Raw genomic sequence first — 54,933 nt, 5'->3', positions numbered from 1 at the left:
CAAGCGATGGTAGACGCATGGTGCGCCGCGGCGCGCCAAGCTGCAAGCCGCAAGACCAGTGGCCGAAACGAGTTCACGCAGCACTTGCAGCAACACGCGTGCCAGAAGAGCTATAATCGAGGGTTCGCTGACACGACGAAGCACATCTCGTCATACCGCTGGCTGGCCCGGTTCCCGGGCCCCTGATTCCCCTAGCCGGCTCTCACAGTGCGTTGGAGCGCCAGACCGGGCGCCCATGATTGCCACCACTGCCTTCTGTCTTGTAAAGCGAATTTCGCGCCGTGCGTGCCGACCTCCGTCAGCCGCCCCGCGCGCCGTTTTCAAACATTTTCAGGGTGAGCCGCGCCGGTCGCGGCCACCGGGCACAGCAATTCATGGACATCATTCAACACAGCATCGCGGTGGGCAAGTACCTTGTTTCACCCCTTATCCGACACACCGACAACGGCGATTTCGCCGCCTCGGTTTCCATTCGCTCCGGCCGTGGCAGCGGCACGCACGACCGCGTGATGCGCTTCACGCCGCGCTTTGCCAGCCACGCGCAGGCGCTGGGCTATGCCACCGAACAGGGGCTGGGCTGGGTGCGCGAACGCACCGCTCCGCGCGTTGTAGCTGCGTGACATCCCTCAAGCCTTTTTCAGCCCAATTCACGATAATCACGCAGAGGTAAATCATTCATGGCCAAGGAAGAACTGATCGAAATGAACGGCGCAGTCACCGAGGTGCTGCCCGATTCGCGCTACCGCGTCACGCTCGACAACGGGCACCAGCTCATCGCGTACAGCGGCGGCAAGATGCGCAAGCATCACATCCGCATCCTGGCGGGTGACAAGGTGTCGCTGGAGCTGTCGCCCTACGACCTGACCAAGGGTCGCATCACTTTCCGCCACCTGAACGGTCGCGGTCCGATGCCGCCTTCGAACCCCTCCGCACCGCGTCGCTGAGGCGTGCGGCCAGCGCTGCTGCTGGCCCCTGCCGATCCGGCCTCCGCGCTCCCGTCCCGACGGGCGCTGGAGGCTTTTTCTTTTTCCCGAACAACAACAAGAGACAAAACGACGCCATGACGTCTTCCGAGCGCGACAACATCGGAGCAGCCTGGCTGATGCTGGCGGCACTGACCACGGCCTTCGCGCTGAGCCAGGCGTACCGCACCGTGGCCGCGATCATGGCGCCACGGCTACAGGCCGACTTCGGCCTCACTGCGCAGGCGCTCGGCCTCTTTGCCGGCGCCTTCCACTTCGCCTTCGGCGCACTGCAGCTCTTCATGGGCATCGGGATCGATCTCTACGGCGTGCGGCGCACGGTGCTGGCCGCGTTTCCGCTCGCGATCGCGGGGGCGGTGCTGTCGGCGCTGTCGACGAACTTTCCGGTGCTGGTGGCCGGGCAGGTGCTGATCGGCATCGGCTGTGCCCCGGCGTTCCTCGTCTGCACGGTGTTCATCGCGCGGCGCTTCCCGGCCGATCGTTTCGCCTCGGTGTCGGGTCTCACGCTGGGGATCGGCTCGGTCGGCATGCTGCTGACCGGCACGCCGCTGGCCTGGCTGATCGAGGCGAGCTCCTGGCGCACCGGCTTCTGGGCACTGGCGCTCTGCTCGGTATTGGCCTGGGCAGTGATTTTCTGGCGCGTGCGCGAGCCGGCTCCGACGACGCCGCCCGTGAAGGTGCCGGTGCTTGCTGCGCTGCGCAGCTACGGCGCGCTGTTCGGGCTGCCGCACACGCTCGGCATCGTGGCGCTCGCCGCCGTCACCTACGCGGCCTTCATCACCTTGCGCGGGCTCTGGCTCGGGCCGCTGCTGATCGAGCGGCACGGCTTTTCGCTGGTTCAGAGCGGCAATGTCGCGGTGATCGTCTCGGTGGTCGGCATGTTCGGCCCGCCGCTGTTCGGCCGGATCGACCCCGGCCCGGCCGCGCGCCGGCGCTGGATCGTCGGCTTCACGCTCATCGTGGCGGTGCTGTTCGGCGTGATGGCGGCGACGCGTGCCGCCTGGCTCGACGTGGGTGCAGCCATCGCGGTCGGCCTCGCGTCGGGCTACATCGTGCTGCAGTACGCCGACGTGAAGGCGGCCTACCCGACCCACATGACCGGCCGCGCCATGGCGGTGCTCACGATGGCCATGTTCCTCGGCGTGGCGGTGATGCAATGGCTCACCGGCGTGGTGGCATCGGTCGCCGCGGCGCACGGCTTCAATCCTTTCAGCGCAGTGCTGGCGACGATCGCGGCGCTGCTGCTGCTCGGCGCGACGGCTTTCGCCGCGCTGCCCACCCCCCTTCCGGCAATGCAAACATGACCACGCTCTCCACAGACAACGACAATGATTTCGGCACCCTGCCGCTCACGCCCCAGGCGCTGGCCAACCTCACGCAGCTCGGCTACACGCGCATGACGCCGATCCAGGCGGCCAGCCTGCCGCTGGCGCTGCTCGGCAAGGACTTGATCGCGCAGGCCAAGACCGGCAGCGGCAAGACCGCCGCCTTCGCCCTCGCACTGCTCGCCAACCTGAACCCGCGCCGCTTCGCGGTGCAGGCGATGGTGCTGTGCCCCACGCGCGAGTTGGCCGACCAGGTGACCACCGAGATCCGCCGCCTTGCGCGCGCCGAAGAAAACATCAAGGTCGTGACGCTCTGCGGCGGCGTCGCGCTGCGCGGCCAGACCGCGAGGCTGGAGCACGGCGCGCACATCGTGGTCGGCACGCCGGGCCGCATCATGGATCACCTCGACCGCGGCAACCTGAACCTCGAGGCGCTCAACTCGCTGGTGCTCGACGAGGCCGACCGCATGCTCGACATGGGCTTCTTCGACGACATCGCGAAGGTCGCACGCCAATGCCCGCCCGAACGACAGACACTGCTGTTCTCGGCCACGTACCCGGAAGGCATCGCGCAGCTCGCCAAGCAGTTCATGAAGAACCCGCAGCAGGTCACGGTGCAGGTGCAGCACGAGGCCGGCAAGATCCGCCAGCGCTGGTACCAGGTGAAGGACAGCGATCGGCTGCACGCGGTAAGCCTGCTGCTGAACCACTTCCGGCCGGAGAGCACGCTGGCGTTCTGCAACACCAAGCAGCAGTGCCGCGACCTGGTCGAGGTGCTGGTGGCGCAGGGCTTCAGCGCGCTGGCACTGTTCGGCGAACTGGAGCAGCGCGAGCGCGACCAGGTGCTGGTGCAGTTTGCCAACCGCAGCTGCTCGGTGCTGGTGGCGACCGACGTGGCTTCGCGCGGGCTCGACATCGCCGATCTCGAGGCCGTGATCAACGTCGACGTGACGCCCGACCCCGAGCTGCACATCCATCGCATCGGCCGCACCGGCCGCGGCGACGCCGAGGGCCTGGCGCTGAATCTGGTCAGCATGGACGAGATGGGTTCGGTCGGCAAGATCGAGCAACTGCAAGGCCGCGAATCGGACTGGCACGAACCCGCAAGCCTGACGCCCGCGGGCGGTGGCGCATTGCAGCCGCCGATGGCCACCTTGCAGATCGTCGGTGGGCGCAAGGAAAAGATCCGCGCCGGCGACGTGCTGGGCGCATTGACCGGCGAGGCCGGCTTCACGCGCGAGCAGGTCGGCAAGATCAACGTGAACGAATTCTCGACCTACGTGGCGGTCGACCGGGGCATCGCGCAACAGGCGCTGCAGAAGCTCTCGAGCGGCCGGGTCAAGGGAAAAAGCGTGAAGGTGCGGCTTCTTTAGTGCGAACGAAGCCGCCGGCTTCAGAGCGTGCCGGCAATGGTCGTCGGGCCGAAATCGGTGTGGACCGCGTCGGCCGGAAGTCGACGCTGAAGGCCGCAGGGCGTGCCGCAGCGCTTTTCCAGCGCCGACATGCCGGCCAGCATGGCCAGACCGTAGCTGGGCATCGGCCGCGCGGCGCGCTCCACCGGCGCCTTGCGCCAGGACTCCTGCCGCTGGAGGGCCCAAAAAAATTGACCGGGAGCAGGCTCCTCCACGATCAATGCAATGCGATTCGCGTCCAAGGTAATTCTTTCAAAATGCAAACTGGAACCTGAAGCGGTGTTTGTAAGCCAGCCGCGGCTCGCCGTCCGTGTAAAAGTTCACGGCTGCGCAGTGCTTGAACACCGCCGTCGCATGTTTGTGCGATAAGACCGGAAAGCCGAATCTGTTACAGCCGCTCCCCTCTTTTTCAAGGATTTCCATGCGACTCAAGGCACGTTGCGTAATGACAGTGACCGCGGCCACCGACTGCCCGGTGGTGGCCATGCTGCGCCCGCGCAGCGGCGACGCGCAATGGATGGTGAGTGAGCGCTACGAACTGAGCCCCTGGGTGCGGACCACCGAATACGTCGACAGCTACGGCAACCTGTGCCAGCGCCTGACGATTCCGCAGGGCGAGATGCGCATCAAGGTCGAGATGGAGATGGAAACCGAGCCGCTGATCCAGGTCACGCCGAGCGCGCGGCCCACGCCGGTCGCTCAACTGCCGGGCGACGTGCTTCAGTTTCTGCTGCAGAGCCGCTACTGCCCCTCGGACAAGATGGAAGCCAGGGCGCTGGAGATTGTCGAAGGGTGCGCGCCAGGCTACCCGCAGGCCGAGCGCATCCGCAGCTGGATTCACGAAACGCTCGAGTACCGCTACGGCGTGAGCGACGCCACCACCGACGCGCTCGACACCCTGGACCATGGCGCCGGCGTGTGCCGCGACTTCTCGCACGTCGGCGTGTCGCTGTGCCGCGCGCTCAAGATCCCGGCGCGGATGGTGGTCGGCTACCTTTATCAGCTCGATCCGATGGACATGCATGCCTGGTTCGAGGCCTTCATCGGCGGGCGCTGGTACACCTTCGACGCCACGCAAGACCAGCCGCGCGGCGGCCGCATCGTGATCGCGTACGGGCGCGACGCCGCGGACGTGGCGTTCGTCTCGAACTACGGACCGCTGCAGATGGCAGAGATGATGGTCACGGTCGACCGGCTGGACGATCCGGCCCCGCCACCCGCGGCGGCGGACTGATGTCGGACGACTACCAGATCGACATTCCGCCGTCGTTCTTCGCGCTCTACACCGACGCACGGCAGCGGCTGAACGCGCCGATCGGCATCGTACGGGCGCGCTATGAGCTCTGTGAAGACCTGTCCACGCATCTGATAGAGCAGGCGCAGACGCTGCACCATGTGGCGGTGCCGTCGGAAGACGAGATCCTGCACCGCATCCGCGATGGCTTGCTGTCGGCCGAATCAGGCGTCTCGCCGGCCGAGGCGACATGGGTCGCGCGACGGCTGGCCGAACTGCTGAACTGGCCCTGTCCGGATTTTTCTGCGGCTTAGCTTCTGCGGCCTACCCTGCCAGCACCGACCCGACCAGCACACGTTAGCGCCGCTGATCACGGCAAATAGCGCCCAGGCCGGCATAGCTCAGCAGTTTGCGTGGAATGGCAACCCCGGATCGACCGTGACGCTGCCCTTGACCTCGGACGGGTGCGCTGATCGGCACCCGTCCGCAAGTTACTTACTTCTGCACGCCGAGCGCGCCCGATCCCTGTGCGCCGCCATCCACGCGTGCGCCGGCAGCGCCCGGTTGCGCTGCGCCTGTACCCTGCTTCCGGACGGCTGCGCCGCCAGACTTCGCAGCGCCGGTTGCGCCGTTCACGACGCCGCCCGTGCTGTCCTGCACGCCACCGGCGGCGCCACCCACCGCACCGGTCGTGCCGCCGACCACGCCGCCCACGGTGTTCGTGAGGCCGGTCGTGGGAGGAACCGACACGCCGGCGGCGTCGGTGCGCGCACCTGCACCGGCACCGGCAGCACCCCGTTGCGAGGCACCGGTCGTACCGGCCGACGTGTTGCTTTCGACGCGCGCCCCGGCGCCGACCCCGACGCCCGGTGCGGTCACCGTCTGGGCGCCCGCAGCGCCGGATGCGATGAGCAGGCCTGCAAACAGGGTGCTGACGGCGATGCGTTGTTGTTGTCGAGTCTTCATGAGTCGTTTTTTCCTTTGATGCGGTGCTGTCGCCGGCAAGAAACACCGGTCGTGTACCAGCACCTGAAACCACCCTAGGCAGGCACTCCGGCGGCACCCTGTACGCGCCGGCCCCCGACGGCTGTGGGACAAATCTGTCAACGAGCCCGCGCATTCAACCAGCGCCGGTAACCCACCGACCGACCTGGCGCGCCACCCAGGGCCCGTCGTCCAGCGGCAGGTCATGGCCGGCCGTGGCGTGTTCCGCCGTTGCCAGGCGCCATTGCTGCGCGAGACGCCGCGAGCAGCGCGGGTCGACCAGCGCGTCACGCCCGCCGACCAGCACCAGCAACGGAACCGGCGGCCGCGCCATCGGTGCGCGGTAGCGCGCAGCAGCCAGCAGTTGGCGCAGCGCGTTGCCGCGCGACACCGGGTGTGCCTCGCGCAGCGCGCACCAATGGGCGAGCACCGCCTCGGGCTGCGGCGGGTGGCGGGTGGTCAGTCGCAGGATCGCCTGCTCCTGCGCCCGCGGCGACTGCCGGCCCATGGCAAGCCCGAGCAGCGCGCCGTAGTTGCGTGGCCGCAGCCGCCGGTACCAGGGGCTGAACGGGCGCAGGCTGGTGTTGACCAGCACGCAGCCGGCCAGCTCGACCGGATGCTGCGACGCCCATTCGACCGCCACCATCGCGCCGAGCGACATGGCCAGCAGGTGGTACGGGAGCGGCATGCCGAGCGCCTGCAGCTGTTGCCGGCAGCTCTGCATGATCGCTTCGATCTGCGTCGGGCTGCGGGTCTGGTTCAGGCGGCCGTTGCCGGGCAGGTCGAGCGCGACGATGCGTGCGTTCGCGGGCAGCTGGGCGCGCAGCAGATCCGGGAACGCGCCCCAGTGGCCCGCTTCGCGCGTCAGGCCGCGAAGCAGCACCCAGGTGCCCGCTGCCGTCATGGCGCGGCCCCGCCGTACCAGCGCGCCATGGCGTCCGCATGGTGCCGCGCCCGCTCGTCGCCCGTGGGCAGCCAGCGCGCATGGCTGCAGGCGGCGCGGGTGATGAAGTCGAGCCACCCGATGTGCCGGCGCAGCACGCGCTGCCGGCGGTGCAGGATGACCGGGTTGAACATGCCGTGGCGCGAGAAGAACTGCCGCGGGTTCTTCTTGACCCAGAGCCACGACCCCATCTCCAGCGTGACCGGCAGGAACACGGTGCCGGGCCGGCGGGAGGCGTCGAGGTACAGGTAGTCCCACAGGTCGCCATGCGTGCGGTAGTGCTGGCTTTGCGGCTCGAACACATAGCGGTGATGCAGCAGGGTCTGGTCGTGCAGTTCGCACAGCGCGTGCATCTCGGGCAGGTGCGCGATCGGCCGGGAGGTGTGGGCGAACGGAAACCAGATGCGGTCGGTCAGGCCGAAGCCGGAGTGGCAATCCACCGCCAGGCTGAACGGCCGCCCGAGCAGTTCGGTTTCGACCAGGTGGCAGAGCGCCGCGCTCTCGCTCTCCATCGGCACGCCCGCGGCGCCGCGAAACCACGGCAAGGCGGCGCTGATGCGTTGCCCGCCGAGCAGCGACGGCACGCGCTCGGTCGCGTCCACCGGCGCGTTGCGCATCAGATCCACGCCGTGCGGGTTGGCGCGGGTGCCGAGCCACAGGCCGCCCGGGTTCACTAGCGGCATGAACACCAGCCGCACTGTCTCCAGTTGCCGGTGCAGCGTGTCGTCCCAGCGCAGCCGCATCACCAGGCTGCGCAGGTAGGCAATGGCCACCTCGGCGCCGATACGCTCCAGCCCATGCACGCCGCCGAAGAAGCCCACCGCCGGCGCGTCGGGCCGGCTGCTGCCGAGCGTGAACGCATGCACCGGAAAGCGTTGATCCCCCGCCACCGCTTCGCACAGCACCCGCTGCGCCATGTGCGCGCCCGCGAGTTCGACGAGCGCCTGCAGTTCGACCAGTTCGGGGAGTGGCGGTGCGATCACGCGCGCAGGATAGCGGCCCGCGCTGCCATCAAAACGTCACACGGCGCGTGTAGGGTGGATCGATGCTTCGCTTTCAACAATCCTTCCGCGGTGTCCCGACCGCCTTGCTGTGGGGCGTGGTCGAATGGCTCGCGCTGGCCCGCTCGCGCCGGCTGCAGCGGCGTCGTTACTGATTGACGTAGCGCCGCACGTTGCCGGCGTAGTCCACGGTGCAGACCACCGCCTGCCCCGGCGTCATGTAGGTGATCTCCCAGATCCCCGGACCGACCGGCGCGTAGCCCATCATGTCCGCCAGCAGCGCGCCCCGACGCACCCGGATGAAGTACATGCAGCCTTCCAGCGCCGCAGGCGATGGCGGGCCCATGGCACCGGGCGCGATCAACCGCGCCTGCGGCGGTGGCGGCGCATAGCCCGGGCCGGGATAGGCTGCGGGGTACGGGGCGGCATAGGGTTCGTAAGGCTGCGGCGCCACGCAGCCGGCCAGAAGAAGCGCAGCCACCGCGGTGGCCAGGGAGTGCAGGGGTTTCATCGGACGCTCCGTTCGGGAATGTCCGCCCAGCCTACTCCTTCACCGACCCGGTCGTGCCCGACACGTAGTAGTCGACATCACCAAACCGCCATCAGGGCAAACCGGTACGCATTTACGACCGGTTATTTGTATGATGACCCGATAACTGCGCTAATTTCCTCCGCTGCCGTGCGGGCTGCCGCCCCCTCCTCCCAACCCCTGCGCCTGGTCGTCGACCGGCTGTCGGATCGGTTGGCGGCGCGCCTGGCCGAACAGATCGAATCCGGCCTGCTCCAGCCCGGCGACCAGCTGCCGACCGAGCAGCAACTGGCGCTGGCGCACGGCGTCTCGCGCACCGTGGTGCGCGAGGCGGTGCACCAGCTCAAATCGAAGGCGCTGGTCACGTCGCGCCAGGGTTCGGGCGTGTTCGTGGCGGCCCGGCCGGTGAATCTGCCGCTGGCGTTCGACCCGAGCGTGCTCGACTCGGTGCAGGCCGTGGTGCATGTGGTCGAGGTGCGGCGCGTGCTCGAAGGCGAGATCGCGGCGCTGGCAGCCGAGCGCGCCACGCGCGCGCAGATCGCGGCGCTGCGGCGTGCGCTGAAAGCCATCGACGCCGCCGCCGCGGCCGGGCACGACGGCGTGGCCGAAGACCTGGCATTCCACCGCGTAATCGGCGAGGCCACCGGCAACCCGCAGTTCCGCCAGCTGCTCGGCTTTCTGGAGCAGTACCTGCGCGAAGGCATGCGCATCACGCGCGGCAACGAGGCCCGGCGCGTGGATTTCATGGCCGCAGTGCAAACCGAGCACCGGGCCATCTTCGAAGCGATTGCCGCACGCGACCCGGTGGCCGCACGCCACCATGCCACCGAGCACCTGATCCGCGGCGAGCAGCGGCTGGTCGAGGGCGGCATCATCCACGGCCAGCAGCGCAGGGCCGCCGCCAGGGCCAGACCGCACAAGCCATGAAAGAGACTCCATGAAACTGATGATCACGGGCGGCGGCGGCTTCGTTGGCGCCCGCCTTGCGCGCACGCTGCTCAAGCGTGGCACCCTGGCCGGACAGCGCATCGAGCGCGTGGTGCTGACCGACATCGCGCCGCCGCCGGCCGACCTGCTGGCCGACCCCCGGGTCGAAGCGCGGATCGGCCCGCTGCTCACACAAACCGACGCGCTGCGCACCGAGGCCTTCGATGGTGTGTTCCACCTGGCCTCGGCGGTGTCTGGCGAGTGCGAAGCCGACTTCGACCTCGGCATGGGCTCCAACCTCGACAGCACGCGCGCCCTGCTCGATGCGATCCGCGCCCACGTCAATGGCGGCGGCAAGGCGCCGCGGCTGGTGTTCTCGAGTTCGGTGGCCGTGTTCGGGCCCGATGAGGCCGTGCCGATGCCCAAGCTGGTGGCCGACGACACGCTGCCGGCACCGCAAACCTCCTACGGCGCGCAGAAGCTCATCTGCGAGCACCTGATTGCCGACTACACCCGCAAGGGTTATGTCGACGGCCGGGCCGCGCGCCTGATGACCGTGACCGTGCGGCCGGGCCGGCCCAACGGAGCGGCGTCGTCGTTCTTCAGCGGCATCGTCCGCGAGCCGCTGGCCGGCGTGGAGTCGGTCTGCCCGGTATCGCCCGACGTGTCGCACCCGATGTCGTCGCCGAGCCGCACCATCGATGGCCTGATCGCCGTCTACGAAGCCAGCCGCGAAGCCTTCTGCGGTCGCACCGCCCTCAACCTGCCGGCGCTCAACGTGCGGGTGAGCGACATGCTCGACGCGCTGGAAGAAGTGGCCGGCCCGAAAGTGCGAGCGCTGGTGCGCTTCGAGCGCGACGAGCGCATCGCCGGCATCGTGGCCAACTGGCCCACCGGCGCGTCGGCCGTACGCGCCAACCGGCTCGGGCTGCAGCCGCACGAAAATTTCGCCGACATCATCCGGCAGTACATCGAAGACTGCTCGGCACTCCCCAATGCAGACCAAACCCTGAAGGCCCTGAAGTGAAGAAGACGACAAAAAAAGCCCCCACCCCCAAAAGCACGCCCCAGCCGCCGCGAAAAAAAGGGGCGCTCAAGCTGCGTTCGCAGGCCTGGTTCGACAACCCCGACAACGCCGACATGACGGCGCTCTACCTCGAGCGCACCATGAACTTCGGCCTCGGCTTCGAAGAGCTGCAGTCGGGCCGCCCGATCATCGGCATCGCGCAGACCGGCTCGGACATCGCACCCTGCAACCGGCACCACATCGTGCTGGCCGAGCGCGTGAAAGAGGGCATCCGCGACGCCGGCGGCATCGCCTTCGAGTTCCCGATCCATCCGATCCAGGAAACCTGCAAGCGCCCGACCGCCTCGCTCGACCGCAACCTGCAATACCTCTCGCTGGTCGAGGTGCTGTACGGCTACCCGATCGACGGCGTGGTGCTCACCACCGGCTGCGACAAGACCACGCCAGCACAGATCATGGCCGCGGCCACGGTCGACATTCCGGCCATTGCGCTCAACGCGGGCCCGATGCTCAACGGCTGGTACAACGGCGAGCGCACCGGCTCCGGCACCATCGTCTGGAAGGCCCGCGAGCTGATGGCCGCGGGCGAGATCGGCTACGAAGGCTTCCTGAAGCTGGTCGCTTCGTCGGCCCCTTCCACCGGCCACTGCAACACCATGGGCACGGCCTCCACGATGAACTCGCTGGCCGAGGCGCTCGGCCTCACGCTGCCGGGCAGCGCAGCCATTCCGGCGCCGTACCGCGACCGCCAGGAGATGGCCTACATGACCGGCAAGCGCATCGTCGAGATGGTGCGCGAAGACCTCAAGCCGTCCGACATCCTCACGCGTGCCGCGTTCGAGAACGCGATCGTCGTCAACTCCGCGCTCGGCGGCTCGACCAATGCGCCAGTGCACCTGAACGCGATCGCGCGGCACATCGGCGTGCCGTTGACCACGGCCGACTGGGAAAAGCATGGCTACAAGGTGCCGCTGCTGGTGAACCTGCAGCCCGCCGGCGAATACCTCGGCGAGGATTTCTACCGCGCCGGCGGCGTGCCGGCCGTGGTGGCCGAGCTCATCGCCAAGGGCAAGATCCAGACAGCCGTCACAGCCAACGGCCGCACGCTCACCGAGAACTGCGAAGGCCGCTTCACCAGCGACCCCAAGGTGATCTGGCCCTACGCCAAGCCGATGAAGAAGAACGCCGGCTTCCTCAACATCACCGGCAACCTGTTCGATTCCGCGATCATGAAAACCAGCGTGATCACGCCCGAGTTCCAGGAGCGCTACCTGAACGACCCGAGCGACCCGATGGCGTTCGAGGGCACGGCCGTAGTGTTCGACGGCCCGGAGGACTACCACCACCGCATCGACGACCCGAAGACGAAGATCGACGCGCGCAGCGTGCTGTTCATGCGCGGGGTCGGCCCGGTCGGCTACCCCGGCGCGGCCGAGGTGGTGAACATGCGCGCGCCGAGCTACCTGCTGAAGAAGGGCATCACCTCCCTGCCCTGCATCGGCGACGGCCGGCAGTCGGGCACCTCGGGCTCGCCCTCGATCCTGAACGCGTCCCCGGAAGCAGCCACCGGCGGCAACCTCGCGCTGGTGCAGACGGGCGACCGCGTGCGCATCGACCTGAAGAAGCGTACCGCCAACATGCTGGTTTCCGACGAAGAGCTGGCGAAACGCCGCGCCAAGCTCGACGCCGCCGGTGGCTACCCCTACCCGCCGAGCCAGACGCCGTGGCAGGAGATCCAGCGCGGGATCGTCGACGAACTGTCCGAGGGCATGGTGCTCAAGCCGGCAGTCAAGTACCAGAAGATCCACGCGACCTTCGGCATTCCGCGCGACAACCACTGAGGCGGCTGGCACGCTCACGCTCTTGCGTTCAGGGGTAACGCTGGGGCGGGATCAGGGCGGCGGGGCACGCTGCTCCGCGAATGTCCTCCGGCACCGGCCTTCGGCCGGCGCCTCCCCCTTTATTTCGCTGCGCAGCGTGCCCCACCGCCCTGATCCTGGAAGCGAGGTGACCGTTTCGCGCTGAACGCGCAGAGCGTGCCCAAGGCCGCTGGCGGCATGGCCCTTGCGGTGGTGTTGGCCTACGACAGGTTCGGCAGGCCATACGTAGCGGCTGTAACCCGGATGGCGCAAAGTCCTGCTTTTTTGTCCGGAAAGTCCATGTCAGACACCCCGCATCACCACGCGCTCGAAGAAGGCGCCCCGCACCCGCTCGGCGCCACCTACACCGGCCGCGGGGTCAACTTCGCCGTGTTTTCTGCGCATGCCACCAAGGTGCAGGTGTGCCTCTACGACGACGCTGGCACCACCGAAACCGCGTGCGTCACGCTGCCCGAGTACACCGACGAGGTGTGGCACGGCTTTGTACCCGGCCTGCTGCCCGGCACGCGCTACGGCCTGCGGGTGCACGGCCCCTACGAGCCCGAGAAGGGCCACCGCTTCAACCACCACAAGCTGCTGCTCGACCCCTATGCCAAGGCGCACATGGGCGAGCTCAAGTGGGGCCCCGAGGTGTTCGGCTACACCGTGGGCCATCCGGATGGCGACCTGAGCTTCGACGAGCGCGACAGCGCGCCCTTCATGCCCAAGTGCGTGGTGGTCGACTCGCGCTTCGAGTGGAAGCAGACCGACGTGCGCGTGCCCTGGAACCAGACCGTGTTCTACGAAACGCACGTGCGCGGCTTCACCATGAAGCACCCGGGCGTGCCCGAGCACTTCCGCGGCACCTTTGCCGGGCTGGCGCGCGACGAGGTGATCGGCCCGATCCGCGCGCTGGGCGTGACCAGCGTCGAGCTGCTGCCGGTGCAGATGTTCCTGAATCAGCCTTTTCTCACCGACAAGGGCCTCACCAACTTCTGGGGCTACGACACCATCGGCTTCTTCGCGCTCGACCAACGCTACATGGACGGCCCGAACATCGACGAGTTCAAGTACATGGTCGACCGCTTCCACGCCCACGGGCTCGAAGTGATCATGGACGTGGTCTACAACCACACGCCCGAAGGCAACGAGATGGGCCCGACGCTGTCGTTCAAGGGCATCGACAACGCGAGCTACTACCGCCTGATGCCGCCCGGCGAAGACGGGTTGGGCCGGCGCTACTACATCAACGACACCGGCACCGGCAACACTGTCAACCTGAGCCACCCCCGCGTGCTGCAGATGGTGACCGACAGCCTGCGCTACTGGGTGACCGAGATGCGCGTGGACGGCTTCCGCTTCGACCTCGCCACCATCCTGGCGCGCGAGCCGCACGGCTTCGACGAAGGCGGCGGCTTCCTCAAGAGCTGCCGGCAGGATCCGGTGCTCTCCAGCGTGAAGCTGATCGCCGAGCCCTGGGACATCGGCCCCGGCGGCTACCAGGTGGGCGGCTTTCCGCCCGGCTGGGCCGAGTGGAACGACCAGTTCCGCGACACCGTGCGCGCCTTCTGGAAGGGCGACGAAGCCATGGCGCCAGCGCTGGCGCAATGCCTCACCGCCAGCAGCGACCGCTTCAACAACCGCGGCCGCCGGCCGTGGGCCAGCGTCAACTTCGTCACCGCGCACGACGGCTTCACCCTGGCCGACACCGTGAGCTACAACGACAAGCACAACGAGGCCAACGGCGAAGACAACCGCGACGGCCATTCGGACAACCGCAGCTGGAACTGCGGCGTCGAAGGCCCGACCGATGACGAAGACGTGCTCGCGCTGCGCGCACGGCAGCAGCGCAACCTGCTGGCCACGCTGCTGCTGTCGCAGGGCACGCCAATGCTGCTGGCCGGCGACGAGTTCGGCCGCACGCAGCAGGGCAACAACAACGCCTACTGCCAGGACGACGACATCAGCTGGGTCGACTGGCAGAAGGCCGGCGAGGCGCGCGGCCATGCGCTCACGCAATTCGTGCAGCACATCACCCACCTGCGCAGAACGCTGCCGGTGCTGCGCCGCAACCGCTTTCTTACGGGCCAGTTCAGCCCGGCCGCACAGGTGAAAGATGCGACCTGGCTCGCGCCCGACGGTGCCGAGATGGACCATGCGCACTGGCAGGATCCGCAGACCCGCTGCTTCGGCCTGCTGCTGGAAGGAACCGCGCCCGGTTCGTCACTGCCGCAGCCCGCGGCCGACGCCAGCGTGCTGCTGGTGTTCAATGCCTGGCAAGGCGCGCTCGACTTCAAGCTGCCGCCGCGCGGCAAGAGCCGCGGCAAGGTGTGGACTCGCGTGGTCGACACCGCGCTCGAGGCGCAGGCCGAAGACGCCTTCAAGCCCGGCCACCACTACACCGTGACCGGCCGTTCCCTGCTGGTTTTCAGATCGACGACATGACCACCCACCGACCGCAAGCAACGCCCACCGTTCAGATCGACAGCCCGCGCGTCAAAGTCACGGAGTGGCGCTTTGCCCCCGGCGCCGAAACCGGCTGGCACCGGCACGGCATGGACTACGTGGTGGTACCCATGACCACCGGCACGCTGCTGCTCGAAACGCCCGAAGGCGACGTGCGCGCGCCGCTGACGGCGGGCGTGTCGTACACACGGCCAGTGGGCGTGGAGCACAACGTGGTCAACGCGAACGACCACGAGTTTGTGTTCGTCGAGATCGAGCTGCGCTAGCGGCAACTCGGCCCCGCCTCATACGGTCTTTCATTCAGAGATCTCGATCCGGCGTTGATCTGGGCGCCGCGGTTCCAGGGCGGGCTCAGGTCGCTGGTGGTGGGTGGCCCCTGCAGCGAAATAAAGGAGGAGGCCGCAGGCCGGGGGACATTCGCGGAAGGGGCCACCCGCCGCCAGCGGCCGACCCCACCCACAGGCCCTACCCCGAAACGTCAGGCACGAAGCGCCAGCGAGATGCCCGTGCCGCCAACGCGGCAACCTCCGGCAAAGGGCCGGGTTCCTTGTCTTTGAACGCGACCTGGCCTCAGTCGACCTTCGCGCCCGAGGCCTTCACCACCACACCCATCGCGTCCCAGTCGCTGCGCAGCAGTTGCTGGAACTCGGCCGGCGTCTGGGTGCGCGGCTCCACGCCGAGGCGCGCGAAGCGCTCCTGGATCGCCGGGTCGGCCAGCACCTTGTTGACCGCAGCGTTGAGCTTGTCGACCTCGGCCTTCGGCGTGGCGGCCGGGGCGAGCAGGCCGATCCACGAGTCGAAGCCGTAGCCCGGCAGGCCGCTTTCGGCCACGGTCGGCAGGCTGGGCAGGAACGGGCTGCGCTTCTGGCCGGTGGTGGCCAGCAGCTTCAGGCGTGCGTCGTTCTGGAAGCCGATGACGCCAATGCTCGACGAGATCACCGCCTGCACGCGGCCGGCCAGCACCTCGTTGACCGCCTCGCCGGTCGACTTGGTCGGGATGTGCGTCATCTGCAGGCCGGCTTTCGCGAGAAACGACGCCATTGCCAGGTGCGTGGCGCTGCCGTTGCCGGCCGAGGCGTAGTTGTATTTGCCGGGGTTGGCCTTGACCTCCTTGATGAAGTCGGCCGTGCTGGCCACGTTCATGCCGCTGGCAACCGCGAGCGCATAGCCCGCGTTGCCGATGTTGGCGACGCCGACGAAGTCTTTCAGCGGGTCGTAACTGAGCTTGCTGTAGAGGTGGCCGCCGATGTGATGGCTGGCCGCGGCCAGGATCAGCGTGTTGCCGTCGGCCGGCGCCTTGGCCACGATGGCCGAGCCCACCGTGCCGCCCGCCCCTGCGCGGTTTTCCACCACCGTGGTGGCACCGAGCGCGATCCCCAGCTCGGCATTGAAGGCGCGCGCCACCGTGTCCTGCACGGCGCCAGTACCGAAGGGCACGACGATGTGGATCACGCGCTGCTGCGCGAACGCAGCGGGCAGCGTGGCCGCCATGGCCAGTGCGATGAGGGAACGTCGGGCAATAAGCGAAGTGGTGGTCATGTTCATGGAGTTCCTGCGGCGGGCATCCACCGTTGCACCAGTTTCACGAAGTAGCTGGCGCCGATCGGGATGATCTCGTCGTTGAAGTCGAACGAGGTGTTGTGGATGATGCAAGGCCCGGGCCCGTGGCCGTCGAGCCGGTGGTCGCCGTCGCCATTGCCCAGGAATGCGTAGCAGCCCGGCCGCGCCATCAGCATGTGTGCGAAGTCTTCGGCGCCCATGACCGCGGGGAAATCGTCGGTCACCATGTCGCCGCCCACCACCTCGCGCATCACACCCGCGGCAAAGCGCGCCTCGGCGGGGTGGTTGACCACCGGCGGCGAAGCGCGCACGAAGCTCACCTCGGCCGTGCAGCCATGCGCCTCGGCAACGCCCCTGGCCACCGTGCGCAGGCGCTCTTCGATCTTGTCCAGTGCGTCGATGGAAAAGGTGCGCACCGTGCCGCCGACCGTGGCGACGTCGGGAATCACGTTGGGCGCGTCCGAGCCCTGCAGCTGCGTCACGGCCAGCAGCGCACGCTCGGTGCTGGCGATGGTGCGCGGCACGATGGTCTGCAACTGCTGCGCCAGCGTGACCACAGCGGCCACCGGGTCGATGCCCGTGTGCGGCATCGAGGCATGCGTGCCGCGGCCGCGCAGCGTCACCTTGTAGGTGTTGCTCGACGCCATCAGCGCGCCGTTGTTGAGTGCAAAGCGCCCTACTTCGCCCACCGGAAAGTTGTGCAGCGCGAACACCGCATCGCACGGAAAACGCTCGAACAACCCGTCCTGGATCATCTTCCTGGCGCCCGCCTTGCCCATCTCTTCGGCCGGCTGAAAGATGAAGTGCACCGTGCCGTCGAAATCATCTTTCGGGCCCCGCTGCGACAGATGCCAGGCCGCCGCCAGCAGCATGGTGGTGTGGCCGTCGTGCCCGCAGGCATGCATGCGGCCCGCGTGCGTGGACTTGTGCGCGAACTCGTTGGCCTCGTTGAGCGGCAGCGCGTCCATGTCGGCCCGCAGCCCGATGGTGCGCGCGCCCGTGCCCTTGCGCAGCACCCCCACCAGCCCCGTGCCCGCGATGCCGCGGTGCACCTCGATGCCCCACTCGGCGAGCAGCGCCGCGACCTTTTCGGAAGTGCGGTGCTCCTCGAAGCCGAGCTCGGGGTGCGCGTGGATATCGCGGCGGATCTCGATGAAGCGGGTGGCCTGGGTGGCGAAAGCGTCGAGGAGGTTCATGCGCGGGAGTCGGAAGAAGGACAAGGCGGGCGAAGCGGACGATTCTGCAGCGGACTGCGGAGGCTGTCATGCGGTGGACCGCCAAGCCTTGCGCCAAGAGCGGCCATCCGCTCGGTACACTCGCTGCCGTTCGCTTCTTCCAGTCCCAGGATTCCTCGAATGCGCCGACTTGCCAAGCCTCAAGACATCGAGGCCGTGTTCTCAATCTATGCGCACGAGAAGGTGGTGCCCTTCCTCACCTACGAGCCCATGTTGCTCGACGAGTTCGAAGGCATCTACGGGGAGCTCGTCAACAGCGGCTGCTTCTACGTATGGGAAGTGGACGGCTCAATAGCCGGCTTCTACAAGGCAACCCGGTACCCAGGTCGGGTGCGCCATGTTGCCTTGCTTGGAACCCTTGCGGTAGACCCGCGACGCCACGGGCAAGGGGTGGGGCACGCCATGCTCACCGATGCGATCGAGCGGCTGAAGGCCGACGGCGTCAGGCGCATCGAGCTGTACGCCGAGAGCGACAACACGCAAGCACTGCGCTTCTATGGAAAGCTCGGGTTCGTACACGAAGGCACCCTGCGCGATTTCTACAAGCGGGCCGGCGAGCCACACTACGTAGACGAGTACGTGCTGGGGCTGCTGGTCGCATGAACTTCGGAAGGCAGGCCTCTCGACCGCGACCTTGCTTTGCCTGCACCTGAGGCCTAGCGGGCAAATTCCTGATATCAGGGATTGCCAACCGCTTCGAGGCGGCGTATGTTGGCTGCTGAGAAGGAGCGATCCATGCCTTCACCAGCGAGCTTCTTACAAAGAGACAACCGCGGCACGCCCTCTAGCTCATTGAGCTACGCCGACGCGATGGCACCGCCATCGGATGTCGAGCTGTGCGAGCGCGCCGTGTTGGCGATCTGGCACAGTCTGGACGAGCACGATCTCGTGGACGAGCGGGTAAGAGCCGACCTGGCAAGCGTCCTTGAGCCGTTGACCGCTCTGGACTTGGGAGATCGCCTGCAACGGTTGCTCGACACGCTCAGGTTGCCCGACCCGATCGATGCGGTTCACCTGTATTGGCTCACGCGCCGGCTCCTGACTTTTGTCCCCGAACTGCAAGCCGTTGCCGCCAGGTCGGGCGGCAATGGGCTTCCGCCCTTCGCCTGACGCGATCTCGTTGCTAGGTGACGATTTCGACGTCGGCAGCAGGGCAGAGGCGTCGACTGGATACCTTGTACTTACTGCCCCGTCGCATTTCGTGCAATGTGTAGCCGGTGGCTGACACGGCCAAGCGCCATGTCACTCGAAACTCGCTGCCATGTCCCAGTATCTCGTCGTCGTCATCGTGTGCCTCGCTGCAGCGCTCGCGCTGATTCTGGCCTTGCCGGCCGACGCGGTTTCGGCGAATTGGGAATGGCCAGCGACGACCGTGTCTCCAAGGTAGAGCCCGCCAGCAGATCGGCGTCGATGCGCACCGCTACGAGAACCTGGATCGCGGCCTTGCTCTTTCTGATTGCAATGGTTTCGCCAGCGCAGGCGCAGACCACCCCGCAGGTGGTCGATATTCCCACCCGGCCCGGGGTGACGCAGCGAATGCTCGTGCTGTCACCTCCGAAGACCAAGGCGGCCGTGATCCTCTTTGCGGGCGGGCACGGGGGCTTGCAGATCTTTCCCAACGGTTCTTTCAATTGGGGCGCCGGAAACTTCCTCGTTCGCACGCGGCAATTGTTTGCAGACCAGGGGCTCATGGTTGCGATCATCGATGCCCCGTCCGATCGGCAGAGTCCGCCCTACCTCGGCGGCTTCCGTCAGACGCCCGAGCATGCGGCCGACGTCAAAGCGGCCATTGCATGGATGCGGGAGCAATCCAAGGCGCCCGTCTGGCTTGTGGGCACCAGCCGCGGTACGCAGTCCGCGGCATACGTTGCCACCGAGCTTTCCGGCCGGGAAGGGCCGGACGGCATCGTTTTGAGCTCGACCATTCTTGTTGACGAACGCAGCCGACCCGTGCCGGCAATGCCGCTGGACAAGATCCGGATCCCCGTTCTCGTCGTGCATCACGAGCAGGATGGCTGCGCGCTCTGCGCGTTTGCCGAGGTGCCCGCACTAATGGCGAAGCTGTCCAACTCGCCGAGGAAGGAATTGTTGGCCTTCAATGGCGGAGACAACAAAGGCGCCCCCTGCGAGGCCATGGCATTCCACGGCTTCAATGGGCTTGAACGCGAAGTTGTCCAGCAGATTGCTGCCTGGACTCTCACCAAATAAAACGAGGAATCGACATGGGACTCGCAGGGTTTCGCCGCGCGCTCGCGGTGTTGGGCAGTGGCTTGATCCTCGCGGCGATGTCCGCCTGTGGTGGCGGCGGCGGAGGTGGGGGCGGCGGAGGCGGCATCGCGATAGTGCCGCTGACCGGCAGCGCGCCTGCTGCCCAGCCTGCGCCCTCGCCGAGCGGTCGTGTGGTGACGGAGACCGTCCGGGCAAAAGCAACCGGCATCTCCTATGTGGTCGAGATCTTCATCCCCGCTGCCTATGACAGCAGCACCGATGCGTTTCCCTCCATCTACGCACTCGACGGAGATGCAACCAACGGGCTGCCCAACACGCGGTTCGGCAACCTCCAGAACATTTTGCTGAAGCGCGGCACCAAGGCCCTGCTCATCGGCATCGGCGGCAGCGCGCGGCGGCAGGAGGACTACAACTTTCCGGGCGCCACTGCGTACCACGACTTCCTCACGAAGGATCTGATTCCATTCATCGAATCGAAGTACCGGATGGATCCGAAGAAGCGGATGCTCACGGGCCTGTCGACCAGCGGCAACCTGGCGGCCACCGCCCTCTTCCTCGAGGCGCCGGACAACCTGGTCTTCTCGTACTTCATTTCCATCGAGGCCGCGTTCTGGCAGCAGAAGGCCCAGAACTTCGAGCTGGAACAAAAGATGTTCGACGCACTGGCCGGAAGGCCGCTTCCCGTCACTTTGATACTGGCGCACTGCGCCAGCAACTGCAATCAAGTAGATGTGAAGGAGATGTACCAGCGAATGGCGGCCCGGGGCTATGTGGGGCTGACGCTCATAGAAACAGAGTTCTCGGCGACCCATGTGGGAACTGACGTTCTGGCGTTCGAAGATGCGATGGTCAGGCTTCTGAACTAGGGATCGGGTGGCACCCGCCGAGCGATGCGATCCACGCAGCGGGGGCTACAGGCCTTTCCCCTTCACAACGAAAATGACGTCGAAAGGTTCTGATGTTGATTTCTTCGATTCTTGGTCTTCTGGGTATAGCAGTGGGAACGCTCATGTGGGTCATGGTTTTTCTTCTGGCCAAAGGCGGCGGGCCGTTCGGCCCTGCAGGCTTTGCTACATGGCTGCTGTACTTCGGGCCGTTCGCGTTCATCGCGCCTGCAATTTGCAGACTTGCAATCCGGAATGAAGTGGTGTCGGCAATCTGGCTCGCAGCCGTCTCTCCGCTCGTCAGCATCGCATTCAACTTTATGGTTTTCAAGGCCGCGATTGCCTTGATTCCTACCGGGATTAACAAGGATGTACTTTCGTGGACGGTCGTCGCCTTGGCTCTGGTGTTCTGGGCGGTTATCGGGGTGAGGGTGGTCAAGTCAGGCTGGGCGCGGGGCGCCGACAACACGCCGAAGAGGCTGCCTGTGGAGTCGCGAAGACCCGACGAAGACTTGTCGGAGGTCGCCCGGAATCTGCTCGGTGATTGCCCGAACTGCGATCAGTTGCTCCGCCTTTCAGCAACACGGTGCTGGCGATGCGATGCAATGTTGGGCGGCGGCGCGTCTTGGCAGGTCATTGCAAGAACAGAGCTGAACTAGCCACAAGCAGGGGCAGGGTAGCTCAACAAGGTTGTAGGCCTTTCCCCTTCATAACGAAAACGCGCGTGTCAGATAAATCACGGCAGCGTCTTCTCATACCGAAGGAGGATGGTCAGGTGCCTCTGCGCTGGGCATGATGGGTTGTAAACATTTGTCACAGAGACACCCCCACGCCCAATGGCCACCCTGATCCCCGCATTGAGCACCTGCGTCTCGCGCATGACGACGGGCGAGCGCCGCGTGGCCGAGCGGCTGGAGCAGAAGCTCGATGACGACTACCTGCTTTGGTACGACGTGCCCGTTGGCCCCAAGCAATCGCACCCCGACTTCGTCGTGCTGCACCCGCGCCGCGGTCTGCTGATTCTTGAAGTGAAGGACTGGCGGCTCGACACCATTCGCCAGGCCAGCAAGCAGACCTGGGAGATCATTCCGGGCGGCGTGCCCAAGAGCGTGATCAACCCGAGCGAGCAAGCCCGGCACTACGCGCACCAAGTGGTCGACGCGCTATGCAAAGACAAGCAACTCGTGCAGGCCGAAGGCAAGTGGCAGGGCATGCTGACCTTTCCATGGAGCTACGGCGTGGTGTTCACGCACATCACGCGCAAGCAGTTCGATGCGGCGGAACTGCGCCTGGCCATCGAGCCGCATCGCGGGATCTGCTCCGACGAGATGACGGAGGGCGTCGATGCGGAAGAACTGCAAAGCCGCTTGTGGGGCATGTTCCCGATGCTGATGCGCGGCGTGCTGTCGCTGCCGCAGATCGACCGCGTGCGCTGGATTCTTTTCCCCGAAGTGCGCGTCAACACGCAGAGCAGTCTGTTCGCGACCGACGAGAAGGATGACGACGCCCTCCCCGACATCATGCGGGTGCTGGACTTGCAGCAGGAGCAACTGGCCCGCAGCCTGGGCGATGGCCATCGTGTGATCCATGGCGTGGCCGGCTCCGGCAAGACCATGATCCTTGGCTACCGCGCCGAGTACCTGGCCAAGGCCGCGGACAGCAAGCCGATCCTTGTGCTTTGCTACAACGAGCCGCTGGCCGTGAAGCTCGCGTCCGTCATGGAAGCCAAGGGCTTGACCGAACGCGTGCATGTGCGCAACTTTCACAAGTGGTGCCGGCAGCAGCTCGTGGCGTTCGGCCAAACCATTCCGGCACAAGGCCCGCGCATGTTCGACGAGATGGTCGACAACGTGATCCGCGGCGTCGACCGCAAGCAGATTCCGTCCGGCCAATACCAGGCTATCCTGATCGACGAAGGCCACGACTTTCAGCCCGAGTGGCTGAAGCTCGTCGCGCAAATGGTCGATCCCGAGACCAATAGCCTGCTGCTGCTGTACGACGACGCGCAGAGCATCTACGAACGACAACGCACCAAGCAATCAGCTTCAAGAGCGTCGGCATCCAGGCGCAGGGGCGCACAACGGTGCTGAAGATCAACTACCGCAATACGAAGCAGATCCTACAGACGGCGAGCCTGATTGCAGCCGACCTGTTGACCGCCGAGGACAAGGATGACGACGGCATCCCGCTGCTGCACCCGATCAGTTGCGGGCGGGACGGGCATGCACCGTTGGTGATCCGACTGCCCAGCCTGCGGGACGAGGCGATCAAGGTCGCGGAGCTACTGAGTGCGGCGCATCAGGAAGGTCATGCGTGGGGCGATATGGCTGTGATCTGCAGGCATTACGCGGTGATGGAGGAATGTGCGAGCGCCTTGAAGCAACGAAAGCTGCCACATCAAGTCCGGAAAGGCTCCGGAAGCTTCAACCCGAGCGCGGACACCATCAAGGTTCTAACGATGCATGCAAGCAAGGGCCTTGAGTTTCCAGTTGTGGCGCTTCCAGGCATCGGGCAAATGCCATCGACCAATGAGGATGAAATTGAAGAAGCGCGCTTGTTTTATGTCGCTGCCACTCGGGCGACGCATCGATTGGTAATGACGATGAGCGGCGAAGCAGGGTTCGCCAAACGACTCGGCCTCAACGTCCCCTGAATTTGCCGTTTCGTCACCCCCCCGCAACTCGCAGAAAACTTGCCGACTCAAGCAACCCGCTTGAGATCGACCTTCCCTCCGCGACTACTTGAAAGAAATTCATGAAACTCCTAAGCGTAAGACTCCATGGCTTCCGTGGTGTTCTAGAACAGGAGATTCAATTTCGCCCATACAGCCTGCTAGTTGGCCCAAACAACGCGGGAAAGAGCACCTTCATTGACGCGATTCGCGCCTTCTACGAGAAAGACGGCTTCAAGTTCAAGCCGAACAGCGACCTCCCTTTCATGAAGGCCGAGGATGACGAGTCGTGGATCGAGTTGAGCTTTCAGTTGTCTGATATCGAGCACGAGTCACTTGCTGCGATCTACCAAACCGCCGGCAAGACACTGCGCGTGAGGAAGTTTTTCCAGACCGCCACTAAGGGCGCTGACGGGAAGAGTTCCGCAGGCTCGATCTACGGATATCAAGCCGACGGAGCGCTTTCAAATGAGCCGTTCTATGGCGCGAAGAATGTCCAAAGTGGGAAGTTCGGTGACCTGATCTACATACCGGCGGTAAGCAAAGTCGATGAGCACACAAAACTGACGGGGCCCTCAGCACTACGGGATTTGCTAACCGACGTCATGACGGACGTAGTTCAAGACGGCGACTCTTACGAGCAATTTTCCAAAGGCGTCGAAGTCTTTGCTTCAACCATCTTGAAAGAGAAGACCAAGGACGAGAGATCGCTTGAGGGTTTCCAAAACGCTTTTAACAGTCTATTGGAACCGTGGCAGACGAAGTTCTCGCTGCGCTTTGCACCACCGTCTGCAGCGGACATCGTTAAGCAGATGGTGAACTGGGAGCTGCTCGACACCTTTCACGGCAAGCCGCAAGGTGTTGACTATTATGGCTCCGGCTTTCAACGTCACTTCATCTACTCATTGATCCAGCTCGGAGCTCAGTACGCTGGAAAAAAGATCACCAAGAAAGCGAAGGATTTTTCCCCCTCACTAACGCTGATCCTTTTCGAGGAACCCGAAGCTTTCCTGCACCCGCCGCAGCAGGATATCTTGGCGAGAAGCTTGATGGACATCGGAAAGAAGGACAACTGGCAGGTCGTCTGCACCACACATTCGTCTCACTTTGTGAGTCGAAACGCCAGTTCGATCCCCGCGATAACTCGCGTCCTACGTACCCACGGATGCGTCAACGCCTTTCAGATCGGCGATGCGCAGTGGGCTGAGATCATCGATGCCAATCAGGCCATTCAAGTCATTGCGGCGAAATATCCAAAGATGAAGAAGAAGCTCTCGCAGGACGATGTTCAGCCGGAGATGGAAGCAGCGAAGCACTTTCTTTGGCTAAACGCGGATCGCTCGGGACTGTTCTTCGCCAATCATGTCCTGTTGGTCGAGGGACCAACCGAAGTTGCCCTCATCAACAAGCTAGTCGACGAGGGAATGATAAAAGGCGCTGATTGCGGGCTACATGTCATGGACTGCCTGGGCAAATACAACATCCACAGATTCATGAACCTGTTCATCTGTCTTGGCATCAGTCATTCGGTCATTCATGACGATGACAAAGACCAGAATGAGCACGCCGACCTCAACCAACTTATTGGCGATTCGCGGCATCCGACGCTCACTTGTTCGATCCAAACCGTCGACAAAGACATAGAAACGCTGTTGGCTATTCCTCCAGCGGGTTCTCCGCATAGAAAGCCGCAACATGTTCTGTTCCATCACGCTACGGGCAAGATCGACGCCGGGAGGATGGCTGCGTTCTGCGCGTTGGTGGAGAACAGCTTTCCGAAGGTAGTGGCACCACCGCTGCTTGGTGTTGCCGTGCCCGACGGACTCCTCATGGCTGGATAGCTGCTGGTAGGGCAGCTTGGCGAGTTCGTCCAGTAGAACGTGCGAGTGCTTTGCCCGAGCTCTGGGCTTGCTATGACAATCGGCCTCCTTGCTTTTGTTCGCTTTTAAGCCTCGCCCATGAAACGCCTCCTCCTCCAATCCACCCTAGCCCTCCTCGCCACCGCCTGCCTCGCCCCTCTGGCAGCCCAAGCGCAGCCCACCGCCGTGCTGCGCGTCTCCGCCATCCCCGACGAAGCCCCCACCGAACTGCAGCGCAAGTTCAAGCCGCTGGGTGACTACCTGGCGCAGGCCACGGGCATGCAGGTGCAGTTCACGCCCGTTACCGACTACGCGGCGGTGGTCGAGGGGCTGGCCACCAACAAGATCGATCTGGCCTGGCTGGGCGGCTTCACCTTTGTGCAGGCCAAGCTGCGCACCGACGGCAAGGCGGTGCCTATCGTGCAGCGCGCAGAAGACGAGGTGTTCACCAGCAAGTTCATCGTGCCGACCGAGAGCAAGGCGAAGACGCTGGCCGACTTGAAGGGCGGCACCTTTGCGTTCGGCTCGCCATCGTCCACCTCGGGCAGCCTGATGCCGCGCTACTTCCTCATGCAGGACGCGGCCAAGATCAACCCCGAGCGCGATTTCAAGACGGTGGCGTACTCGGGCGCGCATGACGCCACGGTCGCATTCGTGGCGGCCGGCCGCGCCGATGCAGGCGTGCTCAACGCGTCGGTGTGGGAGAAGCTGGTCGAGGCCAACAACCCCAACGCGGCCAAGGTGCGCGTGCTGGCGACCACGCCCACCTACTACGACTACAACTGGACGGTGCGACCGGGCCTCGACGCGGCCACGACGAAGAAGCTGGCCGACGCGTTCCTCGCGCTCGACGCAGCCAACCCGCAGCACAAGGAGATCCTGGCGCTGCAGCGGGCCTCGAAGTTCATCCCGACCAAGGCGTCGAACTACGACGGCATCGAGGCGGCGGGCCGCTCGGCCGGGCTCATCAAGTAACCCGCAGGAAGGCGACGCGACCTTGACGCTCTCGCTGCAAGGCGTGGTGCTGCGCTACCACGCCAATGGCTTCACCGCCATTGCCGATGCCACGCTGCAGGTGGGGCAGGGCGAGCGCGTGGCCGTTATCGGGCCTTCGGGCGCGGGCAAGACGAGCTTGCTGCGCATCGCGGGTACGTCGGTGCGCGCGAGCGAGGGGCGCGTGGCCGTGCTGGGGCAACAGCCGTGGGCGCTGCCGGCGTCGGCGCTGAAGGCGCTGCGGGCGCGCATTGGCGTGGTGCACCAGGCGCCGCCGATTCCGCCGCGGCTGCGCGTGGTCACTGCCGTGCTCGCGGGCAAGCTGGGCGCGTGGTCGGCGCTGCGGGCGATGAAGTCGCTGCTGGTGCCGGCCGATGCGGCAGGCGCGCAGGCGGCGCTCGCGCGGCTGGGCCTGGGCGACCGCGTGTGGGAGCGCTGCGACCGGCTCTCCGGCGGACAACTGCAGCGCGTGGGCATCGCGCGCGTGCTGTACCAGGAACCCGACCTGATGCTGGCCGACGAGCCGGTGTCTGCGCTGGATCCGACGCTGGCCGACGCCACCTTGCGCGAGCTGGTGGCGCAGAGCGAGGCGACCGGCGCGACGCTGGTGGCCTCGCTGCATGCGGTCGACCTGGCGCTCAAGTGGTTCGGCCGCATCGTCGGCATGCGCGAAGGGCGCATCGTGTTCGACATGGCGGCTGCCGACGTAACCCCCACGATGCTGCAAGACCTGTATGCGGCCGAAGGCGGCGTCGTTCCCGTGCATGGCGTCGACGCAATCGCTGGCGCGGGCGAGGGCACCGCCGACAGCCGGGCTTCGGCGCTGATGTGCCGTTGAGCTTGCGGTGACCGCCACCACAGCCACGCTTCTTCGCGACCCGGCCGCACGGGGCCGCCTCACGGCGCTGCTGGTGGCGGCCGTGGTGCTGTGGCCAATGCTGGTCATCACCGACTTCAGGCCGCTCGCGCTGTTCGATGGCAACAGCCTGCGCGTAATGGGCGGTTTCCTGGCGGGCTTTCTGCCGCCCTCGATGGCGCCGGATTTTCTGGCGCTGCTGCTCAAGGCCACGCTCGAAACGCTGGCGATGGCCACGGCCGGCATTGCGCTGGCACTGGTGATCGGCGTGCCGCTCGGGGTGCTGGTGGCGCAGTCGCTTTCCATCTCGCGCATCGGGCCCGGGTCGGGGCGCTGGCGCGGGCAGGCGGTGCGCACCGCGGCGCGCGGCCTGATGACGACCCTGCGCGCCATTCCCGAAGTGGTGTGGGCGCTGGTGCTGGTGCGCGCGCTGGGCCTGGGGCCGGCCGCGGGCGTGCTGGCGCTGGCCATCACCTACGGCGGCATGCTCGGCAAGGTGTATGCCGAGATCCTTGAATCGGGCGACACGCGGCCGGCGCGCGCACTGCTCGAAGCCGGCAGCGGCCGCATCGCCGCGCTCTGCTATGGGCTACTGCCCGGCGCGGCGCAGGAGCTGGCCTCGTACACGGTCTACCGCTGGGAGTGCGCGGTGCGCGCGTCGGTGGTGATGGGCTTCGTGGGTGCGGGTGGGCTCGGGCAGCTGATGGATCAGTCGATGAAGATGCTCAACGGCGGCGAGGCGAGCAGCATCCTCATCGTGTTCCTGTTGCTGGTGCTGATGGCCGACGCGCTCAGTGCCACCCTGCGCAAGGTGCTGCAATGAGGCTCACCCCCAGTCTTCGCGCACTTCGTGTCGCTTCGCCAACCCCCTCGCCGGGGGCAACACCGGCGGCCCGGCAAAGCCGGTTCCGCGGTGTTTCTGGCATGGCCCTGATACCTCTTCTCACAGCGCTAGGTTTGATGCTCGCCGTGGTCGCCAGCTTCGCGTACCTCGCCATCGACGTGCGCGGGCTGTTCTCGGGCGAGTCGCTGCGCGCCATGGCGAAGTTCGTGGCCGAGTTCTTTCCGCCGGATCTTTCGCCGGCGTTCCTGGCCAGGACGGGGTGGGGCGCGTTGCAGACGCTGGCGATCTCGGCGCTGGGCACCTTGCTCGCGGTGCTGGGCGGCGCATTGCTCGCGCTGCCGGCCTCGGGCCGCTTCGGCGGCGCGGCGAAGCAGGGCGCGCGCTTTTGCCTGAACGTGCTGCGCAGCGTGCCCGAGCTGGTGTGGGCTGCGCTGATGGTGCTGGCCGCGGGCCTGGGCCCGTTCGCGGGCGTGCTGGCGCTGGCGCTGCACACCACGGGCGTGTTCGGCCGTCTCTTCGGCGAGGCGCTGGAAAACGCGCCGGCCCTGCCCGAGCGCGCGCTGCGCGAAGCCGGCAGTGGCGCCACGGCCGCCTTTGCCTACGGCAGCCTGCCGCTGGTGGCGCCGCAGTGGCTGGCCTACACGCTCTACCGCTGGGAGATGAACATCCGCATGGCCGCCGTGCTGGGCTTCGTGGGCGCGGGCGGACTGGGGCAGATGCTGTACTTCCACCTTTCGCTGTTCCAGCAGGCGCAGGCGGCGACGGTGATCCTTGCGATGTTCGCGATGGTGGTGGCGGTCGACAGCGCCAGCGGGCGGCTGCGCCGCGGATTGGCGCCGGCCTACGCCTGAGGCGCGTCGAACGCGAGCACCGCATCGGCCACGGCGGCGATGCCCGCGTCCGACAAATCGTCGGCTTCCACCACACGCCGCTGCGCCCAGGTGCTGAAGTGCCGCTCCTGCGAGCGCGCGTAGTGCGGGTCGTAGTGCAGGCGCATCAGCTCGTCGAACAGCGGTGGCAGCTCACCCGCGCGGGCCCAGGCTTGCCAGCGGCCTACGGTTTCCTTGCCCTGCATTTCCTTCAGCAGGCCGAGCTGCGTGGCGAGCGCCTCGCGGTTGTCGCCGAGGTAGGCGTAGTCGCGCAGCAGGTAGGCCAGCCGCGCCTCGGGCGTGGCCTGCACCTCGATGCAGGCGCTCGCGCGCATGCGCGCAACCAGCGGAATCGGCAGCGCGATGCGCCCGATGCGCGCGCTCTCGCCTTCGACGTACACGGTGCGCGAGAGGTCGAAGGGTTCCAGCACGGTGGCGATCTGCGTCTCGAAAGCTTTCTGCGAGGGCTGCGGCACGCCAGGCAGGGCGCCGAGCAGCGAGCCCTTGTGCTTTGCCAGGTCTTCGAGGTCGAGCACCTGCGCGCCGCGCGCCGACAGCGCCTGCAGCACGCGGGTCTTGGCACTGCCGGTGGCGCCGCATATCACCTGCAGCTGCAAGCGCGGAACGCATTCGGCGAGCTGGTCCAGCACATGGTGCCGAAAGCTCTTGTAGCCGCCGGCAAGCTGCTGCGCGTCCCAGCCGACCAGGCGCAGCCAAGTGACCATCGAGCCGCTGCGCAGCCCGCCGCGCCAGCAGTACACGAGCGGCTTCCAGGTGTGAGGCTTGTCCGCGAAGCGCTCGTTCAGGTGCCGCGCCAGGTTGGCCGCGACCATCGCACCGCCCACGCGGCGCGCCTCGAACGCACCTTGCTGCTTGTAGAGCGTGCCCACGATGCGGCGCTCGTCGTCGTCGAGCACCGGGCAGTTGATGGCGCCGGGGATGTGGTCGAGCGCGAACTCGGCCGGCGAGCGCGCGTCGATCAGCACGTCGAACGCATGACGATCCGCGACGCGCACGGGGCCGCGCTGGGTCATGGGTTTATTCTTCCGGGCATCATGGAACCGATCGCTCTCACACGTTTTTCACACGGCGGCGGTTGCGGCTGCAAGATTGCCCCCGGCTTGCTGGCGGAGATTCTGGCACGCGCACCGCAAGGCCTGGTGCCGCCGGAGCTGCTGGTCGGCACCGAGACCAGCGACGATGCCGCCGTCTACCGCCTCAACGCCACGCAGGCACTGGTCGCCACCACCGACTTCTTCACGCCGATCGTCGACGACCCGTACGACTTCGGCCGCATCGCGGCAACCAACGCACTGTCGGACATCTACGCGATGGGCGGCACGCCGATCATGGCGCTGGCGCTCGTGGGCATGCCGATCGACAAGCTGCCGACTGAGGTGATCGGCCGCGTGCTCGAAGGCGGCGCCAGCATCTGTCGCGAGGCCGGCATTCCGATCGCGGGCGGCCACAGCATCGACGTGCTGGAGCCGATCTACGGGCTGGTCGGGCTCGGCCTGGTGCACCCCGACAAGGTGCGCCGCAACTCGGCGGCCGAAGCAGGCGACGTGCTGGTGCTGGGCAAGCCGCTGGGCGTGGGCATTCTCTCGGCGGCGCTGAAGAAGGGGCTGCTCGATGCGGCCGGCTATGCCGAGATGATTCGCCACACCACGCAACTGAACCGCGTCGGCATCGAACTCGCCGCGCTCGACGGCCTGCATGCGATGACCGACGTGACCGGCTTCGGGCTGGCCGGCCATCTGCTCGAGATCTGCAAGGGCTCGGGCCTGCGCGGCGATGTGTCGCTCGACACGCTGCCGCTGATCGCAAGCGCGGTGCCCTTTGCGCAGCAGGGCATCGTGACCGGCGCCTCGGGCCGCAACTGGGCCGGCTACGGCGGGCAGATCGAATGGCCCGGCGCCGGATCCGACTGGCAACGCGCGCTGGTGGCCGACCCGCAGACCAGCGGCGGCCTGCTGGTGAGCTGCCGGCCCGACGCCGTGCCGGCCGTGCTGGCCGCCTTCCGCGATGCGGGTTTTGCGCAGGCGGGCGAGGTCGGCGCGCTGCGCGCGTTGGCCGCTGGCGAGGCCGCCGGCGTGTCGTTCCTCGCTTAGGCCAGCACGGCGCCCGTCAGTCGCGCCCGGCCTCGATCACCGCGCGCGCCAGCCGCTCCGGGTTGGAAAACCACATCTCGTGGCTGCCGGGGCATTCGACCAGCCGGAACAGCCCGAGCCGCTCGGACAACCGCGGGTGCCAGGGCAGGCTGTGCGGCAAGGCCGTGTCCTGCTGGCAGTTGACGTACGACTTGCCGATCGCCAGTTCGGCCAGCGGGCGCTGCAGCACGACCCCGTCGGTGAAGGTGCGGTACGGGTGCGGGTTCAGGATGGCGTAGGCCGAGGTGGCGAGCGCCAGGTCGGCGTCGTTGATGAAGGCCTCGCGCCAGATCTCGAAGGGCAGCACGACGGCGCCGCCGTTCGCGGCCGACATCGCCTCGAACATCCCAACGTAATGCGGCGGCACCATGTCGTTCAGGCACTCGCCGGGCAGTGGCACGAAGGCGTTGACGTACACCAGCCGCCGCAGCCGCGGCAGCACGCGCTCTGCCACGCCCGAGATCACCATGCCGCCGTAGCTGTGCCCGACCAGCCGAACCTCGTGCAGGTCGTTCGCCTCGAGGTAGTCGGCCACCGAGGCCACGGCATCGGCGAGCCCGGTGCTGGCGCGGTCGTCGCCGGGCCGGTTGCCGGTCAGCGTGGGGCAATGCACCACGTGGCCGGCGTTGCGGATGTGTTGTGCGACTGCCTCGAGTTCGGCACCGGTGTGCCAGGCGCCGTGGATCAGGACATAGGTGTCGGCCATTCGGAGTCTCCTGTTGTTGGAATGGCCGCACTCTAGGACGGCGCGGCGGCGCCGGATGGCCGCTGCGTGCCAGCGCGATGGCCGATTCGCGCCGGCCGCGCCTTTTGGTTGCTCAGCGCCTGCGGCGCAGCTCGCCGGGCGTCGCGCCGAACTGCCGGCGGCACTGGCGGATGAAGTGCGAGGCATCGGCCAGGCCGACGCGGCGGCCAATTTCGGCCACGGTCAGCCGGTCGAAACGCGCGTCGTCCAGCAGCCGCCGCGCCACCGCCATGCGGCAATCGACCAGGCATTGTCCGAACGTGGCGCCGCCCCGGGCCAGGCAGCGGTGCAGCGTGCGCTCGGACACGCCCAGGTCGGCGGCGATGGCGCCGGCGGTGAGCCCCGGCTCGGCATGGCGCTGCTGCAGCCGTTCACGCACGCGGCGCGCCAGCGCCTGCAGCCCCGGTGCCGAGGCGGCCTCGCCCGTCTCGCCTGCCGCAGCACTGCCAGTCGCGAGCGCCAGCAGGGCGCCGAGCTGGTCGGCCATGAGCGCGCCCGGCAGCGGCGACGCTGCGGCCACCTCAGGGGACAGTTGGTGCATGAAGCTGCTGAGGGTGAGGCCCCAGCCCGACTGGCCATCGATGCGCCGGCCCAGCTGCGCCGTCGGCTGCGGCAGCCAGGCCTCGAGCCAGGCCGGCGGCAGCTCGATCGACAGCGTGTTGGCCGTCAGCGGAAAGTGGAATTCATAGCAGAAGCGCGAGTCCACCAGCAGCATGTCGCCGGGCAGCAGCCGCGCTTCGCGGCCGTTCTGCGCTGCATGCCATGGGACGTCGGCCTTGCGCAGCAGGTAGTAGAAATTGTCGCGGCTCTGCGCCACTGCGCGCGGGGTGCGGTAGACGTCCTGGGCGCTGCCGCTCACCCGGTTCACGACCAGCGGGCCGAGCGGCGCGGCCTCAAGGCTGGCGCGAAAGCCCGGGTCGAGCCGCGCGCTGACGTCCATTTCGAGGAAGCCCTCGCAGATCGCGCCGATCCAGTAGTCGAGCCGCTGCGCCGGCGGCACGGCATCGGTCGCCCAGCGGGCGATGGCGGTGGGCGCGGGGCCCGGCGGCGTGTGGGTACTTTCCAAAGGACACCTCGTTTCACGGGAACGGCGCACTGCGGGAGAATCGTGCCATGCAAATCGTCAAAGACACCGTCGTCACCCTCCGCTACAAAGTTGCCGATGCACGGGGCAAGCTCATCGAAGAGAGCAAAGACCCGATGGTCTACCTGCACGGCGGCTATGGCAACACGCTGCCCAAGATCGAGGCCGCGCTCGACGGGCGCATGCCCGGCTACCAGGTCACGCTCGAACTCAAGCCGCAGGACGGCTTTGGCGAGCGCGACGAATCGCTCACCCGCACCATCCCCAAGTCGGAGTTCCCGCCGGGCGTGAAGGTCGGTGGCTCGCTTGAAGGCCGCAACGACCGCGGCGAGCCGCAGGTCTTCACGGTGATGAAGATCAAGGGCGACAAGGTGCTGCTCGACGGCAACCATCCGCTGGCCGGCATGGAGCTGCGCTTCAGCCTCAAGGTGACCGAGGTGCGCGCCGCGTCGGAAGAAGAGATCGCGCACCGGCATGTGCATGGCGCGCACGGGCACCACCATTGAACCAGCGGGCACACTCGTCACCATGACCACCACCGACCCCAAACTTTCCGCCCGCGCCACCGACATGAAGAAGATGGTGCTGTGCGAGCCCTGCACCGGCATCCAGCGCAACTGGCGCCGCGCGCCGGGCCATGCCGAGCTGGTCCAGCTTTCGAGCCGCAAGGAAGAGCGCAGCGACGGCGACAGCGGCGGCCACAGCGTCAACGTGACCAGCTATCGCTGCGACCGCTGCGGCACCCGTTGGGAATACGAAAACGACAAGACCAACCAGCAGGCGGGCTGGTCGGTCGTAGGGCACTAGCTGTTGAGCTTCAGCCCGGACTCATGGGCGTGATAGGGCTCAGAGTCGGCTGGTGATCTCAGCGTCCCGGGCCACCGCCGCCCCCGCCGCCACCTGGGCCACCGCCACCCCCGCCGGGGCCGCCACCGCCGGGGCCACCGCCACCCCCACCACCGCCGGGCCCGCCGCCGCCAGGGCCGCCGCCACCACCGCCGGGGCCACCACCGCCGGGGCCGCCGCCGCCAGGGCCGCCGCCACCCGCGCCGCCGCCGGGGCCGCCGCCGCCTGGGCCGCCGCCACCCGCGCCGCCGCCGGAGCCGCCACCGCCTGCACCGCCGCCACCCGCGCCGCCGCCGGGGCCGCCACCGCCTGGGCCGCCGCCACCCGCGCCACCACCGGGGCCGCCACCGGGGCCGCCACCGCCTGCACCGCCGCCACCTGCGCCGCCGCCGGGGCCGCCACCGCCTGGGCCGCCGCCACCCGCGCCACCACCGGCGCCTGGGCCACCGCCGCCTGCGCCTGCGCCACCGCCACCTGCCCCGGCGCCTCCTGCACCAGCGCCGCCGGCACCGGCACTACCACCAGCCGCTGCGCCCCCGGGCCCGCCCGCAGCTGCACCTGCACCTGCACCACCTCCCGCCGCGGCGGCACCTGCTCCGGTGCTTCCACTGGCGCTGCTCGCACCGCCATTGCTCGCTACGGCAACGCTGGAGACGGCGCCGCTGCCACCTGCCTCGCTATACAACAACGCTTCTTTTCCGGGGCGTGTTGCTGTCGGCCGCGTGGGGGCGGGTGAGATTAATTCCGCCGGGGGAACCGCCGCAAGAAAGGGTGCCTGCATCCGCGGTGCACTGGGCCCCGAGGGTGCGGGTGCGATTGTTGCCGGCGGGGCAATCGCCGCCAGAGTGGGCGCCTGAACCCGCGGCGCAGTGACCACAGGCACCGACCGTTCCCTGTACTCATTCCTGTACTCGTTGTTTTGCACCGGGGCCCGCACGCGCGGGCTGGTGGCCGCAACCAAGGGTTTGGACGTCTTCGTCGGGGCCGGCAGCGGTGCCGCCGTCGGCTCCGTTTGCTCCGTTTGCTCTTTCTGCAGCGGCGGTTCGGGCGAGGCGTCGGACGACGCTGGAGCCGTGCTCCGAGGCTCCCGGGAAGGCGTGCCGAAGATGACCACCACGGCATCCGACGGCGCGGGGTCGCCGGCAGTCTTGAGTGCCGCCTCAATGGGTGGGCTTGCCTCCTGAGGGGCCTTGGCCACCGAGGGCCTGGCGTCTGGCACTGGGGTGAGGGCCGCGCGCGAAGGCTGAACCGGCAGCTGATTGGGCTCGCGAACAAGGAATGCGTAGGCCAATCCGAGGCCGAGCACCATCAAGCCCAGGGGCGCCACCATGGGCATCCAGCTTCGTTCAGGAGGAATGGCTGTAACGCTGGGGGCACGTGGGGTGTCCCTGCCTTGTTGCCAGGTACTGAAGCTTTTGATTCTTTCCAGCTCCGACGGGCCACTTGGCGCAAAGCCGGGAAGCTGGCCGGCGCAGCCGGAACAGAACATCGCGTTGCCGCGGTTACGCGCTCCGCATGTCGCGCACTCGACCGGCATTTTGATAACGCCGTCGCTCTGTCGCAGCACGGAGGCGCTCATATGCAACTCCGCGCCCAGGGGCAGAGGTTTTCGCGAGCGTCGCGGGGTCCGCTGAAGGCCGGCATTGCCATGGCTTTCCTCATGATGTGCGCATGTGAAAATTTCCCATGCAGAAGAAAGTATTCGTTTGGCCCACCGATCCATCTGTAAGACGGAATCGCCTCCTCTTGTCATGGCAAAGAGAGGCCTGCGGATGCCCTCGCGCGGTGGGGCCCGCGCCGCACGGGTCAGAAGCGCAGCGCGTCCACCCGGTTGAGCACTGCCCGCACCACGCTCCAGGCCGTGAGGGCCGAGGTCTTGGGGTTGTCGGGCGAGGGCAGGTTGTGTGCGCTGAACGCGAGCTTGCCGAAGGCGCCCGCGGCGGCGATGTGGTGCACGTTGCAGTCCGCGCCAGGGTCGGCGATCAGCGTCACGCGCGTCCGGTCGAAACCGACGCCGGCCAGCGCCACGGTGGCGGCCACGTTGGCATTCTTGGGAAACTGCAGCGCCGCCTGGCGCGCGCTGCCTTCGAACACCACGGTAGGTGCGGTGAGCAGGTCGAGCGGCCATTCGGCCTCGGCCGGCGTGCCCGACCAGGCTTGTGGCGGCTTGCGGCCGGTGTAGTGCACGCTGTCGAGTCCGCCCACGGCGGCGGCGGCCAGCGCATCAATGGCACCGATGGCTCCGCTCATCAGTTGCGCCGAGGTGCCACCCTGTTCGGCCGCGGCGCGCACCTCGTCGGCCACCTGCGGAACGGCCAGCGCGCCGACCGAACAGATGAAGCACGGGATGCCTCGCTGCAGCGCCGGCACTACGTGCTCCGTCACGGCGCGGCTGCCGGCCATTTCGATCACGAGGTCGCAGGCGTCCCAAGGCACAGCCGCGACCACGGGCACGCCGTGCCAACCCGGGGCCACGCCGGGCTCCGGCGCGCTCGCCGCGGCGGCGGCACGCACCACTGCCACGATGCGCACCACATCGCGGTGCGCGGCCAGCCTGCCAAGGACTTCGGCCGCAATCGCGCCGGCACCGATGAATGTCACGCGCAACAAGGAGAACTTTCGGGTGATGGGGTGGGCCATTCTGCCCACACCCGCACCCCACCCAGCGCGCGACGCTGCTAGAGCCCGTGCACGATGGCGGCACCGCCCGTTGTCTCTGGAACAAACAATGTCGCCTCGCCCACGCGATCGAATCGGTATTCGCGGTCGGAAATGCGCACCACCGGCATGTTCGTCCAGATCACCACCTCGCGCCCGCCCGCCACCGGCCGGCTGCGGGTTACCCTGAAGACCGACGGGATCACGATGGCAAAGTTAAGGGCCTCCGAGGCCTGCATCGGGGCATTGCCGGGCTCCGCCAGCGCCGGCGACACCGGCAGCAACATCAACAGCCCCTGCAGCAGGGGGGCTGCGGCCATCCATCCGCCTTTGCGCATCGCGAGAGAAACTTGCTTTCGATCCACAGCCAGGCCGCTTGTCAATTGCGGTGCTGCGGCGTTGCTCAGTGCCAGCCGGTGGCGCCGTGCGACTCCACCTCCTTGCGGCACGCCTCGAGATCCTGCTGGGTGCGCGCCAGTGCGAGGGCCGCGCCGGGTTCATGACGCGCCAGCGCATCGAGCTGCAGGGCGTAGAGCTTGGTGAGCTCCTGCCAATGGCAAAAAGACGAACTCATTCCCGGGTATTCGGAAGTCATGTTGGTTCCCTGCGTGCAACACCTGCTCGCTGCATCAAACGGTTGCGCGGGCTGACTGTCGTCGGCATGTGGCAATGCCGTGCGCGGGTGTAAGGGAATGCGCTGGACTGACGGGTAAGGGTGCACGGTGGTTCTCCTGTGTTCCTTGTGCTCCCATTGGAGGCCCCGCCATCCCGCCCGGTAACTAGCATTAGTGATAGGTCGCAGCGTCGCGGTGCGCAGCACCGTGGAGTAGTGCCGGATGACATGGTTTTGTTTCGCGCTGGACACCGGCGCATCGCGGCACGAAGCTTGCGGCTTTGTCCGGCGCTCATGAATCCGTCCACTGCCACTTTCGACACCGCCCGTTTGCTCGCAACGCTCGACCGCCTCGCGCCCTGGATGACCGACACGCTGGGCGCGTTCGTGGCCGCGCGCAGCCCTTCGGGCGCAGAGCAGCCGGCCGCCGCGTTTCTGGAGCAGGCGCTGCAGGAACTCGGCCTACCCGCCGAGCGCATCGTGCTTGACAGCAGCCTGCTCGAAGGCCTGCCCATGTTCTCGTGCCCCTGCGACCCCGACAACGGCCGCTACAACCTGTTGGCACGCCATCTGCCGCGCACAGGCGGTGGCCGCTCGGTGCTGTTCAACGGCCACATCGACGTGGTGCCGACCGGGCCCGAAGCGCTGTGGACACAGCCGCCTTACATGCCCTGGGTGGCCGACGGCTGGCTGCACGGCCGGGGCGCTGGCGACATGAAGGGCGGCATCGTCTGCGCGCTGATGGCGTTTCGAGCGCTGCGCGAGATGGGGCTGCAGCCGGCGGGCATCGTGGGCTTCAACGCGGTGCTCGACGAAGAGAACACCGGCAACGGCACGCTGGCCACGCTGCACGCGTTGCAGAACGCGATGGGCAAGGCCCGGCTCACCGACTTCGATGCGGTGATCATTCCCGAGCCCTTTGGCGAAACGCTGATGAGTGCGCAGGTCGGCGTGTGCTGGCTGTTCGTGGAGATCACCGGCAAGCCGGCCCACGTGGCCTACATGCACCAGGGCGTGAATCCGATCGAGGCCGGCATCGCGATCATGGCCGACCTGAAGGGGCTCGAAGCCGAGTGGAACGCGCCCGAGGTGCGGCACCCGGCGTTTCGGGACGTCACGCATCCGATCAACTTCAACTTGGGCCGCATCGAAGGCGGCGAATGGAACTCGTCGGTGCCCTGCACCTGCACGCTGGGGCTGCGCTTCAGCTTTTTCCCCGGCGTCACGGCCGAGGATGCAACGCGCCGGGTGAGCGAGCGCGTCCGTGCGACGGCGGCCCGGCTCAACCCGGCGCTGACAGTCGAGCTGCGCTCGCAGGGCCACTTCTCGCCGGGCTGCGAATACGACCTGGACGCGCCGGCGATGCGGGCGCTCGCCGAAGCCCATCGCGAGGTGACCGGCACGCTGCCCGAACGGCTGGCCTGCACGGCCACCACCGACGGCCGCCACTTCGCCCTGATGACCGACATTCCAGTGACCAACTATGGGCCCATCGCCCGCAACATCCACGGCATCGACGAAGCGGTGTCGCTTGCCAGCATGAAGCGCGTGGCCGCGGCGATGGCGCTGTTCATGGCGGACTGGTGCGGCGTGGAGCCGATCGAAGAAGAAGGCTGATACGGGCTGACATTCGCGGAGTCCGGCGTTTGTTGTATCTGAGCGCTGCGGTTCTGGGGCGGACTCAGGGCGGCCAAGTTCTCCGGCGGGATCGGGGGCGCTGAGGTTCGGGGGTGGGAAGTTCCGGGGCGGGATCAGGGCGGCGGGGCACGCTGCTCCGCGAATGTCCCCCGGCCTGCGGCCTCCTCCTTTATTTCGCTGCGCAGCGTGCCCCACCGCCCTGATCCTGGACGCGATGTGACCGTTTCGCGCTGAACACCACGAGCGTGCCCTGGCCGCTGGTGGTGGGTGGCCCCTGCAGCGAAATAAAGGAGGAGGCCGCAGGCCGGGGGACATTCGCGGAAGGGGCCACCCACCGCCAGCGGCCTACCCCGAAACCTCAGGCACGAAGCGCGGCGAGCACCGTGTCGAGCGTGTCGATCAGCAGGTCGGCGTGCGCCTCGGTGAACACCATCGGCGGGCGGATCTTCAGCGTGTTGGCGTGTTCGCCGGTGGCGCTCAACAGCACGCCACGCTCACGCAGGCCGTTGACGATGCGCACCGTCTGCGCGGTGGCCGGGGTTTTCGCGGCGCGGTTGGTCACGAGTTCGACGCCGGTGAACAGGCCCGCGCCGCGCACGTCGCCGATCAGGGCATGACGCCCGGCCAGTTCGGTGAGGCGGCCGCGCAGGTAATTGCCGACGCGTTGCGCGCTGGCCACCAGGCCTTCGCGCTCGATCACGTCGAGCACCGCCATGCCCGCGGCCATCGAAACCGGATTGCCGCCAAAGGTGTTGAAGTAGCGGCACTCGCGGCCGAACGCGGCAAGCACCTCCGGCTGGACGGCCAGCCCGGCCAGCGGATGGCCGGCGCCGAGCGGCTTGCCCATGGTGACGATGTCGGGCACCGCGCCGTGGCGCTGGAAGCCCCAGAAGCTGTCGCCGCTGCGGCCCAGGCCGGCCTGCACCTCGTCGGCAATGAAGAGGCCGCCGGCCTCGCGCACCGCATCGACCGCCTCGGCCATGAAGCCGGGTGGGTCGGTGAAGATACCGTCGCTGGAGAACACGGAGTCGACCATCAGCGCGGCCGGGCGCATGCCGTGCGCCTTCAGGTCGGCGATGGCTTCGCGCACGCCGCTGGCGAAGAAGGCCCCCATCTGCGCAGGCGCGATGCGGTAGCTGTCGGGCGCGGGGACGGTGCGCACGTTGTCGCCCAACTGCACGAACTTGCCGAGCGAGGGCGACGCCACTGCGATCGCCGAAGTCACGCCGTGGTACGCGAAGCGGGTGACGATGAGGCCATCGGCCCGGGTGTGCGAACGCGCGATGCGCATGGCCAGGTCGTTGGCTTCGCTGCCGGTGCAGGTGAACATCGCATGCGCGAGTTCCACCGGCATCGTCGCCAGCAGCCGCTCGGCATAGTCGAGCACGCCTTCGTGCAGGTAGCGCGTGTGCGTGTTGAGCACACCGGCCTGGCGCGCGATGGCCTCGACCACATGCGGGTGGCAGTGGCCGACCGAGGCGACGTTGTTGTAGGCGTCGAGGTAGCGCGTGCCGTCGGCGTCGTACAGCCACGCGCCCTCGCCGCGCACCGGGTGCAACGGCGTTTCGTAGAACAGGCGGTAGGCCGGGCCGAGCACGCGGGCGCGACGTTCCATCAGGGCCTGGGTGTCTGCGAGGATCTCGGACATGCGAGCTTTCAGTTCAGGCTGCAGGCGTTGCGGAAGGCTTCGGTCGCGGCACGGGCGCCGATGCGCTCACAAGCCTGCAGGCGCGCCCACGAGAGCGCGTTGTTGCGCAGCAGGTAGGGTGCGTTCTCAGGGTAGCGGGCGGCGCGCCAGCCGCTGATGGCGACCACCATCACGAGCCGCGCCGTGATCATCGTGAACAGCACCTCGACTTCGGCCGGTGCGAGCGGCCGAACCGCGTGGTACGCAGCGACGAAGGGCACGATGTCGACCAGCGGATCGTCGCCGGTGCCGATCTGGTAGGCCGCGGCAACGGCCAGGTCGTCGATGCAGGGCGCGCGCACCATGTCGCCGAAATCGAGGATCGCGGCGATGTGGTCGGTGTCGTGCGCATCCACCAGCACGTTGTAGATGTTGAAGTCGTTGTGGATCGGCTGCGCGGGCAGCGTGCGCAGCAGCGGCGCGGCGTCGCGCTCGAAACGGTCGAGGGCATCACCTGCAAGGGCGCGGCGCTGGGCGTCGACAATGTGCACGAGCAGGCCGCGCACGCTGTCGGCGCGCTGGATGTCCCATGGCAGCGGCAGGTCGCCGGCCGGGTGGTCGAAGCCGGCGAGTGCGAGGTCGAGCCGGGCCAGCATGCGCGCCAGGTTCTGCTGCTGCAGCGGCGTGCGCGGCGCCTCGGGCAGCGGCAGGCCGGGCAGGTAGGTGAAGAGGCGCACCACGCGTGGCAGCCCGTCGCCGGGGTCGCAGAGGAACGACGGTTCGCCTTGCTGTGTCGGCACGATGCGCTGCACCGGCAGGCCGGGGTCGGCGGCCGCGAGGTGGAGCAGGGCCTGGGTCTGGAAGTCGGCCACCAGCGCGGTCTCGGCCGGGTGCGAGATCTTCAGCATGAAGCGCGCGCCGTCGCTCGCGCGTTCGAGCCGGTAGTTACGGTCGCGCTCGCCGGTGAGGGCCTTCATCTCGCCGGTGATGCCGTAGCGCTCTTGGGCAAGCTGGCGCACCCAGGCCGCGTCGAGTTCGGGCGAGCCTTCGCTCAGCACCGGCGCGTCGTCGAAATCGACGCTTGTCATTAATGCACCCTTGGCGCTGCGCGCCTTCCCGCCAAGCGGGAGCGAGCTTGCTTGGGGCGGCCCGGCGCGGCGCTCACTGGTGCACCCTTGGCGCTGCGCGCCTTCCCGCCAGGCGGGAGCGAGCTTGCTTGGGGCGGCCCGGCGCGGCGCTCACGCGGCGCCTTCGAAGCCGCGCAGCGCGCTCGCGATGTTGGGCCCGAGGTCGTCGGACAGGTAGCCGCCTTCCTGCACCAGCACGGTCGGCAGGCCGAGCCGGGCTATCTCGGCCAGCAGCACCGCAAAGCCTGCGGTCTGGATCTTCATGCCCTTGTACGGATCGCGCTCGTGCGCATCGAGGCCGAGCGCCACCACCAGCGCGCCGGGCGCGAAGGCCCGGATGCTGTCGCAGACGTCGCGCAGCACCGGCAGGTAGCCGTCGATGTCGGTGCCGAGCGCCAGCGGCTTGTTGATGTTGTAGCCCAGGCCTTCGCCCTCGCCGCGCTCGTGCGCATGGCCGGTGAAATAGGGCGTGAAGTTGCGCGGATCGCCGTGCAGCGAGAGGGTCAGCACATCGGAGCGGCGGTAGAAGATGCCCTGCGTGCCGTTGCCGTGGTGCACGTCGATGTCGAGGATCGCCACGCGGTCGTGCATGCCGCGCAGGTGCTGCGCCGCGATGGCGACGTTGTTGAGGTAGCAGAAGCCGTTGGCGCGGTCCACGTACGCGTGGTGGCCCGGCGGCCGGCACAGCGCGTAGGCCACGCGCTCGCCGTCGAGCACCAGCTGCGCCGCATGCGTGGCCATGTTGGCCGAGGCGATGGCCGCCTGCCAGGTGTGCGCGCCGATTGAGCAGGCGGCATCGCCCATGTGGAAGCCGGCCTGGCCGACCACGCTCTCCGGGTAGGTGCAGGGCTGGCCCGGGAACGGGTGGATGTTGGGCATGACCTCGTCAGACGGATCGTCCAGCAGCTGCCAGCGCGCATGGGCCGTTTCCAGAAAGCGCAGGTACTCGGGCGTATGGATCGCCGCACGCGGGCCGGCGCCGAAGTCGCGCGTGGCGACGACCTCGTGGCCCTCCTGCTCGACCGCCTGCAACAGGCGGAACGCACGCTCGGGCTGCTCGTTGCTGCGCTTGAGTTTCCCGCGCACCATGAAGAGCTGCGGGTCATGGTGCTTGTGCGTGTCGCTGTAGACGACTTTCATCGATCGGCTCCGCGAGGGGTGGCCGCAGCGGCTCCGTGCTGCTCGACGAACAGTGCGCGCACGTGCTGCCAGGCGTCGTCGAGGTGCAGTCGCATCGCGGCGCGGGCGGCTGCTACATCGCGCTTGACCAGCGCGTCGGACAGCGGCCGGTGCGTCTCGGCCATGGCAGCGGGGTCGTGGTAGACCGCATCGCACAGTGCGATGATCATGCGCATCTCGGTCTGCGTGTTGGAGAAGATGCGGTGCAGGTGCGCGTTGCCCGAGAGCTCGCTGATCAGCGTGTGGAACTCCAGGTCGCGCGCGATGCGCTTGTGCTGCGGCTCGGTCGGCGCCAGGTCGACCATGGAATCCACGAACGCCGGCAAGCGCGCCAGATCGGCGTCGCTGGCCTTGATGCAGGCGCGCTCGATCGCGGTGAGTTCGAGGCAGATGCGCACTTCGAACAGTTCGTCGATTTCCTGCACGCTGATGGTTCGCACCGCGAAGCCGTGGCGCGGCCGTGCCACCAGCACGCCCTGCCGTTCCAGCCGGCGCGCCGCTTCGCGCACCGGCGCGCGGCTGATGCCCATGCGGCGCGCGATGTCGGCCTCGACGATGCGGCTGCCTGGCGCGAGCCGGCCTTCGACGATGGCGCGCGTCAGTTGCGCCTCGACCAGGCCGACCAGGTCGGTCGATTCGACCGATTCGAAGACGGAGGCGTCCGTGTTGTCGGGAGAGGAGGGAGAAGAAGAGGGAGGGAATGCCATGTGCGTTTGTCTCGCGGTGCGGGGCGTTGTCGCCGTTATTTTCACAAGCCGGCGGCGGGCCGTGCCCGCGCCAGGTAGAGCCCGGCCGCCACGATCAGGGCGATGCCAGCGAGCGCCAGGCTGTCCGGCGGCTTGTGGAACCAGAAGGTGCTGAAGCCCACGGCCAGCAGCAGCTGAAAGTAGTTGAGCGGTGCGAGCGTGGAAGCCTCGACGCGCTCGAAGGCCGCCAGCAGCAGCCACTGCGCTGCCCCGCTGCAGGCGCCGCCCGCCAGCAGCAGCCCCACCGCACCCCAGGGTGGCGCCTCGGCCGGCAGGAAGAAGGGCGCCGGAATGGCCGTGGCCACGAGGCACACCAGAGCCGTCCACGCGTATTGCACCGGGCTCGGCACCAGGCCTGCAAGCCGCCGCGTGAGCAGCTGGAAAATCGCATAGCAGACCGCCGCCACCGCCATCAGCACCGTGCCGAGCCAGGGCAGGTCGCCGCCGGGCCGCACGATCAGCAGCATGCCCGCGAAGCCCACCGTCACCGCGACCCAGCGGCTGCGCCGCACGTGTTCACCGACCAGCCAGGGCGACAGCGCCACCATCAGCAGCGGCGCGGTGAAATAGATCGCGGTGGCCTCGGCCAGCGGCATCCAGATCAGCGCGGTCATGAAACAGGTGGCGACTGTGGCGAGCATCACGCCGCGCAACAGCAGCAGCTTCTTCTGCGGCGTGCGCCAGAGGCGCAGGTCGCCGTGGCGCAGCAGCATCGCGAGCGCGATGCAGATCACCGCAACGTAGCGCATCAGGTTGACGAAGGGCGCAGGGTAGAACTGCAGCATGTACTTGCAGAACGCGTCGTAGCTGGCAAAGGCCACCAGCGCGCAGAAAAAGAGCGCGACACCCGCGGCCTTCGAGCCGGGCGGGCGCAGCGCGATGGCGGCCGTGGCAGTGGTCATGCGCGGCGCTTCACCGGCTCGCCTCGGGCTGCCTCGAAGCCGGCCAGGAACATGTCGAGCGCGGGCCCGATGGCGTCGACCCGATAGCCGCCCTCCTGCACCACCACGGTCGGCAGCTTCAGTGCGCCGATGCGCGCGCCGATGTGGCGGTAGGCGTCGAGGTCGAGCTTCAGCACGCTGATCGGATCGTCCTTGTAGGTGTCAAAACCGAGCGGCAGCACCAGCGCGTCGGGCGCGAAGTCGCGCAGCGCAGCCACGCCGCGGTCTACCGCGTCGAGGAACACGTCGTTGCCGGCACCGTGCGCGAGCGGCAGGTTGAGGTTGAACCCTTCCCCCTCGCCGGCACCGCGCTCGTGGGCATAGCCCGTGTAGAACGGGTAGTAGCCGCTCGGGTCGGCGTGGATCGACACCGTCAGCACGTCGCTGCGTGCGTAGAAGATGTTCTGCGTGCCGTCGCCATGGTGGGCGTCGACATCGAACACCGCCACGCGGCCATGCTGCCGCCGCAGATGCTGCGCGGCGATGGCGCTGTTGTTGATGAAGCAGAAGCCGCCGGCGCGGTCGCGGTGGGCATGGTGACCGGAGGGCCGGCACAACGCGTAGGCCATGCCGCCGCCGGCCAGCACCGCATCGGCTGCAGCGACCGCGCTGTGGGCAGAGCGCAGCACCGCGCGCCAGGTGGCCGGGCCGATGGGGCAGGAGAGGTCGCTGATGTAGTAGCCGGTGCGTGCCACCAGCGACGGCGACGGGCACGGCGTGCGCGCCATGCCGGGCGTGCCGTTGTAGTAGGGCGAGAGGTTCGGCAGCACTTCGATGCCGGGTTCGACGCCGGGCATCTTCAGTTCGCGCCACAGCTCGTACGCGGTCTCCAGGTAGTCGAGGTAGTCGGCGCTGTGCACGGCCTCCAGCGGTGCACGGCCGAAGTCTCGCGGCGCTTCCAGCGCGATGCCGCGCCCGGCCAGCGCGTCGCGCAGCGCGTGGGCACGGCTCGGCAGGTCGGTCGGCTTGCTGATGCGGCCGAGGCGCATGAACTGCTGCGGTTCGTGCAGCAGCTGGTCGTCGGTGAAGAAGGCCGGCATCAGAGCGAGGCCTCGAACAGTTCGAATGCGCGGTCGAAGCGCGCGAACATTTCGTCGACCTGTTCGGCGGTGATGATGAGCGGCGGGCAGAACGCCACCGCGTCGCCCATGGCGCGCACGATCAGGCCCTGCGCGAGCGCGAGCTCGGCGAGCCGCGCGCCGGCTTTCAAGGCCGGGTCGAACGGCGTGCGTTTCGCGGGGTCGGCCGAGAGCTCGATCGCGCCGATCAGGCCGACGCCGCGCACCTCGCCGACATGGGCGCGCGACGCATGGCGCTGAAGGCCGTGCTGGAACTGGGGCGCGAGCGACTGCACGTGCGCGAGGATGTCGTCGTCCTCGTAGACCTGCAGCGTTTCGAGCGCGATTGCCGCCGCGACCGGATGGCCCGAGTAGGTGAAGCCGTGGCCGAAGGTGCCGATCTTGCCGCTGTTGGCGGCCACCGCTGCGTGCACCTTCTCGTTGATCATCACCGCCGAGATCGCCGCGTAGCCCGACGACAGCGCCTTGGCCGAGGTGAGGATGTCGGGTTGCAGGCCGAAGGTGGTGGAGCCGAACATCTCGCCGGTGCGGCAGTAGCCGCAGATCACCTCGTCGGCGATCAGCAGCACCTCGTACTTGCGCAGCACGGCCTGCACCTTTTCGAAGTAGGTGGCGGGCGGCACCAGCACGCCGCCTGCGCCCATCACCGGCTCAGCGATGAAGGCGGCCACCGTCTCGGGGCCTTCGGCCAGGATGCGCTGTTCGAGCGCATCGGCCAGCCGCGTCGCGAAGGCTTCCTCGCTCTCGCCGGCTTCGCCGAAGCGGTAGTGGTGCGGGCACTCCACATGCAGGATGCGGTCGATCGGCAGGTCGAAGTCGCGGTGGTTCGGCACCAGCCCGCTCAGGCTGGCCGCCGCGACGGTGACGCCGTGGTACGCGTTCTTGCGCGCGATGATCTTCTTCTTGGCCGGCTTGCCGATGGCGTTGTGGTAGTACCAGACCAGCTTGACCGCGCTGTCGTTGGCTTCGGATCCGGAGTTGGCGAAGAACACTTTCGACATCGGCACCGGTGCCAGCGTCAGCAGCTTTTCGGCCAGCGCGATGGCGGCCGGGTTCGAGCGGCCGTTGAAGGTGTGATAGTAAGGAAGCCCCTGCAGTGCCTCGCTGCCGGCCTTGGCCAGCCGCGCGTTGCTGAAGCCCAGCGATGCGCACCACAGGCCCGACATCGCCTCGAGGTAGCGGCGGCCCTGGTCGTCTTCCACGAAGATGCCGTCGCCGCGCGTGATCACCAGCGGCCCGACCTGCGGATGGGTGGCCAGGTTGGTGAAGGGGTGCAGGTGCGCTGCGATGTCGTGGGCAGCGCGTTCGGCGGCGGTGATGGCGTTCATGGCAGGAAGGGCGGTACGGCAAGTTGAATGGATGGCGCGTGCTTCAGTAGCCGCGTTCGAGATCGACCTGGTTGGCCGGCCGCTGCCCCTGCTGCAGCGACGCAAGATTGGCCAGCGTCTGCTGCGCGATCACGAGCCGGTCGGTGCGCGTGGCGATGTGTGGCGTGACGAGGATGCGGTCGTCGCTCCAGAACGGATGGCCCGGCGGCAGCGGCTCCTGCGAAAACGCGTCGAGCGTGGCGGCTGAAAGCTGTCCTGCGTCGAGGGCAGGCAGCAGGTCGGCCTCGACCAGATGGTCGCCGCGCCCCACGTTGACCAAGTGCGCACCGTGCGGCAGCTTCGCGAACAGCGCGGCATCGAGGAAGCCCTGCGTTTGCGGCGTGAGCGGCAGCAGGCACACCAGCGTGTCGCAGCGCGCCAGGAATGCATCGAGCTGCGCATCGCCATGAAAGCCGGTGACGCCGACCGGCAGATCGTGCTTGGCGCTGCGGCTCCAGCCGCTGACCTCGTAGCCGATGCTCGCGAGCGTCCCGGCGCAGGCCATGCCGAGCGTGCCGAGCCCGGCGATGCCGACACGGTAGCGGCGCGGCGACACCACGTCCTGCTCCTGCCACCGGCCGGCCGCAGAGCTGGCCACATAGGCTTGCATGCCGCGATGCTGCTGCACCACGGCCCAGGTCACATAGGCCTTCATGCCGGCCGCCATGCCGGTGTCGACGATGCGGCACAGCGGGCGCTCGCGCGGCAGCGCGGGGTCGGCCACGATGTGGTCGATGCCGGCCGCGAGCGATTGCACCAGCGTGAGCTTCGGCAGTTGCGCGAGCTGGCCGTGCGGCGGAAACCAGCAGACGGCCGCATCGATGTCATCCAGCGGCCCGAGATCGGCGCCCAGGCGCAGGTCGATGTCGGGGCAGGCCTCGCGGAAAGCGGGCACCAGGTACTGCATGTCCAGCACCTCGCTGAGCAGCGCCACGCAGGGCGCGCGGGTGTTCGCACGCACGTCCATCACGCGGCCATCGCCAGCGGGCGGTCGAGCGCGGCCAGCCGCGGCACCGCGTCGATCAGCTTGCGGGTGTATTCGTGCTTCGGGTCGCGCAGCACCTTCTGCGTCTCGCCGTACTCGACCACCACGCCGCGCTGCATCACCGCGATGTGGTCGCACATCTGGCCGGCCACGCGCAGGTCGTGCGTGATGAACACCATCGCGAGATGGAAGCGCTCGCGCACCTGGGCGAACAGCTCCAGCACCTGGGCCTGCACCGACACGTCGAGCGCCGACACCGGCTCGTCGGCCACCAGCAGTTCGGGCTGCATCGCCAGCGCACGGGCGATGCCGATGCGCTGGCGCTGCCCGCCCGAGAACTCGTGCGGATAGCGCTGCGCCGCATCGGCGCCGAGGCCGACCAGCTGCAGCAGCTCCATGGCGCGCGCCATTGCCTCGGCCTTGCCCACGCCCTGCGCGATCGGCCCGCCCGCGATTGCGGCGCCGATGCGGTGGCGCGGGTTGAGCGACGCGTACGGATCCTGGAACACCATCTGGATCTTGCCGCCGGCCGCCTGGCGCACGTTGCCGCCCTGCGCGAGGTTGCGGCCCTTGAAGAGGATGCGGCCGCTGTCGAACGGCGCCAGGCCCACGAGGCAGCGCCCGACGCTCGACTTGCCCGAGCCCGACTCACCCACCAGTCCCAGCGTTTCGCCGCGCAGCAGCTCGAAGCTGATGTCCTTCGCGGCCTGCACCGAACGGCCGCGCTTGAACAGGCCGTTGCCGGTGCGGTAGGTCTTGCAAAGATCCTGCACCTGCAGCAGGCGAATCGCGTCGTCCTGCCGTACCGGGCTCGCGGCCTCGCCGTCGGGAATCGCCGCGATCAGTTTGCGGGTGTAGGGATGTTGCGGCGCGGTGAGTACCTGGCGCGCCGGGCCGGCCTCGACCAGCTTGCCGGTCTGCATCACCACCACCTGGTCGGCGATCTCGGAGACCACGCCGAAGTCGTGCGTAATGAACAGCACCGCGGTGCCGCGGCGCTGCTGCAGCTCGCGGATGAGCTTGAGGATCTGCGCCTGCGTGGTCACGTCGAGCGCCGTGGTCGGCTCGTCGCAGATCAGCAGCACCGGCTCCAGCACCAGCGCGCAGGCGATCATCACGCGCTGGCGCTGCCCGCCCGACAGGCGGAACGGGTAGGCGTCGATCAGCAGTTCGGGATCTGGCAGGCCGACATCGGCGAGCGCCGCGAGGATGCGGCGGCGCTTCTCGGCCACGGGCACGTTGCCGTGCGCGTCGAACACTTCGCCGATCTGCTCGCCGATGCGCATCACCGGGTTCAGCGCTGTCATCGGCTCCTGGAACACCATGCCGATGCGCCGGCCGCGCAGTTCGCGCATCTGCGGCTCGGTCAGCTGCAGCAGGTCGCGGCCCTCGAACAGGATCTGCCCGGCCACCGGCGCGACGTGCGGGCGCGGCAGCAGGCCCATCACGGCGTTGGCGATCATCGATTTGCCGGAACCCGATTCGCCGACCACGCAGAGCGTCTGGCCCGGCAGCACCGACAGCGTGGCGCCATCGACCGCGAGCGCACGGTCGGCGCCTGCGGGCAGGCTGATGCCGAGGTCGACGATGTCGAGCACCGGCTGCACGGCCGCGGGCACGGTTGCAACGGTAACGCTCATTTGCTTCTCCCGTCGAGCCGCGTGTTGAGGCCGTCGTTGAGGCCCTCGCCCACGAGGTTGAGCGCCAGCACGGTGAACACGATCGCCAGCCCGGGGAACAGCGCCATCCACCAGGCCTGGCGCAGCACGGTGCGGGCCGAGCCGACCATGTAGCCCCAGCTCATCTGGTTCGGGTCGCCGAGGCCGAGGAAGCTCAGGCTCGACTCGAGCAGGATCGCCGTGGCCACCATCAGCGACGCCATCACGATGATGGGCGACATGGCGTTGGGCAGGATCTGCGTGAGGATGATGCGCGGCGTCGACTGGCCGGCCAGCAGCGCGGCCTGCACGAAGTCGCGCTGGCGCAGCGTGAGGAACTCGCTGCGCACCAGCCGCGCCACCGGCGGCCACGACACGATGGCGATGGCCGCGACGATGGAGCCCACCGACGGCTGGAAGATGGCGACCAGCACGATCGCCAGCGCAAAGCTCGGCACCGCCTGGAAGATCTCGGTGAAGCGCATCAGGCCCGCGTCGATCCAGCCGCCGAAATAGCCGGCGATGGCACCCAGCGTGACGCCGATCAGCAACGCCACCACGGTCGACACCACGCCGATCAGCAGCGAGATGCGCGCGCCGTGGATCACGCCGGACATGATGTCGCGGCCCAGCGTGTCCGTGCCCATGGCGAAGCCCGGCTCCGTCCAGGGGCGCAGGAACGGCTGCTGCACCATGCCCCACGGATCGTTGGTGGCGATCCACGGGCCGAGGAGTGCGACGATGGCAACGATCACCAGCACGACCATGCCGATGACCGCACCCTTGTTGCGGGTGAAGCGGCGCCAGAAGGGGCTTTTCATCATGTCAGTTCGATGCGTGGGTCGACCAGCGTGTAGACGAGGTCGGTGACGAGGTTGAACAGCACCGCCATGGCGGCCGTCACGAGAAAGGCGCCGAGCAGCAGGCTGTAGTCGCGCTGCAGCAGCGCGTCGAACATCAGCCGGCCGATGCCGGGCCAGGCGAACACGGTTTCGGTCAGCACCGCGCCGCCGATCATCCCGCCGGCCTGGATGCCGGCCAGCGTGACCACCGGCAGCAGCGCGTTGCGCAGCACGTGCGCGCGCAGGATGCGCCCGGGCTTCACGCCCTTGGCACGGGCGGTCTTCACGAAGTCCATCTGCGCGACTTCGAGCATCGCGGCCCGCGTCATGCGCGCATAGACGGCCATGTAGAACAGCGCGAGCGTGAGCGCCGGCAGCAGCAGGTGGCGACCAATGTCGAGCGCCAGCGCGAAGCCCGTGAGGCCCGAGCCCACGGTGCTGAAGCCGAAGCCCGGCAACCATTCGAGCTGCACCGTGAACACCAGCACCGCCATCAGCGCGAGCCAGTAGAGCGGGGTGGCGTAGAAGATCAGCGCCACCACGGTGATCGAGCTGTCGACCCAGGTGCCGGCCCGCCGCGCCGACAGCGCGCCGAGCGTGATGCCGAACAGCAGCGACAGCGCGAACGCCGTGCCGGTCAACAGCAGCGTGGCGGGCAGCCGGTCCATGATGAGCTTCAACACCGGCTGCTGCTGGCGGTGCGAGAAGCCGAGGTCGAGCTGCACCACCTTGCCCAGGTAGGTGGCGAGCTGCGTGGTGAACGGCTTGTCGAGCCCGAACTGTTCCCGCAGCTGGGCCACGTACTGCGGGTCGGACGCGCCCGACTCGCCGGCCATCACCGACACCGGATCGCCCGGCGCGGCGCGAACCAGCATGAAGTTGACCGTGGCGATCAGCAGGATCGCCACCAGACCCTGCAGCACGCGGGTCAGCATGAACTGCGTGCGCTTCATGTCACGCGATCGATGCGGTGCCGAGGCTGTCGTTCAGGCCGATCGCGGAACTCACCAGGTTGTTGATCTTGGTGCGGTACAGCGTCGGGAAGTTGATCTCGTACAGCCAGGCCACGGGCACATCGTCCAGCAGGATCTTCTGCACCTGCAGGTAGATGGCCTTGCGCTTTTCGGGATCGGCTTCCTTCGCGCCGGCATCGAACAACTCGTCGATCTTCGGGTTCGAGTAGCCCTCGACGTTGTTGAACGGCGAGCCCTTGGCGATGTTGCTGGTCGTGTAGTTGCGGGCCACGCCCAGCGCCGGGTCGCCGTACTGGTAGACGTAGGTGAAGGCCAAGTCGTAGTCCCACTCGTTGAGCTTCTGGTTCCAGCCGGCCACGTCGGTCGCGACCATTTCGATCTTGATGCCGGCCTGCAACAGGTTCTGGCGCAGGATCTCGGCCGAGCGCGTCCAGGTCTCGCCGTAAGGCAGCGGCAGCATGCGCAGGGTTTCGCCCTTGTAGCCGGCTTCGGCCAGCAGCTTTTTGGCGGTCTCGACATTGCGCGGGTACTTGGCAACGTCGGTGCTGTGGAACTTGATGTTGCTGTTGAACGGGCCGGTCGCGGGCTTGGCGAAGCCCTGCCACGCCACCTTGCAGATGGCTTCGCGGTCGATCGCGAACATCACCGCCTGGCGGAACTTGACGTTGTCCATCGGCGCCTTGCGGTTGTTGAGCCACACCCATGCGTGCGGCGCGAAGAACTCCCAGCCCTTGGTGGTGACGGCGGCACCCGGCAGCTTGGCCAGGCGCTGCACGTCGAAGTACTCGACGGCGCCACCCGGCACCACATCGACCTTGCCCGATTCGAACGCAGCGGCGCGCGATGCCGCGTCGGGAATGACGTGGAAGTAGACGCTCTCGACCAGCGGCACGTCCTTGATGTGGTACTTATCGTTGGCCACGAGCTGGATGTACGAGCCCTTGACCCACTCCTTGAACTTGAAAGGCCCGGTGCCGATCGGCGTGGCATTGGCCGGGTTGGTGGCGAAGTCGGTACCTTCGTAGATGTGCTTGGGAATCATCGGCATGCTGCCGACCTCGAAGATGCCGAGGAACGGGCCGAACGGGTACTTGAGCTTGAACTCGACCGTGAGCGGGTCGAGCGCCTTGATGCTTTCCACCGCGGCCAGGTTGGCCCGCAGGCGTGCGTGCGTCTTGCGCAGGAACACGTCGGCCGAGAACACCACGTCGGCCGAGGTGAAGGGCTTGCCGTCGTGCCACAGCACGCCCGGCTTGAGCTTGAAGGTGAAGAGCGTGCCTTCCTTGTTCGAGGTCCAGGAGGTTGCGAGGCCGGGCAGCGGGTTGACCTTTTCGTCGTAGCGCAGCAGGCCTTCGTAGATGTTGCCCGCGACCAGTTGGGTCGGCGCGTTCTGCGTGATGCCGACCATCAGGCTGGGCGGTTCGGGCTGCACGACGGCGTTGATCACGCCGCCCTTCTTGCCGGCGGCCAACAGATGCAGCGGCACGCCCGCGAGCGTCAGACCGGTGGCGGCGGCACCCAGCTGGATGAGGTTGCGACGTTTCATGGGGACAGAACTCCTTGTGGCTCGAGGGAAGGTTGGAAGGAACGGGAGACGAATTTCTAGGCGGCGCGGGGCGCTCAGGCCTGCTGCGCGCGCCTCATTGGCGGAACGAGGTCGCGGGCGCCGGCTCGATGCGCTGCAGCAGCGCGCGCCACTCGCGCGCGTTCGGGTCGGGCGTGCCAGGCAGGCGGGTGCTATCGCCGCTTTCATACTGGCGCGCAGTTTTCTCGCAGACCTCCGGCGACACCGGGTAGACCGGCGCGCCGCTCGACTGGATCGCCAGCTGCACGCGGCAGGCGCGTTCGAGGTTGAGCATGAGGATGAAAGCCTCGGACACGTTGCGGCCCAGCGTCACGAGGCCGTGGTTGCGCAGGATCAGCGCCTGGGCGGTCGGGCCGAGGTCGGCCACCAGACGGTCGCGCTCGTCGTCGTCGAGCGCAATGCCCTCGAAGTCGTGATACACGACCCGGTTGTAGAACTGCAGCGCCCACTGGTTGCAGGGCTGGAGCCCGCCGGCCAGCGACGACACCGCCACGCCGGCCACGGTGTGGGTGTGCAGCACGCAGGCCGCATCGTGGCGCGCCGCGTGCACCGCGCTGTGGATGGTGAAGCCGGCCGGGTTCACGTCATAAGGCGAGTCGTCCAGGATGCGGCCTTCGAGGTCGATCTTGACCAGCGACGAGGCGGTGATGTCGCGAAACAGCATGCCGAAGGGGTTGATCAGGAACTGGCCGTCCTGGCCCGGCACCCGCGCCGAGATGTGGGTGTAGATGCTGTCGTCCATGCCGTGGTAGGCGACCAGCCGATAGGCGGCGGCCAGGTCTTCGCGCACCTGGCGCTCGGCATCGGACATGGGGGGGGCCAAGGGGCCCACGGCGTGCAACGGCGGCATGGCTCTGCTTCTCCGGATCGGCCGTCCGTTTGCAAGTGCAAACTGTCGACAGTCAACTTTGGACAGCAGCTTGCAAGATGTGGGCCCGCTTGCGTTCAGGGGTTTTCCCTGAATTCAGCGTGGTTGCGGTGCGTGGATGCACCGATCGCGGGGAGCGAGAGGGCTTAGAAGTGCGAACTCTCGAAGAACGCCTCGGTTTCGGGCAGTTCCTCGCCGGAGAGCACGGACGCGGCATGGCGCGCCGCGTCGGCGGCCGCCATGGCGTCTTCGGAGCACTTGAGCAGCGCCTTGACCCGTTCGGCGTGCGCCATATCCGGGAAGTCGTGCATGAGTTTCGCGGCGACCTGCAGCGCCACGCTGGCCGCGCTCAGGCACATGTGAAGACCCACGCGCATGCGGTTGCCGTCCGCGTTGTCTTCGGCTATGCGTATTTCCACCTCCTGCAGCGACGGCGTCAGCAAGGCGAAGTCGGTTGGCGCGAGCGTGGGCACGGCCTGCACGCCGAGATACCTGGCCGTGATGACTTCTTCGACCGAAACTCTGGCCTGCTCGATCAATTTGAGATCGTTTGTTTGCATGAGAACCGCCCCCGCGTTGTGGCTGATCGCTCCCTGACCGCAACGACAGTCTTGCACAGCGAGACCGACAATGGTGCGTTGCAGCGCAACCGGAAGGGCTTCAGCGTCAAAACGTCACGCAAATGTTGCGCAATGTCAAAACCTCGGCCAGCCCGGTGCGCAAAAGATGCGTACACCCCACAGTTCTAGGCTTTCAGAGCACAAACCACGTGATAGCGACGAAGTGGCTGGCGGTGCCACCGAGCACGAACAGGTGCCACAGCCCGTGCGCGTGCGCCCAGCCGCGCCGGTTGCGATAGAACACCGTGCCCGCGGTGTAGAGCACCGCGCCGGCCAGTAGCCAGCCGAGCCCGCCGCCATCGAGCCGTGCGGCCAGTGGCGCTGCCGCGGCCACGCCGAGCCAGCCCATGCCGATGTAGAGCGCCAGTGACGGCGCGGCACCGACGCCGGGCCGCAACTCCCGGTAAATGCCGAACACCGCCACGCTCCAGATCGCGGCCAGCAGGGCCCAGCCCCACGGGCCCTGCAGCGTCACCAGGCCGAAAGGGGTGTAGGTGCCCGCGATCAGCAGGTAGATCGCGCAGTGGTCGGCGCGCTGCCAGAACAGCCGGGCCCGCCCACGCGTGCTGTGGAACAGCGTCGACGCGGCGTACAGCGCCACCATCGACAGCGCGAACACCAGCGCCGCCGCGATCCGGGCCGCATCGCCGTGCGGCAGCGTCTTGCCGAGCAGCAGGCCTGCGCCGAGCAGGGCAAGCAACAGGCCGAGCAGGTGGGTGTAGCCGTTGAAACGTTCGCCGTGGTACATCGCGCCGATTCTGGCGGCGGCATGTGACGCGCCTGCGAAGACCTCAGTCGCCCCCGCCTTCGCGCTTCCTGCGCCGCCAGAAGCGCGGGCCGGCCGCGATTTCGCCCAGCGCCTTTCGGCAAGCCCGCGCCCCGGCCGGACGCCGGGCGCTGAACCAGCCGAC

At 67.6% G+C, this 54,933-nt stretch carries 56 protein-coding genes and 1 pseudogene (1 of these 57 only partly in view); 26 read left to right on the top strand and 31 right to left on the bottom strand.

What is annotated here, in order from left to right; genetic code table 11:
- The first annotated feature begins 374 nt into the window (after positions 1-374).
- From ACSFA8_RS07715 to dbpA, 4 genes are all read left to right on the top strand, one after another.
- Positions 375-620, top strand: coding sequence for a hypothetical protein (locus ACSFA8_RS07715; protein ID WP_286540273.1), 246 nt, complete (start codon positions 375-377; stop codon positions 618-620).
- A 57-nt stretch (positions 621-677) separates the two neighbouring features.
- Complete coding sequence (gene infA / locus ACSFA8_RS07710) at positions 678-944, top strand: translation initiation factor IF-1 (protein ID WP_286540275.1); 267 nt, start codon at positions 678-680, stop codon at positions 942-944.
- Between the two features lie 116 nt (positions 945-1,060).
- Positions 1,061-2,287, top strand: coding sequence for an MFS transporter (locus tag ACSFA8_RS07705; protein WP_435478904.1), 1,227 nt, complete (start codon positions 1,061-1,063; stop codon positions 2,285-2,287).
- Positions 2,284-3,681 (top strand): ATP-dependent RNA helicase DbpA, encoded by a 1,398-nt coding sequence (dbpA, locus tag ACSFA8_RS07700; RefSeq protein ID WP_435478903.1) that lies wholly within the window; start codon positions 2,284-2,286, stop codon positions 3,679-3,681. The genes ACSFA8_RS07705 and dbpA overlap by 4 nt, the downstream gene beginning before the upstream one ends.
- Positions 3,682-3,701: 20 nt before the next feature.
- On the opposite strand, the gene ACSFA8_RS07695 is transcribed toward dbpA, so the two are convergent.
- Positions 3,702-3,962, bottom strand: coding sequence for a hypothetical protein (locus ACSFA8_RS07695; RefSeq protein ID WP_435478902.1), 261 nt, complete (start codon positions 3,960-3,962; stop codon positions 3,702-3,704).
- Between the two features lie 10 nt (positions 3,963-3,972).
- The gene (locus ACSFA8_RS07690; RefSeq protein ID WP_435478901.1) at positions 3,973-4,143 is read right to left on the bottom strand and encodes a hypothetical protein; all 171 of its coding nucleotides are present in this window, start codon (positions 4,141-4,143) and stop codon (positions 3,973-3,975) included.
- A 22-nt stretch (positions 4,144-4,165) separates the two neighbouring features.
- Here ACSFA8_RS07690 and ACSFA8_RS07685 point away from each other — a divergent pair, with 22 nt between their 5' ends.
- Both ACSFA8_RS07685 and ACSFA8_RS07680 read left to right on the top strand, forming a co-directional pair.
- The gene (locus ACSFA8_RS07685; protein WP_435478900.1) at positions 4,166-4,954 is read left to right on the top strand and encodes a transglutaminase-like domain-containing protein; all 789 of its coding nucleotides are present in this window, start codon (positions 4,166-4,168) and stop codon (positions 4,952-4,954) included.
- On the top strand, positions 4,954-5,268 hold the full coding sequence (locus tag ACSFA8_RS07680; protein WP_435478899.1) for a hypothetical protein: 315 nt from the start codon (positions 4,954-4,956) through the stop codon (positions 5,266-5,268). Before ACSFA8_RS07685 ends, ACSFA8_RS07680 begins: the two co-directional genes overlap by 1 nt.
- Positions 5,269-5,449: 181 nt before the next feature.
- Here the strand turns inward: ACSFA8_RS07680 and ACSFA8_RS07675 are convergent, their stop codons facing one another.
- The 4 genes from ACSFA8_RS07675 to ACSFA8_RS07660 all read right to left on the bottom strand — a co-directional run bounded on the left by ACSFA8_RS07675 (position 5,450) and on the right by ACSFA8_RS07660 (position 8,393).
- On the bottom strand, positions 5,450-5,920 hold the full coding sequence (locus tag ACSFA8_RS07675; protein ID WP_435478898.1) for an adhesin: 471 nt from the start codon (positions 5,918-5,920) through the stop codon (positions 5,450-5,452).
- A 154-nt stretch (positions 5,921-6,074) separates the two neighbouring features.
- The gene (locus ACSFA8_RS07670) at positions 6,075-6,842 is read right to left on the bottom strand and encodes an alpha/beta fold hydrolase (RefSeq protein ID WP_435478897.1); all 768 of its coding nucleotides are present in this window, start codon (positions 6,840-6,842) and stop codon (positions 6,075-6,077) included.
- The gene (locus ACSFA8_RS07665; RefSeq protein ID WP_435478896.1) at positions 6,839-7,864 is read right to left on the bottom strand and encodes a M14 family zinc carboxypeptidase; all 1,026 of its coding nucleotides are present in this window, start codon (positions 7,862-7,864) and stop codon (positions 6,839-6,841) included. The genes ACSFA8_RS07670 and ACSFA8_RS07665 overlap by 4 nt, the downstream gene beginning before the upstream one ends.
- 166 nt (positions 7,865-8,030) lie before the next feature.
- A complete protein-coding gene (locus ACSFA8_RS07660; protein WP_435478895.1) occupies positions 8,031-8,393 on the bottom strand; it encodes a hypothetical protein in 363 nt (120 codons plus the stop codon).
- A 168-nt stretch (positions 8,394-8,561) separates the two neighbouring features.
- On the opposite strand from ACSFA8_RS07660, the gene ACSFA8_RS07655 reads away from it, so the two are divergent.
- From ACSFA8_RS07655 to ACSFA8_RS07635, 5 genes are all read left to right on the top strand, one after another.
- Positions 8,562-9,338 (top strand): FadR/GntR family transcriptional regulator, encoded by a 777-nt coding sequence (locus ACSFA8_RS07655; RefSeq protein WP_435478894.1) that lies wholly within the window; start codon positions 8,562-8,564, stop codon positions 9,336-9,338.
- Positions 9,339-9,348: 10 nt separating this feature from the next.
- Positions 9,349-10,365: a D-erythronate dehydrogenase gene (gene denD, locus ACSFA8_RS07650; protein WP_435478893.1), complete on the top strand. Its 1,017-nt coding sequence runs from the start codon at positions 9,349-9,351 to the stop codon at positions 10,363-10,365.
- Positions 10,362-12,206, top strand: coding sequence for an IlvD/Edd family dehydratase (locus ACSFA8_RS07645; RefSeq protein WP_435478892.1), 1,845 nt, complete (start codon positions 10,362-10,364; stop codon positions 12,204-12,206). The genes denD and ACSFA8_RS07645 overlap by 4 nt, the downstream gene beginning before the upstream one ends.
- Positions 12,207-12,524: 318 nt before the next feature.
- Entirely contained in the window at positions 12,525-14,669 is a 2,145-nt protein-coding gene (glgX, locus tag ACSFA8_RS07640) for a glycogen debranching protein GlgX (RefSeq protein ID WP_435478891.1), read from the top strand.
- Positions 14,666-14,956: a cupin domain-containing protein gene (locus ACSFA8_RS07635; RefSeq protein WP_435478890.1), complete on the top strand. Its 291-nt coding sequence runs from the start codon at positions 14,666-14,668 to the stop codon at positions 14,954-14,956. The genes glgX and ACSFA8_RS07635 overlap by 4 nt, the downstream gene beginning before the upstream one ends.
- A 304-nt stretch (positions 14,957-15,260) precedes the next feature.
- On the opposite strand, the gene ACSFA8_RS07630 is transcribed toward ACSFA8_RS07635, so the two are convergent.
- Together ACSFA8_RS07630 and ACSFA8_RS07625 are read right to left on the bottom strand one after the other, a co-directional pair.
- Positions 15,261-16,235: a tripartite tricarboxylate transporter substrate binding protein gene (locus ACSFA8_RS07630; RefSeq protein ID WP_435478889.1), complete on the bottom strand. Its 975-nt coding sequence runs from the start codon at positions 16,233-16,235 to the stop codon at positions 15,261-15,263.
- On the bottom strand, positions 16,232-17,446 hold the full coding sequence (locus ACSFA8_RS07625; protein WP_435478888.1) for a M20 aminoacylase family protein: 1,215 nt from the start codon (positions 17,444-17,446) through the stop codon (positions 16,232-16,234). Before ACSFA8_RS07625 ends, ACSFA8_RS07630 begins: the two co-directional genes overlap by 4 nt.
- Positions 17,447-17,605: 159 nt before the next feature.
- Here ACSFA8_RS07625 and ACSFA8_RS07620 point away from each other — a divergent pair, with 159 nt between their 5' ends.
- The 11 genes and pseudogenes from ACSFA8_RS07620 to phnE all read left to right on the top strand — a co-directional run bounded on the left by ACSFA8_RS07620 (position 17,606) and on the right by phnE (position 28,672).
- Positions 17,606-18,088: a GNAT family N-acetyltransferase gene (locus ACSFA8_RS07620; protein WP_435478887.1), complete on the top strand. Its 483-nt coding sequence runs from the start codon at positions 17,606-17,608 to the stop codon at positions 18,086-18,088.
- A gap of 132 nt (positions 18,089-18,220) precedes the next feature.
- The gene (locus ACSFA8_RS07615; protein WP_435478886.1) at positions 18,221-18,595 is read left to right on the top strand and encodes a hypothetical protein; all 375 of its coding nucleotides are present in this window, start codon (positions 18,221-18,223) and stop codon (positions 18,593-18,595) included.
- Between the two features lie 246 nt (positions 18,596-18,841).
- Positions 18,842-19,693, top strand: a complete 852-nt coding sequence (locus ACSFA8_RS07610; protein WP_435478885.1) for an alpha/beta hydrolase family protein — start codon at positions 18,842-18,844, stop codon at positions 19,691-19,693.
- A 14-nt stretch (positions 19,694-19,707) separates the two neighbouring features.
- Positions 19,708-20,580, top strand: a complete 873-nt coding sequence (locus ACSFA8_RS07605) for an alpha/beta hydrolase (protein ID WP_435478884.1) — start codon at positions 19,708-19,710, stop codon at positions 20,578-20,580.
- A gap of 92 nt (positions 20,581-20,672) precedes the next feature.
- Complete coding sequence (locus tag ACSFA8_RS07600; protein WP_435478883.1) at positions 20,673-21,257, top strand: hypothetical protein; 585 nt, start codon at positions 20,673-20,675, stop codon at positions 21,255-21,257.
- Between the two features lie 177 nt (positions 21,258-21,434).
- A pseudogene (locus ACSFA8_RS07595) lies at positions 21,435-23,251 on the top strand (DEAD/DEAH box helicase).
- Positions 23,252-23,352: 101 nt separating this feature from the next.
- The gene (locus tag ACSFA8_RS07590) at positions 23,353-25,110 is read left to right on the top strand and encodes an ATP-dependent nuclease (RefSeq protein ID WP_435478882.1); all 1,758 of its coding nucleotides are present in this window, start codon (positions 23,353-23,355) and stop codon (positions 25,108-25,110) included.
- A gap of 117 nt (positions 25,111-25,227) precedes the next feature.
- Positions 25,228-26,103, top strand: coding sequence for a putative selenate ABC transporter substrate-binding protein (locus ACSFA8_RS07585; RefSeq protein WP_435478881.1), 876 nt, complete (start codon positions 25,228-25,230; stop codon positions 26,101-26,103).
- A gap of 22 nt (positions 26,104-26,125) precedes the next feature.
- On the top strand, positions 26,126-26,959 hold the full coding sequence (locus ACSFA8_RS07580; protein WP_435478880.1) for a phosphonate ABC transporter ATP-binding protein: 834 nt from the start codon (positions 26,126-26,128) through the stop codon (positions 26,957-26,959).
- A gap of 7 nt (positions 26,960-26,966) precedes the next feature.
- On the top strand, positions 26,967-27,800 hold the full coding sequence (locus ACSFA8_RS07575; protein WP_435478879.1) for a PhnE/PtxC family ABC transporter permease: 834 nt from the start codon (positions 26,967-26,969) through the stop codon (positions 27,798-27,800).
- 101 nt (positions 27,801-27,901) lie between these two features.
- On the top strand, positions 27,902-28,672 hold the full coding sequence (gene phnE / locus ACSFA8_RS07570; RefSeq protein ID WP_435478878.1) for a phosphonate ABC transporter, permease protein PhnE: 771 nt from the start codon (positions 27,902-27,904) through the stop codon (positions 28,670-28,672).
- On the opposite strand, the gene mnmH is transcribed toward phnE, so the two are convergent.
- A complete protein-coding gene (gene mnmH, locus ACSFA8_RS07565) occupies positions 28,663-29,724 on the bottom strand; it encodes a tRNA 2-selenouridine(34) synthase MnmH (protein ID WP_435478877.1) in 1,062 nt (353 codons plus the stop codon). The genes phnE and mnmH overlap by 10 nt on opposite strands.
- Before the next feature lie 21 nt (positions 29,725-29,745).
- Here mnmH and selD point away from each other — a divergent pair, with 21 nt between their 5' ends.
- Positions 29,746-30,801, top strand: a complete 1,056-nt coding sequence (selD, locus tag ACSFA8_RS07560) for a selenide, water dikinase SelD (RefSeq protein WP_435478876.1) — start codon at positions 29,746-29,748, stop codon at positions 30,799-30,801.
- A gap of 16 nt (positions 30,802-30,817) precedes the next feature.
- On the opposite strand, the gene ACSFA8_RS07555 is transcribed toward selD, so the two are convergent.
- Both ACSFA8_RS07555 and ACSFA8_RS07550 read right to left on the bottom strand, forming a co-directional pair.
- Positions 30,818-31,546, bottom strand: a complete 729-nt coding sequence (locus ACSFA8_RS07555) for an alpha/beta hydrolase (RefSeq protein WP_435478875.1) — start codon at positions 31,544-31,546, stop codon at positions 30,818-30,820.
- 112 nt (positions 31,547-31,658) lie between these two features.
- The gene (locus ACSFA8_RS07550) at positions 31,659-32,651 is read right to left on the bottom strand and encodes a helix-turn-helix domain-containing protein (protein WP_435478874.1); all 993 of its coding nucleotides are present in this window, start codon (positions 32,649-32,651) and stop codon (positions 31,659-31,661) included.
- A 47-nt stretch (positions 32,652-32,698) separates the two neighbouring features.
- Here ACSFA8_RS07550 and ACSFA8_RS07545 point away from each other — a divergent pair, with 47 nt between their 5' ends.
- The gene (locus ACSFA8_RS07545) at positions 32,699-33,175 is read left to right on the top strand and encodes an FKBP-type peptidyl-prolyl cis-trans isomerase (protein ID WP_435478873.1); all 477 of its coding nucleotides are present in this window, start codon (positions 32,699-32,701) and stop codon (positions 33,173-33,175) included.
- Between the two features lie 22 nt (positions 33,176-33,197).
- Entirely contained in the window at positions 33,198-33,476 is a 279-nt protein-coding gene (locus ACSFA8_RS07540) for a hypothetical protein (protein WP_435478872.1), read from the top strand.
- 39 nt (positions 33,477-33,515) lie between these two features.
- Here the strand turns inward: ACSFA8_RS07540 and ACSFA8_RS07535 are convergent, their stop codons facing one another.
- From ACSFA8_RS07535 to ACSFA8_RS07520, 4 genes are all read right to left on the bottom strand, one after another.
- The gene (locus ACSFA8_RS07535; RefSeq protein WP_435478871.1) at positions 33,516-34,124 is read right to left on the bottom strand and encodes a hypothetical protein; all 609 of its coding nucleotides are present in this window, start codon (positions 34,122-34,124) and stop codon (positions 33,516-33,518) included.
- Positions 34,125-35,321: 1,197 nt separating this feature from the next.
- The gene (locus ACSFA8_RS07530; RefSeq protein WP_435479209.1) at positions 35,322-36,125 is read right to left on the bottom strand and encodes an aspartate dehydrogenase; all 804 of its coding nucleotides are present in this window, start codon (positions 36,123-36,125) and stop codon (positions 35,322-35,324) included.
- Between the two features lie 68 nt (positions 36,126-36,193).
- Positions 36,194-36,493, bottom strand: coding sequence for a hypothetical protein (locus ACSFA8_RS07525; RefSeq protein ID WP_435478870.1), 300 nt, complete (start codon positions 36,491-36,493; stop codon positions 36,194-36,196).
- 83 nt (positions 36,494-36,576) lie between these two features.
- Positions 36,577-36,747 carry a hypothetical protein gene (locus tag ACSFA8_RS07520; RefSeq protein ID WP_435478869.1) on the bottom strand — a complete coding sequence of 57 codons (171 nt, stop codon included), beginning with the start codon at positions 36,745-36,747 and terminating at the stop codon, positions 36,577-36,579.
- A gap of 333 nt (positions 36,748-37,080) precedes the next feature.
- Between ACSFA8_RS07520 and ACSFA8_RS07515 the strand changes: the two genes are divergently transcribed.
- On the top strand, positions 37,081-38,403 hold the full coding sequence (locus tag ACSFA8_RS07515; RefSeq protein ID WP_435478868.1) for an ArgE/DapE family deacylase: 1,323 nt from the start codon (positions 37,081-37,083) through the stop codon (positions 38,401-38,403).
- A 379-nt stretch (positions 38,404-38,782) separates the two neighbouring features.
- Here ACSFA8_RS07515 and ACSFA8_RS07510 read toward each other — a convergent pair whose 3' ends face one another.
- From ACSFA8_RS07510 to ACSFA8_RS07435, 16 genes are all read right to left on the bottom strand, one after another.
- Positions 38,783-40,072 carry an aspartate aminotransferase family protein gene (locus ACSFA8_RS07510; protein ID WP_435478867.1) on the bottom strand — a complete coding sequence of 430 codons (1,290 nt, stop codon included), beginning with the start codon at positions 40,070-40,072 and terminating at the stop codon, positions 38,783-38,785.
- A gap of 8 nt (positions 40,073-40,080) precedes the next feature.
- Positions 40,081-41,139 (bottom strand): phosphotransferase, encoded by a 1,059-nt coding sequence (locus ACSFA8_RS07505; protein WP_435478866.1) that lies wholly within the window; start codon positions 41,137-41,139, stop codon positions 40,081-40,083.
- 150 nt (positions 41,140-41,289) lie between these two features.
- Positions 41,290-42,318: a histone deacetylase family protein gene (locus ACSFA8_RS07500; protein WP_435478865.1), complete on the bottom strand. Its 1,029-nt coding sequence runs from the start codon at positions 42,316-42,318 to the stop codon at positions 41,290-41,292.
- Entirely contained in the window at positions 42,315-43,064 is a 750-nt protein-coding gene (locus tag ACSFA8_RS07495; protein ID WP_435478864.1) for a GntR family transcriptional regulator, read from the bottom strand. Before ACSFA8_RS07495 ends, ACSFA8_RS07500 begins: the two co-directional genes overlap by 4 nt.
- 41 nt (positions 43,065-43,105) lie before the next feature.
- Positions 43,106-44,005 (bottom strand): DMT family transporter, encoded by a 900-nt coding sequence (locus ACSFA8_RS07490; RefSeq protein ID WP_435478863.1) that lies wholly within the window; start codon positions 44,003-44,005, stop codon positions 43,106-43,108.
- Positions 44,002-45,084: a histone deacetylase family protein gene (locus ACSFA8_RS07485; RefSeq protein WP_435478862.1), complete on the bottom strand. Its 1,083-nt coding sequence runs from the start codon at positions 45,082-45,084 to the stop codon at positions 44,002-44,004. Before ACSFA8_RS07485 ends, ACSFA8_RS07490 begins: the two co-directional genes overlap by 4 nt.
- The gene (locus ACSFA8_RS07480) at positions 45,084-46,451 is read right to left on the bottom strand and encodes an aspartate aminotransferase family protein (RefSeq protein WP_435478861.1); all 1,368 of its coding nucleotides are present in this window, start codon (positions 46,449-46,451) and stop codon (positions 45,084-45,086) included. Before ACSFA8_RS07480 ends, ACSFA8_RS07485 begins: the two co-directional genes overlap by 1 nt.
- Positions 46,452-46,494: 43 nt before the next feature.
- Positions 46,495-47,457: a 2-hydroxyacid dehydrogenase gene (locus ACSFA8_RS07475; RefSeq protein WP_435478860.1), complete on the bottom strand. Its 963-nt coding sequence runs from the start codon at positions 47,455-47,457 to the stop codon at positions 46,495-46,497.
- On the bottom strand, positions 47,457-49,115 hold the full coding sequence (locus tag ACSFA8_RS07470) for an ABC transporter ATP-binding protein (RefSeq protein WP_435478859.1): 1,659 nt from the start codon (positions 49,113-49,115) through the stop codon (positions 47,457-47,459). The genes ACSFA8_RS07475 and ACSFA8_RS07470 overlap by 1 nt, the downstream gene beginning before the upstream one ends.
- Positions 49,112-49,954, bottom strand: coding sequence for an ABC transporter permease (locus tag ACSFA8_RS07465; protein ID WP_286541460.1), 843 nt, complete (start codon positions 49,952-49,954; stop codon positions 49,112-49,114). Before ACSFA8_RS07465 ends, ACSFA8_RS07470 begins: the two co-directional genes overlap by 4 nt.
- Complete coding sequence (locus ACSFA8_RS07460) at positions 49,954-50,928, bottom strand: ABC transporter permease (RefSeq protein WP_435478858.1); 975 nt, start codon at positions 50,926-50,928, stop codon at positions 49,954-49,956. Before ACSFA8_RS07460 ends, ACSFA8_RS07465 begins: the two co-directional genes overlap by 1 nt.
- A gap of 1 nt (position 50,929) precedes the next feature.
- Positions 50,930-52,495: an ABC transporter substrate-binding protein gene (locus ACSFA8_RS07455; RefSeq protein ID WP_435478857.1), complete on the bottom strand. Its 1,566-nt coding sequence runs from the start codon at positions 52,493-52,495 to the stop codon at positions 50,930-50,932.
- 94 nt (positions 52,496-52,589) lie between these two features.
- On the bottom strand, positions 52,590-53,345 hold the full coding sequence (locus ACSFA8_RS07450) for a class II aldolase/adducin family protein (RefSeq protein WP_435478856.1): 756 nt from the start codon (positions 53,343-53,345) through the stop codon (positions 52,590-52,592).
- Between the two features lie 203 nt (positions 53,346-53,548).
- Positions 53,549-53,962 (bottom strand): hypothetical protein, encoded by a 414-nt coding sequence (locus tag ACSFA8_RS07445; RefSeq protein WP_435478855.1) that lies wholly within the window; start codon positions 53,960-53,962, stop codon positions 53,549-53,551.
- Positions 53,963-54,155: 193 nt separating this feature from the next.
- On the bottom strand, positions 54,156-54,770 hold the full coding sequence (trhA, locus tag ACSFA8_RS07440; RefSeq protein ID WP_435478854.1) for a PAQR family membrane homeostasis protein TrhA: 615 nt from the start codon (positions 54,768-54,770) through the stop codon (positions 54,156-54,158).
- A 43-nt stretch (positions 54,771-54,813) separates the two neighbouring features.
- Positions 54,814-54,933: the end of a CYTH and CHAD domain-containing protein gene (locus tag ACSFA8_RS07435; protein WP_435478853.1), read on the bottom strand. The gene runs 1,407 nt beyond the window's last position; the window shows 120 of its 1,527 coding nt (coding positions 1,408-1,527); the start codon falls outside the window, past its right edge; it ends in the stop codon at positions 54,814-54,816.

The sequence above is a fragment of the Variovorax nitratireducens genome (assembly GCF_051216545.1).
In the GTDB taxonomy this organism is placed as follows: Bacteria; Pseudomonadota; Gammaproteobacteria; order Burkholderiales; family Burkholderiaceae_C; genus Variovorax.
This window is presented reverse-complemented; position numbering and strand designations above follow the sequence as displayed.

What these genes read in the sequence shown, in the direction of transcription:
- ACSFA8_RS07685 (WP_435478900.1), top strand. Translation starts at nt 4,166, where the DNA reads ATGACAGTGACCGCGGCCACCGACTGCCCGGTGGTGGCCATGCTGCGC.
- ACSFA8_RS07590 (WP_435478882.1), top strand. Translation starts at nt 23,353, where the DNA reads ATGAAACTCCTAAGCGTAAGACTCCATGGCTTCCGTGGTGTTCTAGAA.
- ACSFA8_RS07520 (WP_435478869.1), bottom strand. Translation starts at nt 36,747, where the DNA reads ATGAGTTCGTCTTTTTGCCATTGGCAGGAGCTCACCAAGCTCTACGCC.
- ACSFA8_RS07470 (WP_435478859.1), bottom strand. Translation starts at nt 49,115, where the DNA reads ATGAGCGTTACCGTTGCAACCGTGCCCGCGGCCGTGCAGCCGGTGCTC.
- ACSFA8_RS07670 (WP_435478897.1), bottom strand. Translation starts at nt 6,842, where the DNA reads ATGACGGCAGCGGGCACCTGGGTGCTGCTTCGCGGCCTGACGCGCGAA.
- ACSFA8_RS07680 (WP_435478899.1), top strand. Translation starts at nt 4,954, where the DNA reads ATGTCGGACGACTACCAGATCGACATTCCGCCGTCGTTCTTCGCGCTC.
- ACSFA8_RS07495 (WP_435478864.1), bottom strand. Translation starts at nt 43,064, where the DNA reads ATGGCATTCCCTCCCTCTTCTTCTCCCTCCTCTCCCGACAACACGGAC.
- ACSFA8_RS07605 (WP_435478884.1), top strand. Translation starts at nt 19,708, where the DNA reads ATGGGACTCGCAGGGTTTCGCCGCGCGCTCGCGGTGTTGGGCAGTGGC.
- ACSFA8_RS07600 (WP_435478883.1), top strand. Translation starts at nt 20,673, where the DNA reads ATGTTGATTTCTTCGATTCTTGGTCTTCTGGGTATAGCAGTGGGAACG.
- ACSFA8_RS07545 (WP_435478873.1), top strand. Translation starts at nt 32,699, where the DNA reads ATGCAAATCGTCAAAGACACCGTCGTCACCCTCCGCTACAAAGTTGCC.
- trhA (WP_435478854.1), bottom strand. Translation starts at nt 54,770, where the DNA reads ATGTACCACGGCGAACGTTTCAACGGCTACACCCACCTGCTCGGCCTG.
- mnmH (WP_435478877.1), bottom strand. Translation starts at nt 29,724, where the DNA reads ATGACCCAGCGCGGCCCCGTGCGCGTCGCGGATCGTCATGCGTTCGAC.
- ACSFA8_RS07635 (WP_435478890.1), top strand. Translation starts at nt 14,666, where the DNA reads ATGACCACCCACCGACCGCAAGCAACGCCCACCGTTCAGATCGACAGC.
- ACSFA8_RS07715 (WP_286540273.1), top strand. Translation starts at nt 375, where the DNA reads ATGGACATCATTCAACACAGCATCGCGGTGGGCAAGTACCTTGTTTCA.
- ACSFA8_RS07585 (WP_435478881.1), top strand. Translation starts at nt 25,228, where the DNA reads ATGAAACGCCTCCTCCTCCAATCCACCCTAGCCCTCCTCGCCACCGCC.
- ACSFA8_RS07555 (WP_435478875.1), bottom strand. Translation starts at nt 31,546, where the DNA reads ATGGCCGACACCTATGTCCTGATCCACGGCGCCTGGCACACCGGTGCC.
- ACSFA8_RS07625 (WP_435478888.1), bottom strand. Translation starts at nt 17,446, where the DNA reads ATGAACCTCCTCGACGCTTTCGCCACCCAGGCCACCCGCTTCATCGAG.
- ACSFA8_RS07540 (WP_435478872.1), top strand. Translation starts at nt 33,198, where the DNA reads ATGACCACCACCGACCCCAAACTTTCCGCCCGCGCCACCGACATGAAG.
- ACSFA8_RS07675 (WP_435478898.1), bottom strand. Translation starts at nt 5,920, where the DNA reads ATGAAGACTCGACAACAACAACGCATCGCCGTCAGCACCCTGTTTGCA.
- ACSFA8_RS07630 (WP_435478889.1), bottom strand. Translation starts at nt 16,235, where the DNA reads ATGAACATGACCACCACTTCGCTTATTGCCCGACGTTCCCTCATCGCA.
- phnE (WP_435478878.1), top strand. Translation starts at nt 27,902, where the DNA reads ATGGCCCTGATACCTCTTCTCACAGCGCTAGGTTTGATGCTCGCCGTG.
- ACSFA8_RS07465 (WP_286541460.1), bottom strand. Translation starts at nt 49,954, where the DNA reads ATGAAAAGCCCCTTCTGGCGCCGCTTCACCCGCAACAAGGGTGCGGTC.
- ACSFA8_RS07615 (WP_435478886.1), top strand. Translation starts at nt 18,221, where the DNA reads ATGCCTTCACCAGCGAGCTTCTTACAAAGAGACAACCGCGGCACGCCC.
- ACSFA8_RS07505 (WP_435478866.1), bottom strand. Translation starts at nt 41,139, where the DNA reads ATGACAAGCGTCGATTTCGACGACGCGCCGGTGCTGAGCGAAGGCTCG.
- ACSFA8_RS07690 (WP_435478901.1), bottom strand. Translation starts at nt 4,143, where the DNA reads ATGGAAATCCTTGAAAAAGAGGGGAGCGGCTGTAACAGATTCGGCTTT.
- infA (WP_286540275.1), top strand. Translation starts at nt 678, where the DNA reads ATGGCCAAGGAAGAACTGATCGAAATGAACGGCGCAGTCACCGAGGTG.
- ACSFA8_RS07510 (WP_435478867.1), bottom strand. Translation starts at nt 40,072, where the DNA reads ATGTCCGAGATCCTCGCAGACACCCAGGCCCTGATGGAACGTCGCGCC.
- ACSFA8_RS07610 (WP_435478885.1), top strand. Translation starts at nt 18,842, where the DNA reads ATGGCCAGCGACGACCGTGTCTCCAAGGTAGAGCCCGCCAGCAGATCG.
- ACSFA8_RS07500 (WP_435478865.1), bottom strand. Translation starts at nt 42,318, where the DNA reads ATGAAAGTCGTCTACAGCGACACGCACAAGCACCATGACCCGCAGCTC.
- ACSFA8_RS07660 (WP_435478895.1), bottom strand. Translation starts at nt 8,393, where the DNA reads ATGAAACCCCTGCACTCCCTGGCCACCGCGGTGGCTGCGCTTCTTCTG.
- ACSFA8_RS07705 (WP_435478904.1), top strand. Translation starts at nt 1,061, where the DNA reads ATGACGTCTTCCGAGCGCGACAACATCGGAGCAGCCTGGCTGATGCTG.
- ACSFA8_RS07620 (WP_435478887.1), top strand. Translation starts at nt 17,606, where the DNA reads ATGCGCCGACTTGCCAAGCCTCAAGACATCGAGGCCGTGTTCTCAATC.
- dbpA (WP_435478903.1), top strand. Translation starts at nt 2,284, where the DNA reads ATGACCACGCTCTCCACAGACAACGACAATGATTTCGGCACCCTGCCG.
- ACSFA8_RS07485 (WP_435478862.1), bottom strand. Translation starts at nt 45,084, where the DNA reads ATGCCGGCCTTCTTCACCGACGACCAGCTGCTGCACGAACCGCAGCAG.
- ACSFA8_RS07445 (WP_435478855.1), bottom strand. Translation starts at nt 53,962, where the DNA reads ATGCAAACAAACGATCTCAAATTGATCGAGCAGGCCAGAGTTTCGGTC.
- ACSFA8_RS07475 (WP_435478860.1), bottom strand. Translation starts at nt 47,457, where the DNA reads ATGGACGTGCGTGCGAACACCCGCGCGCCCTGCGTGGCGCTGCTCAGC.
- glgX (WP_435478891.1), top strand. Translation starts at nt 12,525, where the DNA reads ATGTCAGACACCCCGCATCACCACGCGCTCGAAGAAGGCGCCCCGCAC.
- ACSFA8_RS07460 (WP_435478858.1), bottom strand. Translation starts at nt 50,928, where the DNA reads ATGAAGCGCACGCAGTTCATGCTGACCCGCGTGCTGCAGGGTCTGGTG.
- ACSFA8_RS07515 (WP_435478868.1), top strand. Translation starts at nt 37,081, where the DNA reads ATGAATCCGTCCACTGCCACTTTCGACACCGCCCGTTTGCTCGCAACG.
- ACSFA8_RS07490 (WP_435478863.1), bottom strand. Translation starts at nt 44,005, where the DNA reads ATGACCACTGCCACGGCCGCCATCGCGCTGCGCCCGCCCGGCTCGAAG.
- ACSFA8_RS07455 (WP_435478857.1), bottom strand. Translation starts at nt 52,495, where the DNA reads ATGAAACGTCGCAACCTCATCCAGCTGGGTGCCGCCGCCACCGGTCTG.
- ACSFA8_RS07480 (WP_435478861.1), bottom strand. Translation starts at nt 46,451, where the DNA reads ATGAACGCCATCACCGCCGCCGAACGCGCTGCCCACGACATCGCAGCG.
- selD (WP_435478876.1), top strand. Translation starts at nt 29,746, where the DNA reads ATGGAACCGATCGCTCTCACACGTTTTTCACACGGCGGCGGTTGCGGC.
- ACSFA8_RS07525 (WP_435478870.1), bottom strand. Translation starts at nt 36,493, where the DNA reads ATGGCCGCAGCCCCCCTGCTGCAGGGGCTGTTGATGTTGCTGCCGGTG.
- ACSFA8_RS07450 (WP_435478856.1), bottom strand. Translation starts at nt 53,345, where the DNA reads ATGTCCGATGCCGAGCGCCAGGTGCGCGAAGACCTGGCCGCCGCCTAT.
- denD (WP_435478893.1), top strand. Translation starts at nt 9,349, where the DNA reads ATGAAACTGATGATCACGGGCGGCGGCGGCTTCGTTGGCGCCCGCCTT.